The organism is Pseudomonas sp. TE3552 (assembly GCF_056278945.1).
This window is the reverse complement of record NZ_JBWBQJ010000001.1, coordinates 4,455,755-4,511,566: the sequence shown is the minus strand read 5'-3', so window position 1 is coordinate 4,511,566 and position 55,812 is coordinate 4,455,755. Positions and strand designations below refer to the sequence as shown.

The 55,812-nt window shown below is 57.7% G+C and carries 51 protein-coding genes, 3 tRNA genes, 1 other RNA gene and 3 pseudogenes (2 of these 58 only partly in view); 36 read left to right on the top strand and 22 right to left on the bottom strand.

All coding sequences use genetic code 11. The features are described 5' to 3' along the window. Positions 1-26: the end of a PIN domain-containing protein gene (locus ACZ9BB_RS20450; RefSeq protein WP_476215721.1), read on the top strand. It extends 394 nt beyond the left edge of the window; 26 of the gene's 420 nt are visible here — the last part of the coding sequence; its start codon lies off the left edge, out of view; its stop codon occupies positions 24-26. 139 nt (positions 27-165) lie between these two features. Here ACZ9BB_RS20450 and ACZ9BB_RS20445 read toward each other — a convergent pair whose 3' ends face one another. Together ACZ9BB_RS20445 and ACZ9BB_RS20440 are read right to left on the bottom strand one after the other, a co-directional pair. Beyond that, positions 166-870 (bottom strand): methyl-accepting chemotaxis protein, encoded by a 705-nt coding sequence (locus ACZ9BB_RS20445; protein ID WP_476218366.1) that lies wholly within the window; start codon positions 868-870, stop codon positions 166-168. A gap of 201 nt (positions 871-1,071) precedes the next feature. After that, a pseudogene (locus tag ACZ9BB_RS20440) lies at positions 1,072-1,950 on the bottom strand (methyl-accepting chemotaxis protein); the annotation flags it as partial. A 394-nt stretch (positions 1,951-2,344) separates the two neighbouring features. Here ACZ9BB_RS20440 and pmrG point away from each other — a divergent pair. The 4 genes from pmrG to ACZ9BB_RS20420 all read left to right on the top strand — a co-directional run bounded on the left by pmrG (position 2,345) and on the right by ACZ9BB_RS20420 (position 5,047). After that, positions 2,345-3,016, top strand: coding sequence for a lipopolysaccharide core heptose(II)-phosphate phosphatase PmrG (gene pmrG / locus ACZ9BB_RS20435; RefSeq protein WP_476215719.1), 672 nt, complete (start codon positions 2,345-2,347; stop codon positions 3,014-3,016). Between the two features lie 34 nt (positions 3,017-3,050). Beyond that, positions 3,051-3,896 (top strand): phosphatase PAP2 family protein, encoded by an 846-nt coding sequence (locus tag ACZ9BB_RS20430; RefSeq protein WP_476215717.1) that lies wholly within the window; start codon positions 3,051-3,053, stop codon positions 3,894-3,896. Positions 3,897-3,985: 89 nt separating this feature from the next. Further along, on the top strand, positions 3,986-4,516 hold the full coding sequence (locus ACZ9BB_RS20425) for a GNAT family N-acetyltransferase (protein WP_476218364.1): 531 nt from the start codon (positions 3,986-3,988) through the stop codon (positions 4,514-4,516). A 282-nt stretch (positions 4,517-4,798) separates the two neighbouring features. Continuing rightward, complete coding sequence (locus ACZ9BB_RS20420) at positions 4,799-5,047, top strand: helix-turn-helix transcriptional regulator (RefSeq protein ID WP_032830757.1); 249 nt, start codon at positions 4,799-4,801, stop codon at positions 5,045-5,047. Positions 5,048-5,222: 175 nt separating this feature from the next. On the opposite strand, the gene ACZ9BB_RS20415 is transcribed toward ACZ9BB_RS20420, so the two are convergent. From ACZ9BB_RS20415 to ACZ9BB_RS20395, 5 genes are all read right to left on the bottom strand, one after another. Then, a complete protein-coding gene (locus ACZ9BB_RS20415) occupies positions 5,223-5,567 on the bottom strand; it encodes a DUF6124 family protein (RefSeq protein WP_476215715.1) in 345 nt (114 codons plus the stop codon). A gap of 264 nt (positions 5,568-5,831) precedes the next feature. Continuing rightward, a complete protein-coding gene (locus ACZ9BB_RS20410; protein ID WP_476215713.1) occupies positions 5,832-6,872 on the bottom strand; it encodes a DMT family transporter in 1,041 nt (346 codons plus the stop codon). A gap of 203 nt (positions 6,873-7,075) precedes the next feature. After that, positions 7,076-7,333 (bottom strand): hypothetical protein, encoded by a 258-nt coding sequence (locus ACZ9BB_RS20405; RefSeq protein ID WP_476215711.1) that lies wholly within the window; start codon positions 7,331-7,333, stop codon positions 7,076-7,078. 35 nt (positions 7,334-7,368) lie between these two features. Then, positions 7,369-7,743, bottom strand: coding sequence for a DUF6124 family protein (locus ACZ9BB_RS20400; RefSeq protein WP_476215710.1), 375 nt, complete (start codon positions 7,741-7,743; stop codon positions 7,369-7,371). Positions 7,744-8,100: 357 nt separating this feature from the next. Continuing rightward, on the bottom strand, positions 8,101-8,316 hold the full coding sequence (locus tag ACZ9BB_RS20395; protein WP_476215708.1) for a hypothetical protein: 216 nt from the start codon (positions 8,314-8,316) through the stop codon (positions 8,101-8,103). Between the two features lie 275 nt (positions 8,317-8,591). Between ACZ9BB_RS20395 and ACZ9BB_RS20390 the strand changes: the two genes are divergently transcribed. Further along, positions 8,592-9,071: a hypothetical protein gene (locus tag ACZ9BB_RS20390; protein WP_476215706.1), complete on the top strand. Its 480-nt coding sequence runs from the start codon at positions 8,592-8,594 to the stop codon at positions 9,069-9,071. 73 nt (positions 9,072-9,144) lie between these two features. On the opposite strand, the gene ACZ9BB_RS20385 is transcribed toward ACZ9BB_RS20390, so the two are convergent. Both ACZ9BB_RS20385 and ACZ9BB_RS20380 read right to left on the bottom strand, forming a co-directional pair. Further along, positions 9,145-10,356 (bottom strand): ComEC/Rec2 family competence protein, encoded by a 1,212-nt coding sequence (locus ACZ9BB_RS20385; protein ID WP_476215704.1) that lies wholly within the window; start codon positions 10,354-10,356, stop codon positions 9,145-9,147. 291 nt (positions 10,357-10,647) lie between these two features. Continuing rightward, positions 10,648-11,193, bottom strand: a complete 546-nt coding sequence (locus ACZ9BB_RS20380) for a patatin-like phospholipase family protein (protein WP_476215702.1) — start codon at positions 11,191-11,193, stop codon at positions 10,648-10,650. An 84-nt stretch (positions 11,194-11,277) separates the two neighbouring features. Between ACZ9BB_RS20380 and ACZ9BB_RS20375 the strand changes: the two genes are divergently transcribed. Next, complete coding sequence (locus ACZ9BB_RS20375; protein WP_476215700.1) at positions 11,278-11,553, top strand: type I restriction-modification enzyme R subunit C-terminal domain-containing protein; 276 nt, start codon at positions 11,278-11,280, stop codon at positions 11,551-11,553. Between the two features lie 154 nt (positions 11,554-11,707). Here ACZ9BB_RS20375 and ACZ9BB_RS20370 read toward each other — a convergent pair whose 3' ends face one another. The 8 genes from ACZ9BB_RS20370 to ACZ9BB_RS20335 all read right to left on the bottom strand — a co-directional run bounded on the left by ACZ9BB_RS20370 (position 11,708) and on the right by ACZ9BB_RS20335 (position 21,847). Continuing rightward, positions 11,708-12,964 (bottom strand): integrase domain-containing protein, encoded by a 1,257-nt coding sequence (locus ACZ9BB_RS20370; RefSeq protein ID WP_476215698.1) that lies wholly within the window; start codon positions 12,962-12,964, stop codon positions 11,708-11,710. Between the two features lie 186 nt (positions 12,965-13,150). Further along, positions 13,151-13,544: a transfer-messenger RNA gene (ssrA, locus tag ACZ9BB_RS20365) on the bottom strand. A gap of 116 nt (positions 13,545-13,660) precedes the next feature. Further along, positions 13,661-13,936, bottom strand: coding sequence for a hypothetical protein (locus ACZ9BB_RS20360; RefSeq protein ID WP_476215696.1), 276 nt, complete (start codon positions 13,934-13,936; stop codon positions 13,661-13,663). Between the two features lie 314 nt (positions 13,937-14,250). After that, positions 14,251-17,061, bottom strand: coding sequence for an FAD-binding and (Fe-S)-binding domain-containing protein (locus ACZ9BB_RS20355; protein ID WP_476215694.1), 2,811 nt, complete (start codon positions 17,059-17,061; stop codon positions 14,251-14,253). Next, positions 17,058-17,729 carry a LutC/YkgG family protein gene (locus ACZ9BB_RS20350; RefSeq protein ID WP_476215692.1) on the bottom strand — a complete coding sequence of 224 codons (672 nt, stop codon included), beginning with the start codon at positions 17,727-17,729 and terminating at the stop codon, positions 17,058-17,060. The genes ACZ9BB_RS20355 and ACZ9BB_RS20350 overlap by 4 nt, the downstream gene beginning before the upstream one ends. Further along, on the bottom strand, positions 17,729-19,183 hold the full coding sequence (locus ACZ9BB_RS20345; protein WP_476215690.1) for a LutB/LldF family L-lactate oxidation iron-sulfur protein: 1,455 nt from the start codon (positions 19,181-19,183) through the stop codon (positions 17,729-17,731). Before ACZ9BB_RS20345 ends, ACZ9BB_RS20350 begins: the two co-directional genes overlap by 1 nt. Next, on the bottom strand, positions 19,180-20,004 hold the full coding sequence (locus ACZ9BB_RS20340; RefSeq protein WP_476215688.1) for a (Fe-S)-binding protein: 825 nt from the start codon (positions 20,002-20,004) through the stop codon (positions 19,180-19,182). Before ACZ9BB_RS20340 ends, ACZ9BB_RS20345 begins: the two co-directional genes overlap by 4 nt. Positions 20,005-20,155: 151 nt before the next feature. Next, entirely contained in the window at positions 20,156-21,847 is a 1,692-nt protein-coding gene (locus ACZ9BB_RS20335) for a lactate permease LctP family transporter (RefSeq protein ID WP_476215686.1), read from the bottom strand. Positions 21,848-22,109: 262 nt separating this feature from the next. Here ACZ9BB_RS20335 and ACZ9BB_RS20330 point away from each other — a divergent pair, with 262 nt between their 5' ends. Beyond that, positions 22,110-22,877, top strand: a complete 768-nt coding sequence (locus ACZ9BB_RS20330) for a GntR family transcriptional regulator (RefSeq protein ID WP_476218363.1) — start codon at positions 22,110-22,112, stop codon at positions 22,875-22,877. Between the two features lie 148 nt (positions 22,878-23,025). Here ACZ9BB_RS20330 and smpB read toward each other — a convergent pair whose 3' ends face one another. Further along, entirely contained in the window at positions 23,026-23,508 is a 483-nt protein-coding gene (gene smpB, locus ACZ9BB_RS20325) for an SsrA-binding protein SmpB (RefSeq protein ID WP_007993569.1), read from the bottom strand. Between the two features lie 118 nt (positions 23,509-23,626). On the opposite strand from smpB, the gene ACZ9BB_RS20320 reads away from it, so the two are divergent. From ACZ9BB_RS20320 to ACZ9BB_RS20310, 3 genes are read left to right on the top strand one after another with little or no spacing between them, the layout of a single operon-like run. Then, positions 23,627-25,030 carry a sodium-dependent transporter gene (locus ACZ9BB_RS20320; RefSeq protein ID WP_476215683.1) on the top strand — a complete coding sequence of 468 codons (1,404 nt, stop codon included), beginning with the start codon at positions 23,627-23,629 and terminating at the stop codon, positions 25,028-25,030. Positions 25,031-25,037: 7 nt separating this feature from the next. Then, positions 25,038-25,472: a type II toxin-antitoxin system RatA family toxin gene (locus tag ACZ9BB_RS20315; RefSeq protein ID WP_095055594.1), complete on the top strand. Its 435-nt coding sequence runs from the start codon at positions 25,038-25,040 to the stop codon at positions 25,470-25,472. Further along, the gene (locus ACZ9BB_RS20310; protein ID WP_476215681.1) at positions 25,465-25,779 is read left to right on the top strand and encodes an RnfH family protein; all 315 of its coding nucleotides are present in this window, start codon (positions 25,465-25,467) and stop codon (positions 25,777-25,779) included. The genes ACZ9BB_RS20315 and ACZ9BB_RS20310 overlap by 8 nt, the downstream gene beginning before the upstream one ends. Before the next feature lie 61 nt (positions 25,780-25,840). Here the strand turns inward: ACZ9BB_RS20310 and ACZ9BB_RS20305 are convergent, their stop codons facing one another. Then, positions 25,841-26,368 (bottom strand): outer membrane protein assembly factor BamE, encoded by a 528-nt coding sequence (locus ACZ9BB_RS20305; protein ID WP_008005485.1) that lies wholly within the window; start codon positions 26,366-26,368, stop codon positions 25,841-25,843. A 97-nt stretch (positions 26,369-26,465) separates the two neighbouring features. Between ACZ9BB_RS20305 and fur the strand changes: the two genes are divergently transcribed. Next, the gene (fur, locus tag ACZ9BB_RS20300; protein ID WP_003197684.1) at positions 26,466-26,870 is read left to right on the top strand and encodes a ferric iron uptake transcriptional regulator; all 405 of its coding nucleotides are present in this window, start codon (positions 26,466-26,468) and stop codon (positions 26,868-26,870) included. Positions 26,871-26,945: 75 nt separating this feature from the next. Here the strand turns inward: fur and recN are convergent, their stop codons facing one another. Beyond that, positions 26,946-28,619, bottom strand: coding sequence for a DNA repair protein RecN (recN, locus tag ACZ9BB_RS20295; protein ID WP_476215678.1), 1,674 nt, complete (start codon positions 28,617-28,619; stop codon positions 26,946-26,948). A gap of 241 nt (positions 28,620-28,860) precedes the next feature. Between recN and grpE the strand changes: the two genes are divergently transcribed. From grpE to ACZ9BB_RS20255, 8 genes and pseudogenes are all read left to right on the top strand, one after another. Beyond that, positions 28,861-29,427, top strand: coding sequence for a nucleotide exchange factor GrpE (gene grpE / locus ACZ9BB_RS20290; protein WP_007900531.1), 567 nt, complete (start codon positions 28,861-28,863; stop codon positions 29,425-29,427). Positions 29,428-29,529: 102 nt separating this feature from the next. Then, complete coding sequence (dnaK, locus tag ACZ9BB_RS20285; protein WP_476215676.1) at positions 29,530-31,446, top strand: molecular chaperone DnaK; 1,917 nt, start codon at positions 29,530-29,532, stop codon at positions 31,444-31,446. 298 nt (positions 31,447-31,744) lie between these two features. Further along, a pseudogene (dnaJ, locus tag ACZ9BB_RS20280) lies at positions 31,745-32,870 on the top strand (molecular chaperone DnaJ). Between the two features lie 9 nt (positions 32,871-32,879). Continuing rightward, a complete protein-coding gene (gene dapB, locus ACZ9BB_RS20275; RefSeq protein WP_008067200.1) occupies positions 32,880-33,686 on the top strand; it encodes a 4-hydroxy-tetrahydrodipicolinate reductase in 807 nt (268 codons plus the stop codon). Positions 33,687-33,945: 259 nt separating this feature from the next. Beyond that, on the top strand, positions 33,946-35,082 hold the full coding sequence (carA, locus tag ACZ9BB_RS20270) for a glutamine-hydrolyzing carbamoyl-phosphate synthase small subunit (RefSeq protein WP_476215674.1): 1,137 nt from the start codon (positions 33,946-33,948) through the stop codon (positions 35,080-35,082). A 117-nt stretch (positions 35,083-35,199) separates the two neighbouring features. Next, positions 35,200-38,422, top strand: a pseudogene (gene carB / locus ACZ9BB_RS20265) (carbamoyl-phosphate synthase large subunit). Next, positions 38,419-38,895 carry a transcription elongation factor GreA gene (gene greA, locus ACZ9BB_RS20260; protein ID WP_218440744.1) on the top strand — a complete coding sequence of 159 codons (477 nt, stop codon included), beginning with the start codon at positions 38,419-38,421 and terminating at the stop codon, positions 38,893-38,895. Before carB ends, greA begins: the two are co-directional and overlap by 4 nt. A 28-nt stretch (positions 38,896-38,923) precedes the next feature. Further along, positions 38,924-39,328: an MFS transporter gene (locus tag ACZ9BB_RS20255; protein ID WP_476215671.1), complete on the top strand. Its 405-nt coding sequence runs from the start codon at positions 38,924-38,926 to the stop codon at positions 39,326-39,328. A 9-nt stretch (positions 39,329-39,337) separates the two neighbouring features. Here the strand turns inward: ACZ9BB_RS20255 and ACZ9BB_RS20250 are convergent, their stop codons facing one another. Next, on the bottom strand, positions 39,338-39,646 hold the full coding sequence (locus ACZ9BB_RS20250; protein WP_305423615.1) for a YhbY family RNA-binding protein: 309 nt from the start codon (positions 39,644-39,646) through the stop codon (positions 39,338-39,340). A 101-nt stretch (positions 39,647-39,747) separates the two neighbouring features. On the opposite strand from ACZ9BB_RS20250, the gene rlmE reads away from it, so the two are divergent. From rlmE to ACZ9BB_RS20170, 16 genes are all read left to right on the top strand, one after another. Beyond that, the gene (gene rlmE / locus ACZ9BB_RS20245) at positions 39,748-40,377 is read left to right on the top strand and encodes a 23S rRNA (uridine(2552)-2'-O)-methyltransferase RlmE (RefSeq protein WP_007900501.1); all 630 of its coding nucleotides are present in this window, start codon (positions 39,748-39,750) and stop codon (positions 40,375-40,377) included. Positions 40,378-40,579: 202 nt separating this feature from the next. After that, positions 40,580-42,490 carry an ATP-dependent zinc metalloprotease FtsH gene (gene ftsH / locus ACZ9BB_RS20240; RefSeq protein WP_476215668.1) on the top strand — a complete coding sequence of 637 codons (1,911 nt, stop codon included), beginning with the start codon at positions 40,580-40,582 and terminating at the stop codon, positions 42,488-42,490. A gap of 8 nt (positions 42,491-42,498) precedes the next feature. After that, positions 42,499-43,350 (top strand): dihydropteroate synthase, encoded by an 852-nt coding sequence (gene folP, locus ACZ9BB_RS20235; RefSeq protein ID WP_476215666.1) that lies wholly within the window; start codon positions 42,499-42,501, stop codon positions 43,348-43,350. A 16-nt stretch (positions 43,351-43,366) separates the two neighbouring features. Continuing rightward, positions 43,367-44,704 (top strand): phosphoglucosamine mutase, encoded by a 1,338-nt coding sequence (gene glmM, locus ACZ9BB_RS20230; protein WP_476215664.1) that lies wholly within the window; start codon positions 43,367-43,369, stop codon positions 44,702-44,704. A 66-nt stretch (positions 44,705-44,770) separates the two neighbouring features. Next, the gene (gene tpiA / locus ACZ9BB_RS20225) at positions 44,771-45,526 is read left to right on the top strand and encodes a triose-phosphate isomerase (protein ID WP_476215662.1); all 756 of its coding nucleotides are present in this window, start codon (positions 44,771-44,773) and stop codon (positions 45,524-45,526) included. A gap of 4 nt (positions 45,527-45,530) precedes the next feature. Further along, positions 45,531-45,914 (top strand): preprotein translocase subunit SecG, encoded by a 384-nt coding sequence (gene secG, locus ACZ9BB_RS20220; RefSeq protein ID WP_017336473.1) that lies wholly within the window; start codon positions 45,531-45,533, stop codon positions 45,912-45,914. Between the two features lie 21 nt (positions 45,915-45,935). Next, positions 45,936-46,021, top strand: a tRNA-Leu gene (locus ACZ9BB_RS20215). 96 nt (positions 46,022-46,117) lie between these two features. Further along, a tRNA-Met gene (locus tag ACZ9BB_RS20210) sits at positions 46,118-46,194 on the top strand. Between the two features lie 138 nt (positions 46,195-46,332). Next, positions 46,333-46,791 carry a ribosome maturation factor RimP gene (gene rimP / locus ACZ9BB_RS20205; RefSeq protein WP_007973115.1) on the top strand — a complete coding sequence of 153 codons (459 nt, stop codon included), beginning with the start codon at positions 46,333-46,335 and terminating at the stop codon, positions 46,789-46,791. A 47-nt stretch (positions 46,792-46,838) separates the two neighbouring features. Next, positions 46,839-48,320 carry a transcription termination factor NusA gene (nusA, locus tag ACZ9BB_RS20200; protein WP_007900474.1) on the top strand — a complete coding sequence of 494 codons (1,482 nt, stop codon included), beginning with the start codon at positions 46,839-46,841 and terminating at the stop codon, positions 48,318-48,320. Positions 48,321-48,347: 27 nt separating this feature from the next. Then, positions 48,348-50,873 carry a translation initiation factor IF-2 gene (gene infB / locus ACZ9BB_RS20195; protein ID WP_476215659.1) on the top strand — a complete coding sequence of 842 codons (2,526 nt, stop codon included), beginning with the start codon at positions 48,348-48,350 and terminating at the stop codon, positions 50,871-50,873. Between the two features lie 159 nt (positions 50,874-51,032). Beyond that, positions 51,033-51,434, top strand: coding sequence for a 30S ribosome-binding factor RbfA (gene rbfA / locus ACZ9BB_RS20190; protein WP_007942872.1), 402 nt, complete (start codon positions 51,033-51,035; stop codon positions 51,432-51,434). 3 nt (positions 51,435-51,437) lie between these two features. Beyond that, entirely contained in the window at positions 51,438-52,355 is a 918-nt protein-coding gene (gene truB / locus ACZ9BB_RS20185) for a tRNA pseudouridine(55) synthase TruB (RefSeq protein ID WP_454184867.1), read from the top strand. A 117-nt stretch (positions 52,356-52,472) separates the two neighbouring features. Next, entirely contained in the window at positions 52,473-52,742 is a 270-nt protein-coding gene (gene rpsO, locus ACZ9BB_RS20180; RefSeq protein ID WP_011332409.1) for a 30S ribosomal protein S15, read from the top strand. A 198-nt stretch (positions 52,743-52,940) separates the two neighbouring features. After that, the gene (pnp, locus tag ACZ9BB_RS20175; RefSeq protein WP_476215656.1) at positions 52,941-55,046 is read left to right on the top strand and encodes a polyribonucleotide nucleotidyltransferase; all 2,106 of its coding nucleotides are present in this window, start codon (positions 52,941-52,943) and stop codon (positions 55,044-55,046) included. Between the two features lie 256 nt (positions 55,047-55,302). Then, positions 55,303-55,378 (top strand) — tRNA-Thr (locus ACZ9BB_RS20170). Positions 55,379-55,388: 10 nt separating this feature from the next. Here the strand turns inward: ACZ9BB_RS20170 and ACZ9BB_RS20165 are convergent. Further along, positions 55,389-55,812, bottom strand: partial view of a hypothetical protein gene (locus tag ACZ9BB_RS20165; protein ID WP_476215654.1) — the 3' portion only. 122 nt of this gene lie beyond the right edge of the window; the window shows 424 of its 546 coding nt (coding positions 123-546); the start codon falls outside the window, past its right edge — the gene reads right to left on this strand; the stop codon is at positions 55,389-55,391.

Genomic DNA, 55,812 nt, shown 5'->3' with positions numbered 1-55,812 from the left:
AAGTGATTAATCCATGGGAAACATGAACGACTCTGGTGATCGGTAGATAGTCTTCGCGGGCAAGCCTCGCTCCTGCAGGGTGTCGTGTCCACATCTTGCTGCACACGTAAAACCTGGAGCGAGGCTTGCCCGCGAATGGATCCTTCATTCACCACGTAGTAAGTGTCAAACCCGGAAGTGGCTGACCATCATCTGCAACTGATTACCCAACCGCGCCAGTTCCACACTGGACGCAGCGGTTTCGTCGCTGGCGGCGGCGGTCTGTTCGGACACGTCGCGTACGTTGATGATGCTGCGGCTGATCTCTTCGGCCACGGTGCTTTGTTGCTCGGCGGCGGCAGCGATTTGCTGGTTCATCGACTGGATGTTGGACACCGTGCGAGTGATGTTTTCCAGTGACACGCCAGCCTTGCGGGTCAGTGCTACGCTGCTGTCAGTCAGGGCGCGGCTGTTGTTCATCACCACCGACACTTGTTGAGTGCCGTTCTGCAGGCCGGCCACCAGGCCTTCGATCTCCTCGGTGGACTTCTGCGTGCGCTGGGCCAGGCCCCGCACTTCGTCGGCCACCACGGCAAAACCACGACCGGCTTCACCGGCACGGGCTGCTTCGATAGCAGCGTTGAGCGCCAGCAAGTTTGTCTGCTCGGCCACGGCCTTGATCACGTCCATGACGCTACCGATCTTGTCGCTTTCGCGCTGCAGTACGCTCATGGCTTCGGTGGAACGCACCACTTCGCTGGCCAGGCGCTCGATCTGGGCGATGGCTTCGTTGACCACTTTATCGCCTTCGCGAGCTTCGCCGTCAGCGGCGGCTGCGGCCTGGGAGGCTTCTTCGGCGTTGCGCGCGACTTCCTGCACGGTGGCCGTCATTTCATGCATGGCGGTGGCCACTTGATCGGTTTCCACTTTCTGGCTGTTCACGCCAGCGCTGGTTTGTTCGGTCACGGCCGACAGTTCTTCGGCGGCGCTGGCGATTTGAGTGACGCCATCACGGATGCCGCTGATCAAGTCGCGCAGGGTCACACCCATGCGCGCGATGCCTTGCTGCAACACGCCAAGTTCGTCGCGGCGAGTCACTTGGATGTCCTGGGACAGGTCGCCACCGGCGATGCGCTCGACCACGGCCAGGGTATCGCGCAACGGGCCGGTGATCTGGCGGGTGATGATCACGGCGGCAATGATGCCCACCAGCAAGGCCAGCAAGGTGCTGATCAGCTGCAATGTGCGGGCCTGGGCACTTTCGGCGTCACGGCGGTCGAGCTGGAATTGATACAGCTGATCGCTCAGGGTCACGATGGCGGCGCCCTGGTCGGTCATTTCCTTGCGCGCCTGCACCGCATCGTTGTTGGCGGCTTTATAGGCTTGCAAGGCGCTGCGGTAGTTGCTCAGCGCGGTTTCCAGCTGACGCAGGCCGTCTTGCTGGGTCTCGGCGAAATGCACGTTGAGTGGTTTCAGGCTGGCGATGGCCGCGTCCAGTTGGCCGACGGCTTTCTGCTCGGTCTCGGCGTTGGTGTTGGCGGTATAGCCGCGCACTTCATAGCGGGCAAGAATGAACGCTTCCTTGGCGGCGGTGATGGCCAGGAACTGTTCGAAACGCTGATCGCTCAAGGGCATTTGCTGCACGCGGATATTGATCGCGTCGATCAGCTTGCTGGCGGTTTCGGCGTTGGCGCCCATGGCGTCGCGGGCACTGTTACCGGTGCGATAGGCGCTGCGCATTTTGTTCAGCGACGTCTGATAGGCAGCGATGGTCGCGGCCTGCTCTTTGAGCATTTTGACGTTTTCAGGGTTTTTGAAGCTGCCCAGCAGAGCTGTTTGCTGAGCAACAAAACTGTCCAGGGTGGTTTGCACATTCTGTGCGGCGGTTTCATCGCCGTTGGTCAGCATGTATTGCAGGCGAACCACGCGCAGCTTGGTCAGGCCGGCGTTGAGCTGAGTGATGTCGCTCATCCAGTTGCTGCGGTCAATCAACCCGCCCAGGCTCGTCCAGCCGGTCAGGGCGAGGATGCAAGTCAGTGCCAGGACCAGGCCGAATCCCAGGCCCAGTTTCAGGTTCACGCTGATATTACCGAACCAGCTATTCATCAATATTCCTCCAGGAACGTTGTGCTTCTTGATCGTCGGTTGGCTGGAAGATTGTTGTTTTAAGAGCCAGCAAGGGGGTAGCAGGTCTGTATCGGCCGCAATCACGAGAGCTGAAAGGATTTTGTGGGACGAGTTTGTAACAAGGTTTTTTGGCGGGTCTTAAGCTTTTTTTCACATGAGTTTCACCGGCTGCCGACGCGAGGCTCTCTACTCTCGCGCCTTTGTATCATTGAGATGCATGCCGGCGAGGCGGCTAGACGTGGAATTGAGACTGAGTCTGTTCGGGATAAAACGCTCGATCAATCTGAGCCGCTTGGCCCGTTATCGAAACGCTGCAGTCATCGTGGTCTCGGCGCTGCTGGTGATTCCGCTGACGGTATGGTTGTTGCGACCTGCTGCCGTCCCGGACCTGGCCCATGGTAATGTCGCGGGTGCCCGGGCGTTGGCGACAGGTTGGGCCAAGGGCGACATGATCGTGCTGGTGCGTCACGTCGAGCGCTGCGATCACTCCACGGCAGCCTGCCTGAGCGGCAACGACGGCATCACCGAGCGCTCCCGCAGCGTGGCGGTGAGTGTCGGCGCGCAGTTCGAGCATCTGGGCCTGGGTAAAGCCGATATCTACAACAGCCCGATGATGCGTACGGCGCAAACCGCCGGTTACATGTTCAACAAAGTGGGCGTCGGCGAAGACTGGCTGATCAGTTGCAGGGGCAGCATGTTGCGCGATGCCTTGGCGCACAAAGTGGCCGGGCGCAACCTGATTCTGGTGACCCATAGCGAATGCATGGCGCAACTGGAAAAAGACCTCAAATTACCGACCTCTACCCTCGGCTATGGCGCCTCTCTGTTTATCTCCGCTGAAACGCCTCAGATACCCCGTATGCTAGGTTTCATCGAAGCCTCCGACTGGCGCTCGGTGACCACCGAATGAGCTTCACCATCATCCCTCTGGATCAGGACGTACGATGCTGACTTCTTCCCGTTACCGCTTTTACTGGGTGAACTTTGGTATTCCGCTGGCCTGCGCGGTCGCGGTGTTCCTGATGTTTGACATGACTAAAATCGACATCGCCTTCAGCGATCTTTTTTATGATCCGGTCGCTCAGGTGTTTCCGTTGGAGCATGTCCGTCTGTTCGAGCAGATCACCCATAAATGGGCGCGGATCATCCCGAACTGGACCGGTGAAGTCGCGATCATCGGCGCCTTGCTGTCGTTTCTCTGGCCACGACTGAAGGCTGAAAAACATTCGAAGATCATCGCGTTCCTGGAAAAAATCAAAGTCGCGCCGGTGCTTCGGTTTGCCAGTAAACACCGTAGGGACTTCATCTACGTGGTATTCGCGTTTTCCATAAGCACCGGCGTTATCCACTACCTCAAGAGCCACACCAGTGTGTATTGCCCGGTTGAAACCACTCAGTACGCCGGGAAAATCGAGCACAAGGAGTGGTACCAGAATTTTGACCTGCTGAAAGAAGCAGGCGACGGTCGCTGCTGGCCGGGCGGGCATGCATCAGGCGGCTTCACAATGCTCGCGCTGTACTTCGTGGCCCGCCGCTACCGCTGGCGGTATTCCAAAGCGGTGATGTACGGCTCGCTGCTGCTCGGTTTCGTCTACGGCACGACGCGGGTTCTGCAAGGCTGGCACTACATGTCCCACACCTTCTGGTCCGGGATCTTCGTGTGGCTGACGTGTTTGCTGACGGCGCTGGCGTTCTATGGGCGGGCACGGCTGGAGATGCCGGTGCGACAGCAGGCGGCGTCAGCTGTCGTTGAGCCAATTACAGGTTCACCCGCCAACGCGGAGATTTAGGCCGGGGGCCGTTGAACGCCTGAGTAGCAGTGTCCTTCCTGGCGCTGTTACTGTTTGACGTTACGGAGTTTGAATTCAAGGAAGATGCAATGGAGCTTTCGCTGACGGTGGGCACTCACACATTGAGATTGAGCGCCCCCGACCCCGAATGGTGTAAAGCGTTGCAGCATGCGCTGAACGTCAGTTTTACCGCCCATTCTGAATTTCTGCCCTGGGCCAAACCCCACACCACTGAGGACGAGGCCCGATCATTCCTCGCGCGGGCAGTCGATGAATTCAAAAGCGAAACAGGTGAGCGGCGGCTGTTTATCGTCGACGATGTAGCGCACACGATCATCGGCTGCATTGGCTTGAAGCCCCGGCGCCGTAACCGCTATGTCGTCGGTTACTGGGCCAATACCGAGTATTCGGGCAAAGGCTATATGCGCACCGCGCTCGAAGAATTGATCAAAAGCCTGCCCGGTTTCACCTTTTACCTAACCACAGACGTGGCCAACGTGGCGAGCCAACGGCTGGCTGAAGCGGCCGGTTTTGGTTTGATCAGGAAGCTTTATCAGGCGCGGTATTCGCAGCAGCATGGGGAGCAGGACACGTACTTGTATCGCTTGAAATGCCTGTAGCAACTGCCGAAGGTTTCCCTAGCGCCGGCTACTTGAACTGACCCTCCAACAAAACCGCAGACAAAAAAAAGCCCGCGGGAGCGCGGGCAAACCGTAGTTTCTTGAATGAGCGAGGGCAATGTACAGGTTGGGGAGAGGTGGTGGGGTGAAGAAAAATTCATGTGGATGGAAGGTCTTTGGCTATTTAAGGCAAATGTTTAACCGCCAATCGGCCTCTGAGTGAGAGTCGCAATTATGTTATGTATACGGTACATTTAAATATAAATGTCACGGTAAATGAACATGGATTATTCTCTGTTGATCTCCCGCTTAGGTAAGCAAATACGCGAAAAGCGTATGAATCGTGGCCTGACGCAAGCAAATCTTGCCGAACTCGCCGGGCTGACTCGGCAGAAAGTCATCGCAGTAGAGAAGGGCACTCTTTCTGTGAGTATGAGTGCTTATGCGCGGGTGTTAGGTGCTCTGGATTGCGAATTTGCTGTCATTCCGGCAGCCATGCCGACCCTTGAAGAACTTGGTGAGCTGTTCTAAATGAAAATGACTTCGCTCAAAGTCAGTACCCCCGAAGGGAGAAGCGGCCGGAGGTTTCTAGATGTAGCAACGACGGCATCAGCAAAAATGGGCGACCTCAATGAGGCCGCCCATTTTGCTTTTCTACGCCGGAATCTGCGTCTGCAGCCGTCGCTCAATCAACGAGCGCGATCACTCAGTGAAAGACAGGAGGCTTGTCCCCGGCCACCGACGCGTTCGGATCGAGGTTATCCCGCGTTCGGTTAACCAAAAGCTCGGTCAGCATCGTCAACTGCTGAAGCGCCAGCGCCACATTGCGCTGTGGGCCATCGAGTTTGTTGGCAAAGTCCAGAGTCATGACATTGAGGGACGCCAGGGTTTCGCTGGCATGAGAGAGCAAGGTGAGCGTGTCGACGTCGGGGCGGACGCTGAAGATGTTCCTGTTCAGGTTGCGCCGGCGGGCGCTGACGGTGCGCTCGGTGGCTTGGGGACGTTGGGTGGGGTCGAGGGTTTCAGGCTCTGAAGTGGCCGGTTTTTTCAACTAAATGCAGGGTGATCTTTTTCATAAGGGCGTTCCATGGGGTTAGGGATCCTTACGCTATTTCGGCTTGTCAAAACCGTCCGCAGGGTTACAGCGAAGAATGAAGACTATCTGCCGGAAACGTTGTTCACCAGTTCATGGAAGTCGCTACGGGTTGCGGGAAATTTCCCAGGAAGACGTGGCTCTAATCTGTCAGAGAAATCCTTTTTCACTACTTTGGGCCCTGAGCAACCGCCGTGCCGGGTATTCCTCCGTCTCAGTCGCTCAGTGTGGGTGCCTGTGATGGATATCAGGAAAGTGCGGATGGCTGTGTTGAATGGGCGCGTGGTCGTGTAAATGGCTATGAGGTTGAGTGCCGTCCCACTCAAAGGCATGTTCATGTTGATGGTGCTCATCGTGAACATGCGGATGGTCATGTGTTTGTGGTTCGTGTTGGTGTTCGTGAGAATGGCTCTCGGTAAGGTGTATCCAGACGCCAACCCCCATCAGGCCTGCAGCAACCCAAAACACCCACGTCACTGCTTCGCCTAGAAACAGGATTGAAATAGCGGCCCCCAAGAACGGTGCAGTAGAGAAGTACGCACCTGTGCGTGCTGTTCCAAGCCCCCGCAAAGCCAAAACGAATAGCACCAGGCTAACGCCGTATCCTAAAAAGCCCACGAGCAGCGTTGGCCCTAGCAGAGACAACTCAGGGAGTTGCATTCCAAGAGCAACCCCTAAAGCACAATTGACAAGCCCGGCGACCAATCCCTTGATGCCGGCGATGAACAATGCATCCGATGCGGAAACCTTCCGGGTAAGGTTGTTATCGATGGCCCAACAAAAACATGCAATTGCTACTGCGATCGGGCCAACCCAACCATGGGGCCCCGCGGAAGTTTGAGGCCAGCCCAGAAGAACGCCACCTGCAACTATTGCGATCATTCCAACGACGATCCGCCGGTCGGCGTTCTCCTTGAAAACCATCCAGGCAAGCAGAGCGGTTAACACCGCCTCAAGGTTAAGTAACAGCGAAGCAGTGGTTCCTGAGGTGAGGGTAAGGCCGAACATTAGAGACACCGGGCCCAGCACTCCGCCGAACGCGATAGCGCCAATGAGCCATGGCCATTCCGATGCCGTTAAGCCGGCAGACTGCCAACCGCGATCACGTATTAACCTGGTGACGGTGAGACCTAAGCCGCTTCCCAGGTAAAGCAAGCCGGCGAGCAAGATGGGTGAGACGTTCAGCCCCAGGACCTTGGCAAACGGTGTGCTGGCACCAAAGAGAGCAGCAGCCCCCAAGGCGTATAAAATGCTTTTGGTCATCATCGGTTCCGTAGCAAAAGGCATGGTTGAGAAACACGATACCCGTCACGTACAGATAGCGCACTGAATCGCAACAGGTGCGCTGAAACAGTGGCGGGGGGCCTGAGGAATACCCGCTCAAATCGACAAAAAGGCACCTGCGATAGGCTCGTCAGGTGCCTTTTTGTATTGGGGTAGCGGCAACGATTTCTATGCTGGGTTCGTTACAGCGCCGAAACCTGCATCTGTAACCTTCGCCCAACCACATCCAGCAAATCGCAGCCATCGCGCAGCGAAGTCACCAACACCCGCGCCAGCTCGCTGTGAACGCCTTCGTCCACTGCGAAACTCTCCAGCAATTGAGTCGCCGTGCGGATGCGGTAGGCCGCCGTTTCATGCAACACGTCCAGCGGTGCTTCGGTGTCGATCAGCAGCGACGCAATGGTGCAGTCGATGCCGGTGACCGGCATGTATCGATCCATGACAAAACCTCCATTCGATCAACGAGTGTAATCACTCAGTGGCAGACGGGCGTGACCGCCGGCATAGGCGAATCGAGGTTGTCCAGCGCTCGGTTGATCAACATCTCGGCCAGCACGGCCAGTTGCTGAATCGCCAATGCCACGTTGCGATGCGAGCCTTCGAGCTGGTCGGCCAGATCGGTGGTCATGACATTCATGGAGGCCAGGGTTTCGCTGGCGTGAGCGAGCAGGGAGGGTGTGTCGACGTCGGGGAGGATGGTGAAAACATGGCTCACAGGATCGGGCTGTTTCGGATTGCGCAAGCGGGCGCTGACGGCGCGTTGGGTGGCTTTGGAGAGTTGAGTCAGGTCGAGGGTTTCGGCTTCTGAGGGGGTATCGGTTTCTGGAGGATTTGGTGTGATTTTCTTCATGTTGATACTCCTACACTAGTTATGGAGGCAGCCACCCTTCTGCTGTCAAACAGAATTGGGTGGCAGCTGTACGCGGGTTGACAGACCGGTAGTGTAGGAACCCGGTGCACCCGAAGATGCCCCACGCACAGCCGCCATAAACGAGACTGCATGCGCGTTAGCATGCTGCCTGATGAGGAGGAGTGAAAGGTTACACTTTTCGGCCTGTCAAAGCCCAATCGCTGATTTGCAGCGACACCTGAAGGCTATCCTCGATGAGCAGCGCCCGCTAGTTCATGGAAGTCGATGCGTTTTGAGGGAAGTTTCCTAGGACGTTGCGTATGAGTCTGTCAGGCAGGTGATGGATTGGGTTTCATCCTACTTCTTCGTCCCCAACCCAAATTTCAACCCGCCCCAGTTCCACTCCTTCGATTGCTTTACATAACACCCAGGTTGATTGGCAGGCGTCGCATCACACGCAATACGCCCGACCTTGCTGGTGTCCTGACCTTCGCCAGTACTACGGCCGTTGTAGTGCGCACAGCCAGAGATGATGGACAAGGTGAACACGGCAACCAGTGTTTTCAGGCTCATAACGGCATCCTTGCAGGTAGAAGGGCAGCATAGATCTTATAACGTTGATCCCCACAGTAAAAAGCGGGGACAGACCACGATTAATTCAGTACCAGCATGATCATCCAATGATGTCCTGCTCCTGATCACTCTACGGCAGTTCCCATCACATCTCATTCACCGTGTGCCTGAAGGTAAGTGCCCGGCCGACACACCTTGCCAGCAAGGTGAAATGATTTGAATCCAATGCGCTCCTTGTAGAGAATCGCCATCTTTGCCTCGAAAGGATGCGAGCGATGAAGTTCGAAGGGACGTTCCAATACATGGGCACTCACGGGATCGTCTTCAACGTCTCGCAGATCACCCTCACCGACAGCGAACGCGGACGCCTGCGCGAGCTGCATTTTGGCGAGGCGAAAAGCGCCCACTATGAGGTCAACAGCAAGGTCGTCGAGGTGTACGACAAGATGCAGGCCAAGAGCCTGCCGTGCGTGATGATGATCGGTATCTCCAAGCCGCTGACCCGGCAACAGGGCGACGCCCTCAATGCCCAACGCACCAAGATCGCCAACCTTGCCGCCACTGCCTTCGCTGCCGCCACCACTGCCGCATCCTCCTCTTACGTGGGTATTCCTGTAGGGGCCGGTGTGCGCATGTATGCCAATGAAATCCTGCCGACCTACCATGCTGGCGACGTACTGGTCAGCATCGAGGCGCAGGTCAACGGCGGTATCGGCCCGCAACGCACCCTCTCGACACTGATCATCAAGACCTGACTGGAGACGCACATGTCCGAAATTACCCAACTGGTGATTGCCCTGGTGCTGTTCTTTCTGTTCGATCGGTTTCTCAAGCCGTACCTGTTGGCAAGCTCCATCCGTGTTCTAGGTGAGTCGCGACTGTGTCAAATAGCGGATGACGATAGGAGTTCCGGGGCCCCGCAGAAAGTACGGATGCAGCGCCGCGCTTTGCTTTTGGATAAGTCGGGGAGTGCAGCCTGCCGCCATGGTGAGTCATGCACAGAGCGTTGAACGACTCCCCAGCCACAACAGAAGGAATGCAGGCGTAATCGGCATCGCCAGGGAGGAGACAGTTCTTGGGGCTACTACGCCGCCGACGCAGCGTGACTGCCAGCCCAGAATCGTTAGACGTCCGTCCAGTGCAACGCTCGATAGTGACCGCTCCAGCAGTGATAGTCCCAGGCCATGCAGCGTCCCAAATGTGCAAGGAACCTCGTTCATGCAACTCAGCAGCGAATGCCAGCTGGATTGGCTTCAAGGGCACTGGCGGTGTCAGCCAAGGCGTATTTAGAGCCTCAGGCCACCTTTGAGCTGAAGACCAGTGATCCCAATCCCAATGAGACAGAATGACCATGGGGTCGCAGGTGAAGCAGAAACCAGCAAAACCATCGGGGAATGTCTTTTTGTTCGTGAGCACCCCCCCTCCGAAATCTACGTAAAGTTGAGGAATGTGCAGATCATTATCAATGGCAGCCTGACACGAACCCTGCCCAACATCATAAAACGCAACTCCGCCAGCAGTAGATACCCTCGCTAAACGCTTTTTCAGAGAATACTGAGATTTACTAGAAGAGTTATATTTAGCCAGAGCTTGTGCGACTTCCCCTATTCCCCCCCTTTCTGCCCAGCCAAGCGGACGAGGCTCATGGAAGGATATTTTGACCGTCGCTCCTTCAGAAAGGAGAGTGGTGTAAATCCGCGCATCACTCTCCGAGCTAGAAGCGGGCTCGTACCCAAATTCGAACCACGCAATATCACCGGGGTTAGAACCCTCAGGAAATAGAGGAAGTTTGTAGCTAGTCAGCTCAAGTACTGATAGCGGTGCCGCCTGAAATAACTTGCTCCAACTCGGGCCATTCTCGCTCGCCTTAAAAGAGTTTAACCAAGAGGTATCGACACACTCAAGGTAGACTGGTTCAGCCTCATACGGCTGCAAACCGTCATCTAGCTCAGGAACTTCTATGGCAGCGTAAACGCGCCCTTTACGACGCGGCTCGCCATCTTCCTGACCAGCAGAAGCAAAAAATTGGTTTTTGAACATAAGCGAGTGTATCCCTTTCTCTGCAATGCCAAGCTCGGAGTTTAGAGCCTACCAGTTTCTTGGTTAGGTTGCGGCTGTGCCTGCTGTACCCCCGACGACCAGTGCTGCTCAAACTGGGCCAGCACAATTTGCTCTCCGCGAGTCACTAATCGCCCAATCGATATATCCTTCATTTTTCTTAAATTATTTGGATATCCAGCGCGCAGTCATTCACCTGCGCGCATCACTGCGTTAAGAGATTAGACGTTGGTCTTGACTGGCGTAGGGGGCATGTATGACTGCCAATGCTCTTTAAACTGCGCATGGACAATCTGCTCTCCTCGCCTTTCGGAGGTCTTTCAGCAGACAGCCATTGAGCGTTTTGCTGAAGACATTTCGCATGATGGTGGTACGGCTGGCCTTGCGCAGGAATGGCGCTGAATTAGGCCAATGCTCTCCCGCCCTCCACTTACGGAGTACCCGCTGACCAATTCGCCAGAAAAACGCCACCGCTCGCTCGACCACCAGCGCACTTGCATAAGCTACGGCTTTAACCCCGTCAGCAGAACTTAATGCCCTCCAGAGCGCAGGTTTGGCGAAGCCTTCACGAAGGATCTCACGTGTTCTGGCCTCGAAGGCCTCGAAGTCTCCAGGGTGGCTGCAATATAGGCCCGCCAATACGCTCCCACCCGAAACCGCGGTGATGGTAGACACCCGCTGAAGCACGCCTAAGTCATGCAATGCACGGAGGCAGCCCAAATGGAATGCCATAGCTCGAGAGCCACCGCCCGACAGAGCTAGAGCTATCTTGTCGGTACCTTCATCCTGAGAAACCAGCAGGGAATCACTCACACTCATATGTCACCACTCCCTCCGCCACGCCACGCTCGTTCCATCCCGCACGAAGCCAACTGTCCCGCTCACCACAAATAAACATCACATATGGCGATCCGATCATTGGTAGGCTTGGATCGCAATGCCGCAAAAGAGGCTTTCGGTCAATTCCTCGACGAGAACCGCTACAGCAGTCAGCAGATTCGTTTTGTTGAAATGATCATTGAGCGTCTAACCCGGCAGGGCGTGATGGAAGCGAGTCAACTATATGAACCGCCTTTTACCGCGCTGCACCACGAGGGATTAGACGGTGCGTTTGGCGACGCGGATGCCAACGCGATCATTTCGGTGATCGCCTCAATCAAACGCAGTGCGGCAGCCTGATGGCGACTGACTCAATCATGAGCACTGCCCGGTTTGCGCTGGCGTCGGGGTTGTAGCGTTTGGCTAAGCGCTTGGCGACATTCGCCACTTCTGTCGCCACGCTGCACGCCACGAATTACGCGGGTTGTCGCCGTTGTCGCCATCCGGTGAGTCCTCAGCGTATCGGCACGACGTTGCGGTCCCTGGTTTGATTGATCGCAGATGCCGACAAGCTGCCCGTTGCCGCCTTCTGGATATGCTCACTCCACCAGGCCATCATCGGACGCCGGCGTTCGATGTAATCCGCCCGGTTGTAGGCGCTACGAACTTCGTCCTTGTCGACATGCGCCAGCGCGACCTCGATCAGCTCCGGATCCCAACCATGCTCATTCAGGATGGTGCTCGCCATCGAGCGCAAGCCGTGGCTGACTAGACGGTCCTGAAAGCCCATGCGCTTCAACGCCATGTTGGCGGTCTGGCTATTGGCATGGGTGCGGGGGTTTCTATCTGAGGGGAACACATATTCTCTGTTACCGCTGAGTTGCTTGAGCGTCTCCAGTAACGAAAGTGCCTGATCGGTAAGGGGGATTGTGTGCGGCCGACGCTTTTTCATGCGCTCTGGCGGAATGCTCCAAATGCGCTTGTCGAAGTCGATATCTGCCCATCGTGTGGTGGCTGCTTCGGCAGGGCGGGTCATCGTGTGCAACTGCCATTCGATCAGGCAGCGGGTCGTGCGCTTGATGCTGGCGTTCGCGATTTCCATCATGAGCTCGGGAAGCTCCTCAGGTGGTAGCGCAGCCATGTTCTCTTTCTTGGGTTTCTTGAACACCGCCCGAATTCCATTGAGAGGGTTCGCAAATATCAGCCCGGAGTTGACCCCGTAGGTCATGATCTCGTTGAGTCGTTGGCTCAATCGTTTCACGGTTTCGAGGCTCCCTTTGGCCTCGATTGGGCGAAGGATCTTGATAACCATCGGAGCAGTGATTTGAGAGAGGGGCGTTGTTTTCATGCTTGGGAAAACATGGAGCGTCAGCGATCTCCAAATGTCTTCGGCGTAGGCTTTGGTTACGGAGTCTTTCTTCAGCTCGAACCAGGCAGTGGCCACCTTCTCGAAAGTGTGTTCAGTCTCAGCAAGTTTGGCTTGCCTTACCTCATCACGCTGGGTTTTGGGATCAGTGCCCAAAGCGAGCAACTCACGCGCCTCTGCGGCTTTCTTCCGGGCGTTGGCTAGCGAGAGGTCGGGGTATGGACCGAGCGCCATATTAAGACGGCTTCTGGTCAACGGCTCGCGGTAATTGAAATTCCACATCATCGAGCCGCTGGCGCGTACTCGAAGCTGCAGGCCGTCGCCGTCGCTGAGGACGAAGTCTTTACCAGTTGCCTTGACTGCCTTGAGCTGGCGATCGGAGAGGCGGGTTGCGTTAGTAGGCATGGGGGCTACCTCCAGCACCGTTTTGGTATCCTGAAAGTAGCACTTGGCAGCCCGGGATACCACCTGGGATACCAAAGCGCCTGGAACTCAGAAATCCTCAAAAGCCCTCGAAAGCCCTAGAAGCCACGTATTTACTGGATTTCAGGCACAAAAAAAGACGTCCGTGGACGTCTTTAGATGTTGAAGTGGTGGAGCCGGGGGGAATTGAACCCCCGTCCGCCAGTACTCCGCTGTCGGTACTACATGCGTAGCCGTGTCTATTAAGTTAACCCTCAGCGACCCGACGGGCAGGGTGCTTTGGGCGAGTTGTGTAAGTTTTAGCCGCTTCGTCCACAACGTACTGCACGGCGATTCTGTTCTATATGACAATCACTTTGGGTTTACAGACATCCCCTGATGATTGCTGGACCCGAAGGTACCAGGAGGGAAGGGCTAAGGCTGCTTACGCAGCGAGAGCGTATTCCCCGTAGGTTTCGTCATTGGCAACTATAGGAAGTTGCAACAGTGGATTTACGAGTTCTGTTACCAACTCGGCATGCACCTAAAGTTTCGCAACCGGCGTCGAATCCAAAGCGGCCCCGAACCTGCTGTGTGTAACCAGCAGGTAAGCGCAGTGTACGCCAATGCGCGCGACGAGTCGACCTTCTGTCCTTACCTGCGTGTCAGGGCCAACGCCGGATTGGCTCTGGTCCGGTCCTAATGGCTATTCATGTGGCTTTGAATGTCCTGAAGCGCCTGCTGCGTCAGGGAAACACACTCTTTGTCATTGTTGGCGGCGTGGGCGGCCTTGGCTTGTTCGGCTTTGGTGACGACAACGCCTTTGGTGGCGGCGTCCAGCGTGGCAGCGCTGGACAGCTTGCTGTTGACTTCCTGGAGCTTCATTACGCATTGATCGCTATCGTTTGAGGCGTATGCGGAGGAGGCCAGCATTGTTGCAGCGATGAGCAGTCCAGCCAGGGCGGAACGCTTCATGGGTATCTCCTGGAACGGGGGTGGGGATTGGGCCACGCTGATTGGGGCTTAACAAATGGACTGTGATGGCGTGCAAGGGTTCTATTTTCGCTTGCGATGGGTGAAAGATTTTTCCAGGAGGCGGGTACGAAAAAGGGCCAAAAAACGCCTGATACCAGTCAGTTAAGACGCGGAACCTGTGGGAGCGGGCTTGCTCGCGAAGACGGCGGCACATTCAACATTGATGTCGCCTGACACACCGCTTTCGCGGACAAGCCCGCTCCCACAGGGATTGTGCGTTAGGCGTTATTGCCCCTTCTTTTGGTGCCTCGGTGTCAGACCGCTCTGGCCTGGGTCACCCGATCCACCAGATAGACCAGCCCGTGATAATCAATTCCGCCGTGTTGCGTCAGACCAATCTCACAGGTGCGGCTGGTGGAAATCCCTTCGCTGCATTGCTGTACCGCGTCCTTGAGCGTGCGCAACGAATGGGCATTCAGTTCCGGGGTGGTGAAGCCCTTGTCGCCGGCAAAACCGCAGCAGTGGATGCCTTCAGGGATGACCACATTTTTACTGCACTTGCGCGCCAGATCGATCAACGCCTGGCTCTCACCGAGATGCTGAGTGCTGCACGTGACGTGCACCGCGATTGGCGCTTCCTGAGGGGTGAAATCGAGACGGTCCATCAAGTGAGTACGGATGAAGCGCACGGGGTCGTACAGGTCCAATCGCACGTCGCCCAGATCCTGAACCAGCCGCAGAGTGCAGGGGCTGGTGTCGCAATAGATCGGGTCGAGGCCGCCACGACTGGCGTGCAGCAGCGCGCCGATCAGTTCCTGGCGTTTGTGGTCGGCCTGTTCGGCGTAGCCCTTGGAGGCGAATGGTTGACCGCAGCAGAGGTTGTCTTGATTGTCTGGAAAGACTACCTGGTAACCGGCCTTTTCCAGCAGGCCGCGGGTTTTTTCGTACAGCGACATTTGCTCTTTATCACCCGCCGCCGGGCCCATGACCCGCGACACGCAGGCCGCCAGGTACACCACCCGAGGGCGTTCGTCCGACACGCTCGGGCTGAAGCGAATGGCTCTTTCCGGCTGCGGCATGGCGTTGGTCCATTGCGGGATTTGCCCCTTGGATAACCGCGTCAGCGATGCCGAAAGCTTCGCCAAACGTGGCGCCCCCAACAGCATCCGCGCACCGTTGGCGACATGCAGGGTGAAGCGCGCGCCTTGCAGCGCAGTGGCGAAATTTCCTTCAAGCCAGTTTGCGGTTTTCGTATGCGTTGCCTGACGGCTGCGGAGCTTTTTCACCAGCTCGCCGGTGTTGATTCCTACAGGGCAACGTTGTGCACACAGGCCAGTGGCGGCGCAGGTGTTGATGCCTTGGTATTCGTAAGCGGCTTCGAGTTCGGTGGTGTCGACGCCTGCGCGTTTCTTGGCCTGGATATCTCGCCAGATCACGATGCGCTGGCGTGGGCTCAACGTCAGGCCTTTCGACGGGCACACCGGTTCGCAAAAGCCACACTCAATGCATTTATCCACAATCTCATCGGCGGCCGGCAGCGGCTTCAGATGCTTGAGGTGGATTTGTGGATCGTCGCTGAGCACCACGTCCGGGTTGAGAATGCCGCTGGGGTCGAGCAGGCGTTTGAGCTGCCACATCAACTGGTAAGCGTCGCTGCCCCATTCCAGTTCGACGAAGGGCGCCATGTTGCGACCGGTGCCGTGTTCAGCCTTCAACGAACCGCCGAATTCAACGGCCACCAACTGCGCCACGTCATCCATGAACGCCTGGTAGCGTGCGACTTCTTCCGCGCTGTTGAAGCCTTGGGTGAAGACGAAGTGCAGATTGCCTTCCAGGGCGTGTCCGAAAAGGATCGCTTCGTCGTAGTGATGTTTGTCGAACAGCTCGATCAAGCGGTTCACACCGATGGCCAGTTGTTCCACCGGGAAGGTCACGTCTTCGATGATCACCGTGGTGCCGGTTTTGCGCACCGCGCCGACGGCGGGGAAGGTGTCCTTGCGGATCGCCCAGAGCCGGGCGTTTTCCATCGGGTCTTCGGTGAAGTCGACTTGCTTCTCCACCGGGAAACCCGTCAGCGACGTCATGATTTGCGACAGTTGTTCCTTGAGCAAAGAGGACGAAGCGGCGCGGGATTCGATCAGCAGGGCGCAGGCATTGGTCGACAGGTGCTGTACGAAAGCCGGCATGCCGGGTTTGTCCTGCACCGAACGCAGGCTGCGGCGATCCAGCAATTCCACGGCCGACACCGGTTGGGTTTTCAACACAGTGACCGCGTTGCAGCAGGTTTCCACGTCCGGGAACACGATCAGCGCCGACGCTTTGTTCGGATGGTCGATCACCGTGTCGTAGGTTACTGCGCTGATGAAGCCGAGCGTGCCTTCGGAACCCACCAGCAAGTGGCTCAAGATATCCACAGGCTCGTCGAAATCCACCAGCGCATTGAGTGACAGGCCAGTGGTATTTTTCAGACGGTATTTGTGGCGGATTTTCGCAGCCAGTTCAGCGTTTGCGCGGGTCTCGCGACCCAAAGTCGCCAGTTGTTCCAGCAGTTCGGCGTGACTCTCACGGAAGGCCGCCATACTGGCGGCGTCTTCGGTATCGAGACGGCTGCCATCAGCCAGCACCAGGCGAATGCCGGCGAGTGTGTGATAGGTGTTCTGCGCCGTGCCGCAGCACATGCCACTGGCGTTGTTGGCGACGATACCGCCGATTTTGCAGGCGTTGATCGATGCCGGGTCTGGTCCGATCTTGCGTCCGAACGGTGCCAGCCAGGCGTTGGCCTGGGCGCCGATCACGCCCGGTTGCAGGCGGATCTGTGTTCCTTGCCCACGAATCTCGCGACCGTTCCAGTTATCTCCCAGCACGATCAGCACCGAATCGCTGATGGCCTGGCCAGACAGGCTGGTGCCGGCGGCGCGGAAGGTCACCGGGACTTGATCCCGTTGCGCCAGTTTGAGCAGCGCGACCACTTCATCTTCGGATTCGACGCGAATCACCAGTTTCGGAATCAGCCGGTAGAAACTGGCGTCGGTGCCGAAGGCCAGGGTCGATAGCGGGTCGTCGAAACGTCGTACTTCAGGAATCAGTTGCTGCGCATCGCGCAGGAAAGCCGCCGGTAGACTCATTGGTCCTCCAGGATCAGCACCACCAGGTCTTTCGGACCGTGGGCGCCGTAAGCCAGGACTTGCTCGATGTCGGCAGTCTTCGACGGGCCGGACACCAATAAGGCGTTGGTCGGCATGCCCTGAGCCCATTCGAACTCCTGCTGCACCTGATAGAAGTTGTCGCGGATTTCGCTGGCCTTGAGCAGGGCGAAATGCACTGGCGGCACCAGGCTCATCAGGCGCGGTTCTTCCCGCGTCGGCCAGAGAATCAGGCTGCCTGTCGCGGCGATCGCGCCAAGGGTGGTGGTCAGGCTGGCGGGGATGTCGTTAAACAACTCGGCTTTCCATTCCTCGATCGGGCGGTCGTAGGCTTTGAGCGTCGGCAAGCCAGGATTTTTCGCCCAGTGCTGAGTGACACGTTGACCGTGGGGTGTTGTCGGCGCGATCAACAGGCTCGGCAACTGGCGATCCCGCAGCAGTTGCGCCAGTAATTCGGGCCAGTCATCTCTGGACGTCAGATGAATTTCCGTGTGCACCGCTTCCATCAACTTACGCAGTTGCGGGATGCGTTGCTCGGCTGTGTAGGTGTAGGGCGCTGTCACCAATTCGACATCGAAGTTGTCAGCCACAGGTGTGGTGCCCGTCAGACTGTTGCGCAATTTGGCGAGGATATTTTGTTTGGCGCTCATCAACGGTCTCCCTGTTTGGCCAGATGCTCGCGGGCCATGTCATGCAGTGAGCGAGCGGCGGGTTTCGGTGCGCTGTGGTTCTGCGTCCATGGGCCGACGTTGTTCGGGGTGAGTGCGCGCAGGCGGGTGGCGAAGAAGCCGAACAGGCGATAGAGCGTTGGCGAGCTGTTGAGTTTCGCCCAGGCGTTCCAGATCAACCGTTCCTTGCGCGAGTACTTGCTGCCCTGGCCACGCATGACTTGATTGGGGCTGTCCGGAGCCTTGACGTTCTCTTCACGTAGGCGACGCAGCAATGCGGGGATCGGAATTTTTACCGGGCAGACTTCACCGCAGGCGCCGCATAGCGACGACGCACTCGGGTGGTCGGGGACTTTCGCCAGACCGACCATGTGCGGGGTGATGATTTTTCCGATAGGCCCAGGGTAAACCTCCCCATAGGCATGGCCGCCGATTCGGGTGTAGACCGGGCAATGATTCATACAGGCGCCGCAGCGGATGCAGTTCAGGGTCTGGCGCAATTCGCTGTCGGCGAATGCCTGGCTGCGACCGTTATCGAGCAGCACCAGATGCACTTCCTGCGGGCCGTCGAGTTCATGCTCCTTGCGCGGGCCGGAGATCATGTTGACGTAGGTGGTGATCGGCTGGCCGAGGGCCGAGCGGGTCAGCAGCGACAACAGCGGTACAACATCGCGCAGGTTTTCGACGACTTTCTCGATGCCCGTGACGGCAATGTGCACAGGCGGCACGGTGGTCGACATGCGCCCGTTGCCTTCGTTTTCCACCAGCAGCAAGGTGCCGGTTTCGGCCACGGCGAAGTTGACGCCGGAGACGCCGATGTCCGCTTCGAAGAATTTCTGTCGCAAGACCTTGCGACCGATCTGAATGAGTTGGTCAACGTCCCTGGTGTACTCCACGCCAAGTTTGTCGTGGAACAAGGACGCGACCTGACCGGCATTCTTGTGGATCGCCGGCATAATAATGTGTGAAGGCTTCTCGTGGTCGAGCTGGACGATGTACTCGCCCATGTCCGATTCCAGGCATTCAATGCCCTGTTCAGCGAGGAAGTGATTCATTTCCATCTCTTCGCTGACCATCGATTTGCCCTTGATCACTTGCCGCCCCTCGTGAGCGCGGATGATCGAGAGGACGATGCCATTAGCTTCGTCCACCGTTTCCGCCCAGTGCACTGTCACACCGTTGCGGGTCAGGTTCTGTTCAAGTTGCTCGAGCAGGTCGGGCAACTTGGATAACGCACGGGCGCGGACAGCATTGCCCAGCACTCGCAAATGTTCTCTTTCATGGGCATCGCTGAAGGACGCTGCCCGTTTGCTCATCAGTGAATCCATCGCGCTGCGAAAGTTGTTTCGCAGTTGCGTGTCAGCCAACGCCTTGTGAGCCCTGGCGCGAAAATCTTCTTCGACGGCAACCGTAGGAATAATCGTGGAGGTGCTCATCGGGCACCTCCGGTACGCTGCCAAAGGAAACTGGCCAGATGCTGACCGCGCAATGCTTCCTGCTGTTTTTCCAGTGAGCCGTTGATGTTCATCAGGCAACCGCAGTCGGCACTGAGTACCTTGTGCGCACCGGATTCCTTCAACGACCGGGTCTTGTCAGCCACCATCGCGCCGGAAATATCTGGCATACGGACGCTGAAAGTCCCACCAAAGCCACAGCATTCACTTTCATGGCTGTGATCTACTCGCTCCACATTGCTCAGTTGCGCCAACAACTCACGGCCGTGCAGGTGGGTGTTCATTTCACGGCGTGCCGAGCACGACGTGTGCAGCGCCACTTTCACCGGTTCGCCACTGTCCTTGAGTTGCACCTTGCAGACAAACAGCAGGAACTCGCTCAGTTCGTAGGTGCGTGCCGCGAGGGCTTGAACCTGTTTCAGCGTTTGCGGCTCATCCTTGAACAAGTCGGCATAGTGTTCACGCAACATCCCCGCACAAGACCCCGATGGCACCACTACCGGGTAATCTCCGGCAAACAGCGCCAGTTGCGAGCGCGCCACGGTCCTTGCCTGTTCGGTGTAACCCGAGGTGTAGGCCGGTTGCCCGCAGCAGCTCTGCCCTTGCGGGTAGTCGACACGAATGCCTTCGCGTTCCAGTAAGTGGATCGCATCTATCCCTGCTTCCGGGTAGAACAAATCCACCACGCAAGTTCCGAACAGGTAGACCCGTGACGGTTTCTCGCTGGGGTATTGCCGAGGCTCGGGCAGTGGCGGGGCGACGCGGGTCGCGTTCGGCACAGCGTTGTAAAAAAGCTCGCTCATCAGGCGTGTCTCCGGGTGGTCCCGGTTATCCGTCCGCTGAGGCTGCTGAATATAGAGAGGGAAGCTTTCAGCAGCCTTGCAGACCCGGTTGTGAATAGCTGACGCCGGGGGCGTAACCCGGCGTCGGTTTTTTCCGTGTCGTGTGTAGTTCTTAGTGCACCAGCATGCCGGGGAACCAGTAAGCCTGAGCCAATGTGATCAGGCCGACGATCGTTGCAAAGAATAGGCTGTGCTTGAGGGTGAAGCGGAACAGATCCGATTCTTTGCCCACCAGCCCGGTCGCGGCGCAGGCCACGGCGATCGATTGCGGCGAGATCATCTTGCCGGTCACCCCGCCGCTGGTGTTCGCGGCTACCAGCAAGGTGTCGTTGACGCCGATCTGGTGCGCGGTAGTCGCTTGCAGCGAGCTGAACAATGCGTTGGATGAGGTATCGGAGCCGGTCAGAAACACGCCGAGCCAGCCGAGGAATGGCGAGAAGAACGGGAATGCCGCGCCGGTGCCTGCCAGTACCAGGGCCATGGTCGACGACATGCCTGAGTAGTTGGTGACGAAGGCAAAGGCCAGCACCATGCCGATGGACAAAATTGGCCAGCGCAGTTCGTAGAACGTTTCTTTCAAAGTGGTCAGACCAATTTTTATATTGACCTTCAGCACCAGCATCGAGATCAGCGCGGAGAAGAAAATCGCCGTGCCGGTCGCGGAAATCGGATCAAGCTTGAACACTGCTGGAATCGCCGTCGGGGCCGTCACGATCGGGGCGACCTTGATCACCATTTGATCCAGGTGCGGAATCGCGAAGTTGAACACCCAGCTATACATCGAGCCGCCCGCAGCGAACATGGCCTTGAACGGTTTCAGCGTCCAGATGGTGACCAATACGGTGAGGATCAGGAACGGCGACCAGGCTTTGAAAATTTCCCCCAGGCTGTAAGGCGAAGCCACGGTGGTGCGCGGTTGGCCGAAACCACCGGTGCTGGCCACCACGGAAGCCGAGACGGCGCCGACGATGTGTTGGCCGGCGGCGCGTTTTGGCTGCCAGACTTTCAGGAACAGCGTCAGAGAAATCAGGCTGACCAATGCCGAGGTGATGTCTGGCAGTTCCGGGCCGATGAAGTTCGAGGTGAAGTACTGGGTGATGGCGAAGCTCAAGCCGGCCACCAGTGCGGCCGGCCAGGTTTCCCGAACGCCGCGCAGGCCGTCCATCATGAACACCAGCCAGAACGGTACGAACAACGACAGCAATGGCAGTTGGCGGCCGGTCATGGCGCCGATCTTGAACGCGTCGATGCCAGTGACTTGCCCGGCAACGATGATCGGAATCCCCAGGGCACCGAAGGCCACTGGCGCGGTATTGGCGATCAGGCACAGGCCGGCGGCGTACAGCGGGTTGAAGCCCAGTCCCACCAGCAGCGCGGCGGTAATCGCTACCGGCGCACCGAAACCGGCTGCACCTTCCAGGAACGCGCCGAAGCAGAAACCGATCAACAGCACTTGCAGGCGCTGGTCGTCGGTGATCGACAGCACCGAGCTGCGGATCACTTCGAACTGGCCACTCTTGACCGTCAGTTTGTAGAGGAACACCGCCGCCACGATGATCCACGCAATCGGCCACAAGCCGTAGGCGAAGCCATACCCGGCAGCGGCGAAAGCCATATCGACCGGCATATGGAAGGCAAAGATTGCCACGACAATGGCCAAGGCCAGGGTAATGCTGCCGGCCACATGTCCTTTGAGGCGGAACACGGCCAAGGCGAGGAAGAAAAATACGATGGGGATGACGGCCGCGAGTGCGGACACGCCGAGACTGCCGAGCGGGCTGTAGAGCTGTTGCCAGGTTTGCATATGGGGTGGCCCCTAATTGTTGTTGGTCAGGCACTGGTCAGCGTTCTTGGTTAATTGGTAATACCAATTTACAATCGCTGTTGGCTAGGGTAAAAGCCTTGTATGCGGTGTGTCAATTTGCCGCCCTAGAACTTTTGTCGAATGAGCGGTGCAGAACGCATCTGATCTGTTCGATCAAGCGTCGTCTGGTAGGTGCTGGCGCACCGTCAATAGGCCAGAATAGAGAGCCCGGCGAGCCGCCGGGATCGTGGAGAATTGAGTGATGGGGTTTGATCAGATTCGGCAGCGCCGTTTGTCTGACGATATTGTCGAGCAGCTCGAGGGGATGATCCTCGAGGGCACCTTGAAGGCGGGTGAGCGCTTGCCGGCAGAGCGTGCGTTGGCCGAGCAGTTCGGCGTGTCACGTCCTTCGTTGCGCGAAGCGATTCAGAAACTGACGGCCAAAGGGCTGCTGGTCAGTCGTCAGGGCGGCGGCAACTATGTGGTGGAATCCCTGGGCTCGACGTTCAGCGATCCGCTATTGCATCTGCTGGAAAGCAACCCCGAGGCCCAGCGCGACTTGCTGGAGTTTCGTCATACGCTGGAAGCCTCTTGTGCTTACTACGCTGCATTGCGCGCAACCGAGGTGGATCGCGAGCGGCTGACGGCGGCGTTCGACGAGTTACAGGACTGCTATTCGCGCCATGACGAAGTGAGTCGGGCGGAAGAGGGCGCGGCGGACGCAAAGTTTCACTTGGCAATCGCCGAAGCCAGCCATAACGCTGTGTTGCTGCACACCATTCGCGGGCTGTTCGACCTGCTCAAGCGCAACGTGGTGACCAACATCGGCGGCATGTACAAACAGCGCGCCGAAACCCGTGACATGCTGATCGCGCAGCACCGGGAGTTGTACCTGGCGATTATCGAGGGGCATGCGGAGCAGGCGCGGGAAGTTTCCAGTCGGCACATTTTGTATGTGCAGGAAGTGCTGGAAGAGGTGCGTCAGGAAGTGCAGCGTGTGGCTCGGGCGGAGCGGCGCAAGGGGATGTAATCAGCTTCTCTGTGGCGAGGGAGCTTGCTCCCGCTGGGGCGCGAAGCGGCCCCCAGGCCAGCACTGTTAAGCAGATCGTTTACGACTGCTTCGCAGCCGAGCGGGAGCAAGCTCCCTCGCCACAAAAGCCGCGATAAGGCAGGAAAAATTACTCTTCCTTGCCCTTGTTGCGCACCGCACGCTGCAACTCGCGACCGGCGTCGCGTTCGCGTTCGGTATCGCGCTTGTCGTATTCCTTCTTGCCCTTGCCCAGAGCGATCTCGCACTTGACCATGTGCTTGCTCCAGTACCAGGACAGGCACACGCAGGCGTAACCTTTTTGCTGCACGGCTGCGGCCAGCTTTTCCAGCTCGCGCCGGTTGAGCAGCAATTTTCGGGTGCGGACCGGATCGGCAATGACGTGGGTGCTGGCGGTGGTCAGCGGAGTGATGTGGCTGCCGAGCAGCCAGGCTTCGCCATCCTTGAGCAGTACGTAACTGTCAACCAGTTGTAGCTTGCTTGCCCGCAGACTTTTTACTTCCCAGCCGGCCAGGACCAGACCAGCCTCGAACCGATGTTCGATGAAGTAATCGTGTCGCGCCTTTTTGTTTTGCGCGATGGTCCCTGTTGGGTGTTTCTTCTGTTTAGCCATAGGGGCGGCATTATATGGAGTTACACGGCTGTCGGCTACGGTGTCGCTACGTGCTTGAGCAGGTTGATTGAATCCCGGACAATGCGGCCTCTTTTTTGAACGCTTGGGCGTGATAACGATGTCGACAGACAAGGTTTCTGTCCACGGCAGTTGGGCTAGCCGCTGGGTCTTCATACTCGCCGCGACCGGTTCGGCCGTGGGTTTGGGTAGTATCTGGAAATTCCCTTACATGGTCGGCGTCTATGGTGGCGGAGCGTTCGTGCTGATGTTCCTGGCCTGCATCGCGCTGATCGGTGTGCCCGTCATGCTGGCCGAAACCCTGATTGGCCGGCGCGCGCGGCAGAGCCCGGCTAACGCCTTGAAGGTCCTGGCGCTGGACGCGGGGCATTCGGCGAAGTGGTCCTGGGGCGCATTTGCCGGGATGATCACGGCGTTGTTGATCCTGTCTTTCTATAGTGTGGTCGGCGGTTGGTCGCTGGATTACATCATCGACATGGGGCGTGGCGATTTCCAGGGGGCGACGCCTGATCAGGTCGGTGCCTACTTCGGCAATGTGATCGCCGACCCTTGGCGTCTGACACTTTGGCACACGATTTTCATGCTCCTCTCCGCCGTGGTGATCGCCAAAGGTGTAGTCGCCGGGCTGGAGCGCAGCCTTCGGATCATGATGCCGCTGCTGTTCGTGATGGTGATTGTCCTGCTGGGCTACAGCATGACCACCGGCCATTTCATGGAGGGCGTGCATTTCATGTTTGACTTCCACCCTGAAAAAGTACTCGACGGCTTGCTGCCGGCCATGGGGCACGCGTTTTTCTCCCTGAGCGTGGGCGTCGGTTCGATCATGATCTACGGTGCTTATATGCCGAAGAGCTCATCGATTTCCGGCACCGTTGTCGGTGTGGCACTGCTCGACACTTTCGTTTCCCTGGTGGCCGGTCTGGCATTGTTTCCGATTGTGTTCGCTGCCGGCTTGAACCCGAGTGAAGGCCCTGGCCTGATGTTCGTCAGCCTGCCATTTGCCTTCGGTAACGTAGCGTTCGGCCAGTTGATGGGCGTAGTGTTCTTCGTGCTGGTAGCGATTGCGGCCTGGAGTTCGGCGATTTCCCTGCTCGAGCCGATGGTGGCTTACCTGGTTGAGCGCACGAAGATCAGCCGCGCCTGGGTCACCTTCTGGCTGGCATTCATCTGCTGGTTCGTCGGCTTGGGCACTGTGTTTTCTTTCAATATCTGGAAGCAAGCCAAGTTTTTCGTGAACGAAGGCGCAATGTTCCATCTCTACCAATGGGGAGCAGCCGGTGGCCTGGACTTCTTTGGTGTGATCGACTTCTTCACCTCGCGGATCATGTTGCCACTCGGTGGTTTGTGTTTCGTGGTGTTTGCGGGCTGGGTGATGGGGCGTGAAGCGGTGCGCGACGAATTGTTGATCCGCCGTCCGGTGCTGTTCGCCCTGTCCCTGTTCTTGATGCGCTATGTGGCGCCCATCGGCATTCTCGTAGTGTTTGCCGCCCAGCTGTGGAAGTAACGCTGACATGACGACACACATTCAACGTTCGGCCCTGCTGCCGTATCCGGCACAAGCGCTTTATGACCTGGTCAACGACGTGGCGCGCTATCCGGAATTCCTGCCGTGGTGCTCGTCGGCCGAAGTCCTGGAGAGCTCGCCTGAGCTCATGCGTGCCAGTGTCGGCGTGGCCAAGGGTGGCCTTAGCCAGCATTTCGTGACGCGTAATACCCTGGTGCCCGGGCGTTCGATCGAGATGAACCTCGAGGAAGGTCCGTTCAGCCAGTTGCATGGCGTCTGGGTGTTCAAGCCGTTGGGTGAGAAGGCCTGCAAGATCAGTCTGGACTTGTCGTTCGACTACTCGGGGCCGCTGGTACGCGCGACATTGGGGCCTTTGTTCAATCAGGCGGCAAATACGCTGATGGACGCGTTTTGCCAGCGTGCGAAACAGATGCATGGTTGACGCCATGGTCAAGGTCGAAGTGGTGTATGCCGCTGTTGATCGTCAGGTGCTGCTGACCGTAACGGTGCCGGCGGGCGCAACGGTGCGGGATGCATTGCTCAAATCCGGGCTGAGCAGCGAGTTTCCTGAGTTGGATCTGGTCAGTTGTCCGGTTGGCATCTTCGGCAAAGTCATCGCTGAGCCGGCCATTCATCCTCTTCACGCAGGGGATCGCATTGAGATTTACCGGCCGTTGCTGGCGGATCCGAAGGAAGTTCGTCGGTTGCGTGCAGCCAAAGCGGCCGAGGCCAAAGCCCGGAATCAGTGATTCGGTTAAACGCCAGGCAATAAAAAACCCGGATATTCCGGGTTTTTTATTGCGTCGCAAATTATTGCGGCGAGGTTTCCAGCGGTTCTGGTGTCGGGACCGGGACGGTTTCTACGTTGTCCACGTCCTTCTGGATCTGATCCAGCAACGAACCTGGCTTGACCGGCTTTTCTGGTTTCGGCTTCTCGGCGTTTTCTGCCGGCGCGGTCACGGTGGTACCGCTGTCCTTGCCGAGAATGGCCTCGTCGCGGCTCACGCCTGGCATGAAATCGCCAGAGAGGCTGACAAGTTGGTCATTTGGGTTGAAGATAACGCTAATGCGTTCCTGTTGGCGTTCACCGCCACCGGGTTGCAAGCTATACAGATAATCCCAGCGATCGGCATGGAACGTGTCGGTCAGCAGAGGGTTGCCCATGATAAACCGTACTTGCCGGCGGGTCATTCCCGGGCGTAACTGGTCTATCATGTCCTGCGTGACGACATTGCCCTGCTGGATGTCGATTTTGTAAACCCCGGGGAATGAACAACCGGCGAGTGCGAGCAGTCCCACAAAGGTGAAACTGGTTAGCAAGAGCTTGGTGTTTTGCATCGGTGGGCGACTTCCACTATCTTGGCTGGGACAACGTAAACGCCGATCATACCCGCATTAAGAGAAGCTGCGAAGCAGCATCGCGAGAAAGCTGACCATGGTTGAAAATAGCGAACTACGCAAAGCCGGCCTCAAAGTGACCCTTCCACGGGTCAAAATTCTGCAAATGCTCGATTCCGCCGAGCAACGCCACATGAGTGCCGAGGATGTCTACAAGGCGCTGATGGAGGCTGGTGAGGACGTCGGTCTGGCCACGGTTTACCGTGTTCTGACCCAGTTCGAGGCAGCTGGCCTTGTGGTGCGACACAACTTCGATGGAGGCCATGCGGTCTTCGAGCTGGACGACGGCAAGCATCACGACCATATGGTCAACGTCGAGACCAGTGAAGTGATCGAATTCTTCGACGAAGAAATCGAGCGGCTGCAGAAAGCAATCGTCGACAAGTATGGCTTCGAGATGGTTGATCACAATCTTGTACTGTACGTGCGCAAGAAAAAGTAAGCATGTCGCGCGAACTTCGGGTTCGCGAAACGAACGAAGGCGACCCCAGGGTCGCCTTCGTGCTTTCTGCCGTTCTTAAATTTTCGCGGTGACGACCATTTTCTTCGCGTGGGCCAAGGACTCCTTGGTGAGGTCGATGCCGCCCAGCATCCGCGCCACTTCTTCGACACGATCATTCTTGCTCAGTTTGGAGACGGCCGTATGCGTAGCCTCCTCACCGCGGACCTTGTGCACGAATAGATGTTGATGCCCTTGCGCTGCCACTTGCGGCAAGTGAGTCACGGTCAACACCTGTCCGCGTTCCCCGAGGCGTCGCAGCAATTGGCCGACAATCTCGGCCGTCGGGCCACCGATACCCACGTCCACTTCGTCGAACACCAGTGTCGGTACGCGCGATGTCTGTGCGGTGATTACCTGAATCGCCAGGCTGATACGCGACAGCTCGCCACCCGATGCCACTTTGGCCAGAGCTTTCAAAGGTTGCCCTGGGTTCGCACTGACCAACAGCTCTACCTGTTCGAGCCCATTGGGCAGCAATTCATCGCTGCTGTTAGGGCGCAGTTCGATGGTGAAGCGCCCGCCAGGCATGCCCAGGCGCTGGATTTCCTGTTCCACGGCGCTGGCCAGATTGTTCGAGGCTTGATGGCGCAGGTCGCTCAATTCCCGAGCCTTCTCCTGATAATGGCGGCCGTAGGAGGCCAGCTCATCACTCAGTCGTTCGATAGATTCGTCATTGGCATTCAGGGTTTCGATTTCATCGAGCAGTTTCTGCTGCATCTCGGCGACTTCGGTCGGCTGGATGCGGTGTTTGCGCGCCAGGGTATAAATGGCATCGAGGCGCTCTTCCAGGTACTGAAGACGTGCCGGGTCAGCATCAAAATTGTCGAGAAAACGGTTCAGCTCGCCCACGGCCTCTTCAACCTGGATCTGCGCGCTGGTCAGCAGGCTGCTGGCTTCGCCAAGGGCACCGATCGAATTATTCACGCTCGACAAGCGGTTGAGGCTGGCGGTCAATGCATTCAATACATTGCCGGAATCGCTTTCGCTGCATTGTTCGACCACTTGCCGACAAATGCCCAGCAAGGTTTCGGCGTTGGTCAGGTTCTTGTGCTCTTGTTCCAGCTGTTCCAACTCGTTTTCGCCGAGGCCGAGATTTTCCAGTTCTTCGAGTTGATAGCTGAGCAACTGATGACGAGCGCGCTGTTCGTCGCCGGAGTTGGAGAGGCGCTCCAGTTCCTGACGGGTCTGACGCCAGCGTTGGGCGGCCAGTTGCACCTGGCGGGCCAGGTCCGTGGCGCCGGCGTACTCGTCGAGCAGGCGGCGGTGGGTATCGGTCTTGAGCAGGGATTGGTGCTCGTGCTGGCTGTGGATGTCGATCAGCAGCTCGCCCAGGGCCTTCAGGTCGCCGAGGGGGCAGGGTGTGCCATTGATGTAGCCGCGTGAGCGACCTTCGGCGGTGATCACTCGCCGCAGAATGCACGGGCCGTCGTTCTCGAGGTCGCGCTCGGCCAGCCAGGCGCTGGCTTCCGGGATGTCGACGAGGTCGAACGTAGCCAGGATATCGGCCTTGTCGGCACCCGGGCGGACCACGCCGCTGTCGGCGCGATCGCCCAGGGTCAGGCCCAGGGCGTCGAGCATGATCGACTTGCCGGCGCCGGTTTCCCCTGTGATCACGCTCATCCCGCGATCGAGTTCAAGATCGAGATGTTCAACAATGGCGTAGTTGTGTACGGACAGGTGCACCAGCATAAAGGCCGCTCCCAGGCTTTAGGTCTGGTTATTTATACAGTGTTTTGTTTCTGGCTGACAATGCCCCCTCTTAGGTCGATTTGCTTGATTGAAAGAAATCCTTAGCGCGTAGAGGAATGACAATGCATCTGTTTTTTGTAGGGTTAATCATCAAATACCCCTTGAAGCTGAATTTTGCGGCCCCATATACCGGGGCAGAAGCGCGAGTTGAGCTCGCGGACGATATTGGAAGGAGAAATCTATGGCTGACGAACAGACAGTGGATACGCAAAATCTAGACGCCAACCAGGGCCCCGAGGCTTCGGGTGAAGACCTGGCGGCTCGTGTACAAGTGCTCGAAGAGCAATTGGCTGGTGCGCAGGATCAGGCTTTGCGTGTAGCCGCCGATCTGCAGAACGTCCGCCGTCGTGCCGAGCAGGACGTGGAAAAAGCTCACAAATTCGCCCTGGAAAAGTTCGCTGGCGACCTGCTGCCGATCATCGACAGTCTGGAGCGCGGCCTGGAGCTGTCCAACCCTGACGACGAAAACATTCGTCCGATGCGCGAAGGGATCGAGCTGACCCTGAAAATGTTCCAGGACACCCTGAAGCGCTATCACCTGGAAGCGATCGATCCTGAAGGCGAACCCTTCAATGCTTCGCACCATCAGGCAATGGCCATGCAGGAAAGCGCCGACGTCGAGCCAAACAGCGTGCTCAAGGTATTTCAGAAGGGCTACCAGCTTCACGGTCGCCTGCTGCGCCCGGCCATGGTTGTGGTCAGCAAGGCCCCTGCGCCGGTTTCGCCTTCGATTGACGAGCAGGCTTGAAATTAGCCGCAAGGCCCCCATTTAGAAGTCAAGCGTTTAAGTGCTACCGCAGTCAGCCACCACTGCTGCGGCATCCAAATCCAAAGTTTCGGGAGAGTGAACATGGGCAAAATTATCGGTATCGACCTGGGGACTACCAACTCCTGCGTCTCCGTGCTGGAAAACGGCAAGGCCAAAGTTATTGAAAACGCTGAAGGCGCGCGTACCACGCCGTCGATCATCGCTTATGCCAACGATGGCGAAATCCTGGTTGGCCAGTCGGCCAAGCGTCAGGCAGTGACCAATCCGCATAACACCCTGTACGCGGTGAAGCGTCTGATCGGTCGTCGTTTCGACGAAGAAGTCGTACAGAAAGACATCCAGATGGTCCCTTACAAGATCGTCAAGGCTGACAACAGCGACGCCTGGGTTGAAGTGAACGGCCAGAAAATGGCTCCGCCACAAATCTCGGCTGAAATTCTGAAGAAAATGAAGAAGACCGCCGAAGACTACCTCGGCGAGCCTGTGACCGAAGCGGTGATCACCGTTCCGGCCTACTTCAACGACAGCCAGCGCCAAGCCACCAAAGACGCCGGTCGCATCGCGGGTCTGGACGTTAAACGTATCATCAACGAACCAACCGCAGCCGCTCTGGCTTACGGTATGGACAAGGCGAAAGGCGATCACACCGTGATCGTTTACGACTTGGGCGGCGGTACTTTCGACGTTTCCGTGATCGAGATCGCTGAAGTCGATGGCGAGCACCAGTTCGAAGTATTGGCCACCAACGGCGACACTTTCCTGGGCGGTGAAGACTTTGACATTCGTCTGATCGACTACCTCGTCGACGAATTCAAGAAAGAAAGCGGCATGAACCTCAAGGGTGACCCGCTGGCCATGCAGCGCCTGAAAGAAGCTGCCGAGAAAGCCAAGATCGAACTGTCCTCGAGCCAGTCGACCGACGTGAACCTGCCGTACATCACTGCAGACGCTACCGGTCCTAAGCACTTGAACGTGAAAATCTCCCGCGCCAAGCTTGAAGCGCTGGTGGAAGACCTGGTTCAGCGCACCATCGAACCTTGCCGCATCGCGATGAAAGACGCCGGCATCGACGTTGGTTCGATCAACGACGTGATCCTGGTTGGCGGTCAGACCCGCATGCCATTGGTTCAGAAGCTGGTGACCGATTTCTTCGGTAAAGAAGCACGTAAAGACGTCAACCCTGACGAAGCTGTTGCCATGGGTGCTGCTATCCAGGGCGCAGTATTGGCCGGTGACGTAAAAGACGTTCTGCTGCTCGACGTCAGCCCGCTGACTCTGGGTATCGAAACCATGGGTGGCGTGATGACCGCGCTGATCGAGAAAAACACCACGATTCCTACCAAGAAGTCGCAAGTGTTCTCGACTGCCGACGACAACCAGAGCGCTGTGACCATTCACGTGCTGCAAGGTGAGCGTAAGCAAGCCACACAGAACAAGTCCCTGGGCAAGTTCGACCTGGCCGAGATTCCACCAGCACCACGTGGCGTGCCACAAATCGAAGTGACCTTCGACATCGACGCCAACGGCATCCTGCACGTAGGCGCGAAAGACAAGGCTACCGGCAAGACTCAGTCGATCGTGATCAAGGCCAACTCCGGTCTGTCCGAGGAAGAAATTCAGCAGATGGTTCGTGATGCTGAAGTGAACGCTGAAGAAGACCGCAAGTTCGAAGAGCTGGCCAGCGCCCGTAACCAGGGCGACGCACTGGTTCACTCGACGCGCAAAATGGTCGCTGATGCTGGCGACAAAGTGAGCGCTGAAGAGAAGACTGCAATCGAAGCAGCGGTAGTTGCCCTGGAAACCGCCATCAAGGGCGATGACAAGGCAGCTATCGAAGCCAAGGTTGAAGAGCTGTCCAAGGTCTCCGCGCCAGTGGCTCAGAAAATGTACGCCGAGCAGGCTCAGCCAGCTGAAGGCGCGGCACCGCACGACGAAAAAGCCGAAAAAGCTGATGACGTTGTCGATGCTGAGTTCGAAGAAGTCAAAGACCACAAGTAAGTTGTTGGTCGCCCGGTTGACTGCCTTCAGGCGGTGACTGGTAGGATGTCGCCGCGCGGGAGCTTGCTCCCGCGTTGGCGTGTCTGGAGTTAGCGAATTTTTACAGCATGCGACAACCGTTCGGGTGCTGATGGTATGGCCGGAAATGCTCCTGCTTTTCGAGTCAAAAGTACCGCATTGAATCAAAGACCAGGATCGTTGAATTGACGTGAGTTGGGTCCGGGCCTGTATTGGGGCTCAACGAGTTTGGCGAGGCTCAGGAGAGGTTTGCCGAACGTCCTTAAGAGTGCAAAGACTTATGGCAAAGCGTGACTATTACGAAGTATTGGGTGTTGAGCGTGGTTCAAGCGAAGCGGACCTGAAAAAGGCCTACCGTCGCCTGGCGATGAAGCACCACCCGGACCGTAATCCCGATGACAAAGCGTCGGAAGATATGTTCAAAGAGGCCAACGAGGCCTACGAAGTGCTGTCCGATTCCAGCAAGCGCGCGGCCTATGACCAATACGGTCATGCCGGTGTCGACCCGAGCATGGGTGGCGGCGGTGCCGGGTTTGGCGGTCAGAACTTCTCCGATATCTTTGGCGATGTCTTCAGTGACTTCTTCGGTGGCGGTCGCGGCGGTTCCCGTGGTGGTGCTCAGCGCGGCAGCGACCTGCGTTACACCCTGGAGCTGAACCTGGAAGAAGCGGTGCGCGGCACGACCGTGAATATCCGTGTTCCGACACTGGTCAACTGCAAGCCGTGCGACGGCTCGGGCGCCAAGAAAGGCTCCTCGCCGATCACTTGCCCGACCTGTGGCGGGATTGGTCAAGTACGCATGCAGCAGGGCTTCTTCTCGGTGCAGCAGACCTGCCCGCGCTGCCATGGCCAGGGCAAGATCATTTCCGATCCGTGCGATTCCTGCCACGGCGAAGGTCGCGTCGAAGAGTACAAGACCCTGTCGGTGAAAGTGCCGGCCGGTGTCGATACCGGTGACCGTATTCGTCTGTCTGGTGAAGGCGAGGCGGGGGCGCAGGGTGGCCCGACCGGCGACCTGTACGTGGTAATCAATGTGCGCGAGCACGCGATCTTCCAGCGTGACGGCAAGCACTTGTTCTGCGAAGTGCCGATCAGTATTCGTCGACGCAGCGCTGGGCGGCGAACTGGAGATCCCGACCCTCGATGGTCGAGTCAAGTTGAAGATCCCTGAAGGGACTCAGACCGGTAAGCAGTTCCGTGTTCGCGGCAAAGGTGTTGCGCCGGTTCGCGGCGGCGGTGCTGGCGACCTGATGTGTCGCGTGGCGGTCGAAACCCCGGTCAACCTGGGTCGTCGTCAGCGCGAATTGCTGGAAGAGTTCCGCAGCTCCCTGGCGGACGACAACAGTCATTCGCCGAAAACCACTGGTTGGTTCGAAGGCGTGAAGCGCTTCTTCGGCGATTTGTAAGGAGTGAGCATGCGACGTATAGCTGTGATGGGCGCCGCCGGCCGCATGGGCAAGATCCTGGTCGAGGCGGTACAGCAACGCGCGCCGCTTACCGGTCTGACGGCAGCCATTGTGCGCCCCGGTAGCACGCTGATTGGCGTGGATGCCGGTGAGCTGGCATCGCTGGGCCGAATCGGTGTGCCGCTGTCCGGTAAGCTGGATGCGGTGGCCGATGAGTTCGATGTGCTGATCGACTTCACGCTCCCGGAAGTGATGCTGAAAAACCTGGAGTTCTGCCGTAAGGCGGGCAAGTCCATGGTGATCGGCACCACTGGGCTGGACGCTGCGCAGAAGCAGTTGCTGGCCGAGGCGAGCAAGGATATTGCGATTGTGTTCGCGGCCAATTTCAGTGTCGGTGTAAACCTGTCGCTGAAACTGCTCGATATGGCGGCTCGTGTGCTGGGTGATGAGGCTGACATCGAAATCATCGAGGCTCATCATCGGCACAAGATCGATGCGCCTTCAGGCACGGCTCTGCGGATGGGCGAAGTGATCGCCAGTGCGCTGGATCGTGATCTGCAGAAGGTGGCGGTCTATGGTCGCGAAGGCCATACCGGTGTGCGCGAGCGTGAAACGATCGGTTTTGCCACGGTTCGTGGTGGTGATGTGGTCGGTGATCACACGGTGTTGTTCGCCTGTGAGGGTGAGCGACTGGAAATCACCCACAAGGCATCCAGCCGCATGACCTTCGCTAAGGGAGCGGTACGTGCAGCTTTGTGGCTGGATGGTCGTGAGCCAGGCCTCTATGACATGCAAGACGTGCTCGATCTGCGTTAAGATGCAGCCGAAATCGGGTTCAAACGTTGGGTTTGAGCCCGGTTTTAAACCGCCAAGCGACGTCCTGTCGCATTCCTCGGCCTTTAAGGCTCATTGGCGGTAGACCAAAAATGCCTTTTTCTGTAAGCTACAGCTTTAGTGTGTCCACTAAAAGCGCGCAGAATAATTCAGTGAACAAGCGGGGTGACGTGTCCATACGTCACTCCGCTTTTTTACAACCTGCGATCGCCCTTTCAGGCTTTATTTACGGGAGGTCTTCTTGACTAAGCCAGCCATACTCGCCCTTGCTGATGGCAGCATTTTTCGCGGCGAAGCCATTGGAGCCGACGGTCAAACCGTTGGTGAGGTGGTGTTCAACACCGCAATGACCGGCTATCAGGAAATCCTTACCGATCCTTCCTACGCCCAACAGATCGTTACCCTGACTTACCCGCACATCGGCAACACCGGCACCACGCCGGAAGACGCCGAGTCCGATCGCGTCTGGTCCGCTGGCCTGGTCATCCGTGACCTGCCACTGGTTGCGAGCAACTGGCGCAACACGATGTCGCTGTCCGACTACCTGAAAGCCAACAACGTTGTGGCTATCGCCGGTATCGACACCCGCCGCCTGACACGCATCCTGCGTGAGAAAGGCGCGCAGAACGGCTGCATCATGGCTGGCGACAACATTTCCGAAGCAGCTGCCATTGCCGCCGCCCAGGGCTTCCCTGGCCTCAAAGGCATGGACTTGGCAAAAGTCGTCAGTACCAAAGAGAAGTACGAATGGCGCTCGACTGTCTGGGATTTGAAAACCGACAGCCACGCGACCATCGACGCTTCCGATCTGCCGTACCACGTGGTGGCCTACGACTACGGCGTCAAGGTCAACATCCTGCGCATGCTGGTCGAGCGCGGTTGCCGCGTGACCGTGGTGCCAGCTCAAACGCCAGCGGCTGATGTTCTGGCACTGAAACCGGACGGCGTGTTCTTGTCCAACGGCCCAGGTGACCCTGAGCCATGCGACTACGCGATCCAGGCCATTAAAGACGTGCTGGAAACCGAGATCCCGGTATTCGGTATCTGCCTCGGCCACCAACTGCTGGCCCTGGCCTCCGGCGCCAAGACCCTGAAAATGGGCCATGGCCACCACGGTGCCAACCACCCGGTCCAGGATCTGGACAGCGGTGTGGTGATGATCACCAGCCAGAACCACGGTTTCGCGGTAGACGAAGCGACCCTGCCAGGCAACGTTCGGGCGATCCACAAATCGCTGTTCGACGGTACCCTGCAAGGCATCGAGCGTACCGACAAGAGCGCTTTCAGCTTCCAGGGTCACCCTGAAGCCAGCCCTGGCCCGAACGACGTAGCGCCACTGTTTGATCGCTTCATCAACGAAATGGCCAAGCGACGCTAATCGCTCGCCCTGATGTAGCGAAGCCTGAGGGCGGTCCCGATACCGGCGGCCCCCTCAAGGCTTCAGAGATTGAACAAGACGGCTTGCCGACTGACCTGCGGATTTGAGTGACAACCCATGCCAAAACGTACAGACATTAAAAGCATCCTGATTCTCGGCGCTGGCCCGATCGTGATCGGCCAGGCCTGCGAATTCGACTACTCCGGCGCCCAGGCCTGTAAAGCCCTGCGCGAGGAGGGCTACCGCGTCATCCTGGTGAACTCCAACCCGGCGACCATCATGACCGACCCGGCCATGGCCGACGCCACTTACATCGAGCCGATCAAATGGCAGACCGTTGCCAAGATCATCGAGAAAGAGCGTCCGGACGCACTGCTGCCGACCATGGGTGGCCAGACCGCTCTGAACTGCGCCCTGGACCTGGAGCGCGAAGGCGTTCTGGAGAAGTTCGGCGTAGAAATGATCGGCGCCAACGCTGACACCATCGACAAGGCCGAAGACCGTTCGCGCTTCGACAAGGCGATGAAATCCATCGGTCTGGACTGCCCGCGTTCGGGTATCGCCCACAGCATGGAAGAGGCCAACGCGGTTCTCGAGCGTCTGGGCTTCCCGTGCATCATTCGCCCGTCCTTCACCATGGGCGGCACCGGTGGCGGTATCGCTTACAACCGTGAAGAGTTCGAAGAAATCTGCGCTCGCGGTCTGGACCTGTCGCCGACCAAAGAGCTTTTGATCGACGAATCCCTGATCGGCTGGAAAGAATACGAGATGGAGGTTGTCCGCGATAAGAAGGACAACTGCATCATCGTCTGCTCCATCGAAAACTTCGACCCGATGGGCGTGCACACCGGTGACTCGATCACTGTTGCGCCAGCACAGACCCTGACCGACAAGGAATACCAGATCCTGCGTAACGCCTCCCTGGCGGTATTGCGCGAGATCGGCGTGGAAACCGGCGGCTCCAACGTCCAGTTCGGCATCTGCCCGAACACTGGCCGAATGGTGGTCATCGAGATGAACCCGCGGGTATCCCGTTCCTCGGCTCTGGCATCGAAAGCCACTGGTTTCCCGATCGCCAAGGTCGCGGCCAAACTGGCTGTGGGTTACACCCTGGATGAGCTGTCGAACGACATCACCGGTGGCAAGACTCCGGCGTCCTTCGAACCGTCCATCGACTACGTCGTGACCAAGCTGCCGCGCTTCGCTTTCGAGAAGTTCGCCAAGGCTGACGCGCGCCTGACCACGCAAATGAAGTCGGTCGGCGAAGTCATGGCCATCGGCCGGACCTTCCAGGAATCCCTGCAGAAAGCTCTGCGCGGTCTGGAAGTGGGTGTTTGCGGTCTGGACGAGAAGCTCGACCTGAGCAACCCGGAAAGCATGAGCATCCTCAAGCGTGAACTGACCGTGCCGGGCGCCGAGCGCATCTGGTACGTCGCCGATGCGTTCCGCGCCGGCCTGTCGGTCGAAGACATCTTCGGCATGAACATGATCGACCCTTGGTTCCTGGTGCAGATCGAAGATCTGATCAAGGAAGAGGAGAAGGTCAAGACCCTGGGCCTGTCGGCAATTGATCGCGACCTGATGTTCCGCCTCAAGCGCAAAGGTTTCTCCGATCAGCGTCTGGCCAAGTTGCTGGGTGTGACCGAGAAGAACCTGCGTACTCACCGTCATAAACTGGAAGTGTTCCCGGTCTACAAGCGCGTTGACACCTGCGCCGCCGAGTTCGCCACCGACACTGCCTACCTGTACTCCACTTATGAAGAGGAGTGCGAAGCCGCGCCATCGGGTCGCGACAAGATCATGATCCTGGGTGGCGGTCCTAACCGTATCGGCCAGGGTATCGAGTTCGACTACTGCTGCGTACACGCTGCACTGGCGCTGCGCGATGACGGTTACGAAACCATCATGGTCAACTGCAACCCGGAAACCGTTTCCACCGACTACGACACCTCCGATCGCCTGTACTTCGAACCAGTGACCCTGGAAGACGTGCTGGAAATCGTCCGCGTCGAGAAGCCCAAAGGCGTGATCGTCCAGTACGGCGGCCAGACTCCGTTGAAACTGGCCCGTGCCCTGGAAGCTGCTGGTGTACCAATCATCGGTACCAGCCCTGACGCCATCGACCGTGCCGAAGACCGTGAGCGCTTCCAGCAGATGGTTGAGCGCCTGAACCTGCGTCAGCCGCCTAACGCCACCGTGCGCAGTGAAGACGAAGCGATTCGTGCCGCTACCAAGATCGGTTACCCGCTGGTGGTTCGTCCGTCCTACGTGTTGGGCGGTCGTGCGATGGAAATCGTCTACGAAGAAGAAGAGCTCAAGCGCTATTTGCGTGAAGCGGTTCAAGTGTCCAACGACAGCCCGGTGCTGCTGGACCACTTCCTCAACTGCGCGATCGAAATGGACGTGGATGCGGTCTGCGACGGCAAGGATGTGGTGATCGGCGCGATCATGCAGCACATCGAACAGGCCGGCGTTCACTTCCGGTGACTCCGCATGCTCCCTGCCTCCGTACTCGCTGCCTGCACATATCCAGGACGAGATGCGCGAACAGGTCAAGAAAATGGCCCTGGAACTGGGCGTGATCGGTCTGATGAACGTTCAGTTGGCGCTGCAAGGCGAAGACATCTACGTCATCGAAGTCAACCCGCGCGCTTCCCGTACCGTACCGTTCGTCTCCAAGTGCATCGGTGTGTCCCTGGCGATGATCGCGGCTCGTGTGATGGCCGGTAAAACCCTGAAAGAAGTCGGTTTCACCAAAGAAATCATTCCGAACTTCTACAGTGTGAAAGAGGCGGTATTCCCATTCGCCAAATTCCCTGGCGTAGACCCGATCCTGGGCCCGGAAATGAAGTCCACCGGTGAGGTGATGGGCGTGGGCGACACCTTCGGCGAAGCCTTTGCCAAAGCCCAGATGGGCGCCAGCGAAGTGCTGCCGACTGGCGGTACCGCGTTCATCAGTGTGCGTGATGATGACAAGCCACTGGTTGCAGGCGTGGCCCGTGATCTGATCAACTTGGGCTTCGAAGTGGTCGCCACTGCCGGTACTGCCAAGCTGATCGAAGCCGCAGGCCTGAAAGTGCGTCGTGTGAACAAGGTGACCGAGGGTCGTCCGCACGTGGTCGACATGATCAAGAATGACGAAGTCACCTTGATCATCAACACCACCGAAGGTCGCCAGTCGATCGCCGATTCCTACTCCATTCGTCGTAATGCCCTGCAGCACAAGATTTATTGCACCACTACCATTGCTGCTGGCGAAGCTATCTGCGAAGCGCTGAAGTTCGGTCCCGAGAAGACCGTGCGCCGCTTGCAGGATCTACACGCAGGATTGAAGGCATGATCAAATACCCAATGACGGTCCAGGGCGCGAAAGCCCTGGAGGAAGAACACGCTCATCTGACCAAGGTCGTCCGTCCGAAGTTGAGCCAGGACATCGGTACGGCCCGCGAGTTGGGTGATCTGAAGGAGAACGCCGAATACCACGCTGCTCGCGAGCAGCAGGGTATGGTCGAGGCGCGGATTCGTGACATCGAAGGCCGGATTCAGAATCAGGTCGTCATCGATGTCACGACCATCCCTCACACCGGCAAAGTGATTTTCGGTACTACCGTCGAGATCGCCAACGTCGAGACTGATGAGCGCGTCACTTACCACATCGTGGGTGAGGATGAGGCTGACTTCAAACTCGGCAAGATTTCGGTCGGTTCGCCACTTGCCCGTGCCTTGATTGCCAAGGAAGAGGGTGACGTGGTGGCGGTCAAAACGCCGGGTGGCGTTATCGAGTATGAGATTGTCGAAGTTCGCCACATCTGAAAGAAGGCGCCCGCTACGTGCGGGCGCCATGCTTTGGCAGCTGACCCAGATGTTGTGGGTTGGCGGCCTGTGGTTGTTGCACATCGGTCTGCTGCCGGTGCTGGGGCGAATAGGCCTGGCGCCGCTGCTGATCGACGAAATTGCAGGCATGCTGAATGCGCTGATGGTGGGGTTTGCCGCAGCGTGTGTGGTTTTTCAGGCTTTGGTGCTGATTCAGGCCGAGGGCCTTGCCAGTCTATGGCGAGATGTTCGCGGGCAACTGCTGATGATGGCGTTGTATGCGTGTGCGATGTTCTTCGCGGTGCACGCAGGCTGGCCGGAGGCGGTGCAATGGCAGCTGTTCAGCTATCTTGTTCTGGGCTTTTCCGGGCTGGTGCTGGTAATGCAACCGGTGCCTGGGTGGAGTGTCAGGGTGCGCGAAGCACACCCTTGACCCTTGTCATCACTTGAAGCGATGGACGTTCGACAGCTGCTTGTTGACGCTGAAGTTCTTGCGATAAATCAGTGCCATCTTGCCGATGACCTGAACCAGATCTGCTTTGCCGACCTTGCAGAGTTCTGCAATGGCTGCCAGGCGCGATTCGCGATCGAGGATGTTGAGCTTGATTTTGATCAGCTCGTGATCCGCCAGCGCGCGTTCAAGTTCGGCTAACACACCTTCAGTCAAACCGTTGTCAGCCACAATCAAAACTGGTTTCAGATGGTGGCCAATGGATTTGTACTGTTTCTTCTGCTCTTGAGTGAGCGGCATAATCTGACCCTTTAGTCTGGATTCTGTAAAATGGCGGCCATTTTACCCGAGGGTTCGTGGATCCGCCCAATTAATCACGACCCTTATCATCGAGGTGCCCAATGGCGCGTTCCAAGACAAGCCTTGGTTGGCTGAAAAGACATGTCAATGATCCCTATGTGAAGCAGGCGCAGAAGGATGGTTACCGCTCGCGTGCGAGTTACAAGCTTCTGGAGGTCCAGGAGAAATACAAGCTGATCCGTCCGGGTATGAGCGTTGTCGACCTGGGTGCGGCGCCCGGCGGCTGGTCGCAGGTCACTAGTCGGCTGATCGGTGGTCAGGGGCGTCTGATCGCCTCGGACATCCTGGAAATGGACAGCATTCCGGACGTGACTTTCATCCAGGGTGACTTCACCCAGGACGAAGTGCTCGCTCAGATCCTTGAAGCCGTGGGTAATTCGCAGGTGGACCTTGTGATTTCCGATATGGCCCCCAATATGAGTGGTACGCCTGAGGTGGACATGCCAAAAGCCATGTTTCTATGTGAGCTGGCTCTTGATCTGGCGGCTCGGATACTCAAGCCGGGTGGTAATTTCGTGATCAAGGTGTTTCAGGGCGAAGGGTTTGATGCTTACGTGAAGGACGCTCGTCAGAAATTCGACAAGGTTCAGATGATCAAGCCGGACTCTTCCCGTGGCAGTTCCCGCGAGCAATACATGCTGGCTTGGGGCTACCGCGGCCGTAGTGAGTAAATCGAGGTTTTTTTGCGGGTCGATAGGATTTTCGTATTTCGCCCCGCGAGCATTAGCGAATATTGTGTAGAAAGTGTTTCACAAAGGGTTACAGACGGCGCCTGCCAGAGTCGTAGGTAATGTAGTAAGTTAGGCCGGTGAATATCATGCGAAGCGCGCGCCATTAGCGGAGCTTGCTTCAGAGGGTAGTTAATTGAACGATATGGCAAAGAATCTGATCCTGTGGTTGATCATCGCGGCTGTCCTGGTGACAGTGATGAACAACTTCTCCAGCCCTAATGAGCCGCAGACCCTCAACTATTCCGACTTCATCCAGCAGGTCAAGGATGGCAAGGTCGAGCGCGTAGCAGTTGACGGCTACGTGATTACCGGCAAGCGCAACGATGGCGACAGCTTCAAGACCATTCGTCCGGCAATCCAGGACAACGGTCTGATCGGCGACCTCGTGGACAACCACGTTGTGGTTGAAGGCAAGCAGCCTGAGCAGCAAAGCATCTGGACTCAGCTCCTGGTTGCAAGCTTCCCGATCCTGGTGATCATCGCCGTGTTCATGTTCTTCATGCGGCAGATGCAGGGCGGTGCTGGTGGCAAAGGTGGGCCGATGAGCTTCGGCAAGAGCAAGGCGCGCCTGCTCTCCGAGGATCAGGTGAAAACTACCCTGGCTGACGTTGCCGGTTGCGACGAAGCCAAGGAAGAAGTGGGTGAGCTGGTCGAGTTCCTGCGCGATCCAGGCAAGTTCCAGCGCCTGGGCGGTCGCATTCCTCGCGGCGTGCTGATGGTCGGTCCTCCGGGTACCGGTAAAACCTTGCTCGCCAAGGCAATTGCCGGCGAAGCCAAAGTGCCGTTCTTCACTATTTCCGGTTCCGACTTTGTCGAAATGTTCGTTGGTGTCGGTGCCAGCCGTGTTCGTGACATGTTCGAGCAGGCGAAGAAGCATGCGCCATGCATCATCTTCATCGATGAAATCGACGCCGTCGGTCGCCACCGTGGCGCCGGCATGGGCGGCGGTCACGATGAGCGCGAACAAACCCTCAACCAGTTGCTGGTAGAGATGGACGGCTTCGAAATGAATGACGGCATCATCGTCATTGCTGCGACCAACCGTCCAGACGTACTGGACCCTGCTTTGCTGCGTCCGGGTCGTTTCGACCGTCAGGTCGTGGTCGGCCTGCCGGATATCCGTGGTCGTGAGCAGATTCTCAAAGTCCACATGCGCAAAGTGCCAATGGGTGAGGACGTCGCTCCGGCCGTGATCGCTCGCGGTACTCCTGGTTTCTCTGGTGCCGACCTGGCTAACCTGGTGAACGAGGCGTCGTTGTTCGCAGCCCGTGCCGGCAAGCGCATCGTCGAAATGAAAGAGTTCGAACTGGCCAAAGACAAGATCATGATGGGTGCCGAGCGCAAATCCATGGTCATGTCCGAGAAAGAGAAGCAGAACACTGCTTATCACGAAGCCGGCCACGCTATCGTCGGCCGCGTCGTACCTGAGCACGACCCGGTCTACAAGGTGTCGATCATTCCGCGCGGCCGCGCACTTGGTGTGACCATGTTCCTGCCGGAAGAAGATCGCTACAGCCTGTCCAAGCGTGCACTGATCAGCCAGATCTGCTCGCTATACGGCGGTCGTATCGCAGAAGAGATGACCTTGGGCTTCGACGGCGTCACCACTGGTGCGTCCAACGACATCATGCGTGCCAGCCAGATTGCACGGAACATGGTGACCAAGTGGGGGTTGTCGGAAAAACTCGGTCCGTTGATGTACGCCGAAGAAGAAGGCGAAGTGTTCCTCGGTCGTGGCGGTGGTGGCCAGCATGCCAGCTTCTCCGGCGAGACAGCCAAACTGATCGATTCCGAAGTGCGCAGCATCATTGACCAGTGCTACGGAACCGCCAAGCAGATCCTCACGGATAACCGTGACAAGCTTGACGCTATGGCGGATGCCTTGATGAAGTACGAGACGATCGATGCCGATCAGATCGATGACATCATGGCGGGTCGCACGCCTCGCGAACCTCGCGATTGGTCTGGCGGCAGCGATACTTCCGGCACGCCTCCCGTGGTGCAGGATGGGCGTCCGGAAACACCCATCGGTGGCCCGGCTGCTGATGTATAAGGTTTGAAATGACTTCTGTTCAGTCCTCGACCCGGTTGCCTTGCGGCAATCGGGTTCTTGATTTGGCCCAGGCGCATGTCATGGGCATTCTCAATGTCACTCCCGATTCCTTTTCCGATGGCGGCCGATACAGTCAGTTGGATGCAGCCCTGCGCCACGCCGAGGCGATGGTGGTGGCTGGCGCGACGCTGATCGACGTCGGTGGCGAATCGACCCGGCCCGGTGCCAGGGCGGTTTCAGCGCTTGAAGAGCTGGAGCGCGTAGCGCCTATCGTTGAGCGCATCAGTCGCGAGCTGGATGTGATTATCTCGGTCGATACCTCCACGCCTGCCGTCATGCGCGAAACTGCGAGGTTGGGTGCGGGGTTGATCAATGACGTGCGCTCGTTGCGCCGCGACGGTGCCCTGGATGCGGCGGCGGCCACCGGTTTGCCGGTGTGCCTGATGCATATGCTCGGCGAGCCGGGCGACATGCAGGATAATCCGCAATATCAGGATGTTACGAAAGAGGTTGGCGAGTTTCTCGCCGAGCGCGTGGCCCAATGTGCGTCGGTGGGTATTCCCGCTGAGCGGATCATTCTTGATCCGGGCTTCGGCTTCGCGAAAACCCTGCAGCACAACCTGAGCTTGTTTAAACATATGGAGGCCTTGCACGCCTTGGGGCGGCCCCTGTTGGTCGGGGTTTCGAGAAAAAGCATGATCGGGCAAGCGTTGAACCGGCCGGTGGGGGAGCGCCTGCATGGCGGTCTGGCACTCGCGGCGCTGGCCTTGGTCAAAGGTGCGCGTATATTGCGCGTCCATGATGTGGCGGAAACAGTCGACGTGGTGCGGATGATCGCCGCGGTAGAATCAGCCGAATAAGAATGATGGAGTACTTATGAGCAAGAAATACTTTGGCACCGACGGCATTCGTGGTCGGGTCGGTGAATACCCTATTACTCCTGATTTCATGCTCAAGCTTGGCTGGGCAGCGGGCATGGCATTTCGCAGCATGGGTGCTTGCAAGGTACTCGTGGGCAAGGATACCCGGATCTCCGGTTACATGTTCGAGTCGGCGCTTGAAGCCGGGCTGACATCGGCAGGTGCTGATGTGATGCTTCTGGGGCCGATGCCGACGCCGGCCATCGCTTATCTGACGCGGACCTTTCATGCCGAAGCCGGCATCGTGATCAGCGCTTCGCATAACCCTCATGACGACAACGGCATCAAGTTTTTCTCTGGGAAGGGCACCAAGCTCCCGGATGAAGTCGAGCTGATGATTGAAGAGTTGCTCGATACCCCGATGACAGTGGTTGAATCGAGCAAGATCGGCAAGGTGTCGCGAATCAACGATGCCTCGGGCCGTTATATCGAATTTTGCAAGAGCAGCGTTCCGACCGGTACCAGTTTTGCCGGCCTGAAGATCGTGCTCGATTGTGCTCATGGCGCGACCTACAAGGTGGCGCCTAGTGTGTTCCGTGAGTTGGGGGCCGAGGTCGTTGTGCTTTCTGCTCATCCTAATGGCCTGAACATCAATGAAAATTGCGGTTCGACCCATATGGCGCCGCTGCAAGCTGCCGTGTTGGCCGAGCAGGCGGATTTGGGGATCGCCTTTGATGGGGACGGTGATCGTGTCCAGATGGTTGATCACACCGGTGCTGTCGTTGACGGTGATGAATTGCTATTCATCATCGCTCGCGATCTGCATGAGCGTGGCAAGTTGCAGGGGGGGGTGGTCGGTACGCTAATGAGTAATCTGGGGCTGGAGTTGGCCTTGGCGGATCTGGCGATTCCTTTTGTGCGAGCCAACGTTGGCGACCGTTATGTCATCTCCGAATTACTGGCGCGCGATTGGCTGGTGGGTGGTGAAAACTCGGGCCACATTGTCTGTTTCGGTCACACCACCACCGGTGACGCGATCATTGCTGCATTGCAGGTGCTGATGGCGCTGAAGAGGCGTGTAGAAGGTCTTGCTCAGTCCCGTCAGGCGCTGCGCAAGTGTCCTCAGGTGCTGATCAATGTTCGGTTTGGCGGTGGCGCGAGCCCGCTCGAGCATCCGACAGTCAAGGCCGCCAGTGATCGTGTCACTCAGGCAATGGCGGGTCGTGGGCGCGTGCTGTTGCGCAAGTCCGGGACCGAGCCGCTGGTGCGCGTCATGGTCGAGGGAGAGGACGAAACCCAGGTTCGTGGTTATGCCGAAGAGCTGGCAAAACTGGTAACTGAAGTTTCTGCCTGATTTCGGCTTGCCAGCCATGATTGTGTTGGGTAACATCTGCGCCCACTTTGACCGACGAGGTACAGCATGCGTCGCCCTATGGTAGCTGGTAACTGGAAGATGCACGGTACCCGCGCCAGCGTCGCTGAGCTGATCAACGGCCTTCGTCATCTGGCCTTGCCGAGCGATGTTGATGTCGCGGTATTCCCGCCTTGCTTGTATATCAATCAAGTGATTGATGGCTTGAAAGGCAAGTCGATTTCGGTCGGCGCGCAGAACTCTGCGGTGGAATCGATGCAGGGCGCATTGACCGGTGAGGTTGCGCCGAGTCAGTTGGTGGATGCAGGTTGTTCCCTGGTACTTGTCGGGCATTCCGAACGCCGCCAGATTATGGGCGAGCAGGACGGTATGCTGAATCGCAAGTTCGCAGCGGCACAGGCATGTGGCTTGATTCCGGTGTTGTGTATAGGGGAAACCCTCGAGCAGCGCGAAGCCGGGAAAACTCTTGAGGTTGTCGGGCGTCAGCTGGGCAGTATCATAGAGGAGCTGGGTGTTGGTGCCTTTGCCGAGGCAGTGATCGCTTACGAGCCGGTCTGGGCTATTGGCACAGGGCTGACTGCAACGCCGCAACAGGCTCAGGATGTGCATAAGGCCATTCGCGAGCAGTTGGCGGCAGAGAATTCTGAAGTCGCACGAGGTGTGCGGCTTCTATACGGCGGCAGCGTGAAGGCGGCCAATGCGGTCGAACTGTTCGGCATGCCGGATATCGATGGGGGGCTCATTGGTGGAGCTTCCCTGAATGCAGATGAGTTCGGTGCGATTTGTCGCGCCGCGGGAAACTGAAAAAATGCTGGAAACAGTCGTAGTCGTTTTTCATCTGCTGGGTGCATTGGGCGTAGTTGCTCTGGTATTGCTGCAGCAGGGTAAGGGTGCGGACGCTGGCGCATCTTTCGGAGCAGGTGCTTCAAATACTGTGTTCGGAAGCCAAGGTTCCTCTACCTTTCTTAGTAAGTTTACTGCTATACTTGCCGCCGGTTTCTTCATAACCAGCTTGGGGTTAGGTTACTTTGCTAAAGAGAAGGCTCACCAGCTGACTCAAGTAGGTTTGCCAAACCCGGCAGTGTTGGAAGTTCCAAAGCAACAACCGGCTTCTGATGATGTCCCGGTGCTTCAAGAGCAAAAGTCGGCTACTCCAGCGACTGACGTGCCTCCAGCTCAAGAGCAGAAGTAAGAAGGTTTCAAACGTAGTATTGCCGAGGTGGTGGAATTGGTAGACACGCAACCTTGAGGTGGTTGTGCCCATAGGGTGTAGGGGTTCGAGTCCCCTTCTCGGTACCAATTATCAGGAGAGCCCGCTGTTGCGGGCTTTCTTGTAGGTGGAAGGTTACATTGACCCTGTCAGGGATCGGTCGTATACTTCCGCCCCAGCTTTGTCGCGGGGTGGAGCAGTCTGGTAGCTCGTCGGGCTCATAACCCGAAGGTCGTCGGTTCAAATCCGGCCCCCGCAACCAGTTTAAGGAGCCCCTTTTAAGGGGCTTTTTGTTAGCTGGACACTTTCTACGCCGCTGTTCGACGGCGTTTCAAGGATGGGCGTTTCGCCCATTTTTTTATTTTGCACAGCATGCACATACATGCACGAGGGGGTTCAGGTGTCGAGCAAGCTAGAAGAGTTGCAGGCCTTGCTGGCCCCGGTGGTCGTGGCCCTAGGCTATGAATGCTGGGGTATTGAGTTTTCGGCTCAAGGTCGCCACTCAATGTTGCGCGTTTATATTGATAAAGAGGGCGGCGTGCTGGTGGACGATTGTGCCATCGTCAGCCGTCAGATCAGCGGTGTACTGGATGTTGAAGATCCTATCTCCGTTGAATACACCCTTGAAGTTTCCTCGCCTGGCATGGAACGCCCGCTGTTCACTCTTGAGCAGTTTGCAAAATTTGCCGGTGAACAAGTGAAGATCAAGCTGCGCTCGCCTTTTGAAGGTCGACGCAACTTTCAAGGCCTTCTGCGCGGTGTAGAAGAGCAGGACGTCGTGGTGCAGGTTGAAGACCATGAGTTCCTGTTGCCGATCGATATGATCGACAAGGCCAACATTATTCCCAGTTTTGACTGAGACGCGGATCCCGCGGATCCAATGGCTTGCGAAAGGCGAGGCGTACGATGAGCAAAGAAGTACTGCTGGTTGTTGAGTCGGTATCCAATGAAAAGGGCGTACCGGCAAACGTAATTTTTGAAGCGCTGGAGCTGGCTCTGGCCACTGCTACCAAAAAGCGTTTTGAGGACGAAGTCGATCTGCGTGTGGAAATCAATCGCCACACCGGTGCTTACGAGACATTCCGTCGCTGGACGGTTGTCGAAGAAGCAGACCTGGACGATCCGGCCATCGAAACCTGGCCGAGCAAGGTTGCCGAAACGCATCCTGGCGCCAAGGTCGGTGACGTAGTCGAAGAAAAGATCGAATCCATCGAGTTCGGCCGCATTGCCGCACAGACTGCCAAGCAAGTCATCGTGCAGAAAGTTCGCGAAGCCGAGCGTGCTCAAGTCGTTGACGCCTATCGCGAGCGCCTTGGGGAAATCATCTCCGGCACCGTGAAGAAAGTCACCCGCGACAACGTGATCGTCGACCTGGGCAATAACGCTGAAGCGTTGCTGGCCCGTGAAGACATCATCTCTCGCGAAACCTTCCGGGTTGGCGTGCGTCTGCGTGCGCTGCTCAAGGAAATCCGCACCGAGAACCGCGGCCCGCAGCTGATCCTGTCGCGTACCGCGCCGGAAATGCTGATCGAGTTGTTCCGCATCGAAGTGCCGGAAATCGCTGAAGGCCTGATCGAAGTAATGGCTGCGTCCCGTGATCCGGGTTCGCGCGCCAAGATCGCGGTCCGTTCCAAGGACAAACGCATCGACCCGCAAGGCGCTTGCATCGGTATGCGCGGTTCGCGCGTCCAGGCAGTGTCCGGCGAGTTGGGCGGTGAGCGTGTGGACATCGTCCTGTGGGACGATAACCCGGCTCAGTTCGTGATCAATGCAATGTCGCCGGCTGAAGTGGCGGCAATTATCGTTGACGAAGATGCCCATGCAATGGACATCGCCGTTGGCGCAGACAATCTGGCTCAGGCCATCGGTCGCGGTGGTCAGAACGTGCGTCTGGCCAGCCAGTTGACTGGCTGGACCCTGAACGTGATGACCGAATCGGACATCCAGGCTAAGCAACAAGCAGAAACCGGCGACATCCTGCGCAACTTCATCGACGAGCTGGAAGTCGACGAAGACCTGGCACAGGTGCTGGTAGATGAAGGCTTCACCAGCCTGGAAGAGATTGCCTACGTACCGTTGGAAGAAATGCTCAACATCGACGGCTTTGACGAAGAAACCGTCAACGAGCTTCGCGCTCGCGCCAAGGATCGTTTGTTGACCAAAGCCATCGCTACTGAGGAAAAGCTGGCAGACGCCCATCCGGCCGAAGACCTGCTCTCGCTTGAGGGTATGGACAAGGATTTGGCGATGGAACTGGCGGTGCGCGGCGTAATTACCCGCGAAGACCTGGCCGAGCAGTCTATTGACGACCTGCTCGACATCGACGGCATTGACGATGATCGTGCCGGCAAGTTGATCATGGCCGCCCGAGCCCACTGGTTCGAGTAATTAGGCGCGGCCTGAGGAGAGAAGTGCATGACGCAAGTCACGGTGAAACAACTGGCCGATGAGGTCAAAACACCGGTAGAGCGCCTGTTGCAGCAGATGCGTGAGGCAGGTCTGCCGCACACCGCCGCCGAAGAACATGTGACTGACAGTGAGAAGCAATCTTTGCTGACTCACTTGAAAAGCAGCCACAAGGCGAAAGTGGAAGAACCACGCAAGATCACGCTGCAGCGTAAAACCACCAGCACCCTGCGTGTTGCTGGCAGCAAAAGCATCAGCGTTGAAGTACGCAAGAAGAAAGTCTTCGTACAACGCAGCCCGGAAGAAATCGAAGCCGAGCGCAAGCGCGAACTGGAAGAGCGTCGCGCAGTAGAAAATGCTGCACGTCAGAAGGCTGAAGAAGAAGCCAAGCGTCGCGCCGAAGAAGAAGCGCGTCGCCAGCCTGCTGCTGCGCCAACCGCTACTGTCGAAGCTGTTGCAGCACCTGTTGCGGTTGCCGAGCCTGTGCGTGAAAGCGCCCCGGTCATGGCTGCTGCACCGGCACCTGCGGCCGATACCCGCAAACGCGATGAGCAGCGTCGTCCGGACAAACCACGTGCCGACGATAGCAATCGTCGTGGCAGTGGCGATGGCGAGCGCAAAAACGCTCCGCATCGTGCTTCGGTCAAGGAAAAAGCGCCTGCTCCACGCGTTGCGCCACGTACTACCGACGAAGAAAGCGATGGCTTCCGTCGTGGTGGTCGCGGCAAGGCCAAGCTGAAGAAACGCAACGCCCACGGTTTCCAGAGCCCAACCGGCCCTGTTGTGCGCGAAGTGAAGATCGGCGAGACCATCACTGTTGGCGATCTCGCCCAGCAGATGTCGGTCAAGGCAGCTGAAATCATCAAGTTCATGTTCAAACTGGGTACTCCAGCGACCATCAACCAGGTACTGGATCAGGAAACTGCCCAACTGGTTGCCGAAGAGTTGGGCCACAAAGTGACCCTGGTCAGCGACACCGCCCTGGAAGATTCCCTGGCCGAGTCCCTGAAGTTTGAAGGCGAAACGTTCTCCCGTGCACCGGTTGTGACCGTAATGGGCCACGTTGACCACGGTAAGACCTCGCTGCTCGACTACATCCGTCGTGCCAAGGTGGCTGCTGGCGAAGCCGGTGGTATCACCCAGCACATCGGTGCGTACCACGTTGAAACCGAACGCGGCATGGTCACCTTCCTCGACACCCCTGGTCACGCCGCGTTTACCGCCATGCGTGCCCGTGGTGCCAAGGCGACCGACATCGTGATCCTGGTGGTTGCAGCGGACGACGGCGTAATGCCGCAGACCGTTGAAGCCGTTCAGCACGCCAAGGCTGCTGGTGTTCCGCTGGTCGTTGCAGTGAACAAAATCGACAAGCCGGGCGCCGATCTCGATCGCATCCGTAGCGAACTGTCGGTTCACGGCGTGACTTCGGAAGAGTGGGGCGGCGACACCCCGTTCGTATCGGTTTCGGCGAAAGTCGGTACTGGCGTGGACGAGTTGCTCGAAGCCGTTCTGCTGCAAGCTGAAGTTCTTGAACTGAAAGCGACACCTTCGGCTCCTGGCCGTGGCGTTGTGGTTGAATCGCGTCTCGACAAAGGTCGTGGCCCGGTTGCAACCGTTCTGGTTCAAGACGGTACCCTGCGCCAGGGCGACATGGTGCTGGTCGGTTCGAACTATGGCCGCGTTCGCGCCATGCTCGACGAGAACGGCAAGCCAATCAAGGACGCCGGTCCTTCCATCCCTGTCGAGATTCTCGGCCTGGACGGTACCCCGGACGCTGGCGACGAGATGAGCGTTGTTGCCGACGAGAAGAAAGCCCGTGAAGTGGCTCTGTTCCGTCAAGGCAAGTTCCGCGAAGTCAAACTGGCCCGTGCTCACGCCGGCAAGCTCGAAAACATCTTCGAGAACATGGGGCAGGAAGAGAAGAAGACGCTCAACATCGTCCTCAAATCCGACGTCCGTGGTTCGCTGGAAGCGTTGAACGGCGCCTTGAACGGCCTGGGTAACGACGAAGTGCAAGTACGTGTGGTCGGTGGCGGTGTCGGTGGTATCACCGAGTCCGACGCCAACCTGGCACTGGCTTCCAACGCTGTACTGTTCGGTTTCAACGTGCGTGCCGATGCCGGCGCTCGCAAGATCGTCGAGCAGGAAGGTCTGGATATGCGTTACTACAACGTGATCTACGACATCATCGAAGACGTCAAGAAAGCCCTCACCGGTATGCTGGGCAGCGATGTTCGCGAGAACATCCTGGGTACCGCTGAAGTGCGTGACGTGTTCCGTTCGCCGAAGTTTGGCGCGATCGCCGGCTGCATGGTTATCGAAGGTGTTGTTCACCGTAACCGTCCAATCCGTGTACTGCGTGAAGACATCGTTATCTTCGAAGGCGAGCTGGAATCCCTGCGCCGCTTCAAGGATGACGCTTCCGAAGTACGTGCCGGCATGGAATGCGGTATCGGCGTGAAGAGCTACAACGACGTTAAAGTCGGTGACAAGATCGAAGTCTTCGAGAAGGTTCAGGTTGCTCGCAGCCTCTGACTCGCGCACTTCAAGGGCCACGATGAGCCGCCGCATGCAGATGCGCGGCGCAACGTCCGGACTCTAAACGCAACGCCCGGTCTGGCTTCTGTCAGGCCGGGCGTTTGCCGCTTTCAGACCCCTCGGGTTTCACCGTGGGGCAGTAACAGGTAACAAGACATGGCAAAAGAATATAGCCGTACCCAACGTATCGGCGATCAGATGCAGCGTGAGCTGGCACAGCTGATCCGTCGTGAAGTCAAAGACCCGCGCGTCGGCCTGGTCACTATTACCGCTGTTGAAGTCAGCCGTGACGTCGGTCACGCCAAGATTTTCATCACCGTGATGGGGCAGGACAATGCCGAAGACATCGCGCAAAGCATCAAGGTGCTCAACTCCGCCGCCGGTTTCCTGCGCATGCAGTTGGCCCGCGAAATGAAGTTGCGCAGCGTCCCGCAGTTGCACTTCCACTACGACGAAAGCGTCGTGCGTGGCGCGCACCTTTCGGCCCTGATCGAGCGTGCGGTGGCTGAAGACAATCAGCACCCGGTAGCGGCTGAACCCGAAGACGCCAAGGAGTAATCGGTGGCTCAGGTCAAACGTATCCGTCGTAACGTCAGCGGCATCATCCTGCTCGACAAGCCGCTGGGTTTCACTTCCAACGCGGCGTTGCAGAAGGTCCGCTGGTTGCTCAACGCCGAGAAAGCCGGGCATACCGGCAGTCTCGATCCGCTGGCCACCGGTGTGCTGCCGTTGTGCTTCGGCGAAGCCACCAAGTTCTCGCAATACCTGCTCGATTCCGACAAGGGTTATGAAACCCTGGCGCAACTGGGCAAGACCACCACCACGGCCGATGCCGAAGGTGAAGTTTTGCAGGAACGCCCGGTGACCGTTGGTCGCGCCGATATCGAAGCTGTGCTGCCGAAATTTCGTGGGCAAATCAGTCAGATACCGCCGATGTACTCGGCGCTCAAGCGCGACGGCCAGCCGCTGTACAAGCTGGCCCGTGCAGGCGAGGTAGTGGAGCGCGAACCGCGTTCTGTTACTATTGCGCGCTTGGAATTATTGGCCTTTGAGGGTGATACTGCGCGACTTGCAGTGGATTGCAGCAAAGGCACCTATATCCGCACCCTGGTGGAGGATATCGGTGAGCAACTCGGTTGTGGCGCTTACGTGGCTGAATTGCGACGTACCCAGGCCGGGCCTTTCACGCTTGCACAGACCGTCACCCTGGAAGAGCTGGAAGCAGTACATGCCGAAGGCGGCAACGAAGCGGTCGACCGCTTCCTGATGCCATCGGACAGCGGCCTGCTGGATTGGCCGCTGTTGCATTTCTCGGAGCACAGCGCGTTCTACTGGCTCAACGGCCAACCGGTACGCGCCCCGGATGCACCGAAGTTCGGCATGGTACGGGTACAGGATCACAATGGTCGCTTCATCGGTATCGGTGAAGTGAGCGAAGACGGGCGCATCGCGCCACGTCGACTGATTCGGTCAGAATGACCGAACGAGGGTGGCTGTTAACAGGCACGGTCACTACTCATTTTTAGATACAGGGATTTGTCCCTGGCCTGTTGAAACTGTTTTTCTGAAACAGTTTCCTGATAAAAGGATTGCCTCATGGCTCTCGACGTTCAAGAAAAAGCTCAAATCGTAGCTGACTACCAGCAAGCTGTTGGTGACACTGGTTCGCCAGAAGTGCAAGTTGCACTGCTGACCGCCAACATCAACAAACTGCAAGGTCACTTCAAGGCCAACGGTAAAGATCACCACTCCCGTCGTGGTCTGATCCGCATGGTTAACCAGCGTCGTAAGCTGCTGGACTACCTGAAAGGCAAGGACGTGAGCCGTTACAGCGCTCTGATCGCTCGCCTGGGTCTGCGTCGCTAATAAGCGATTGCGCTAGAGGTTGGTTGTCTGTCGTGCGCCAGCGGGTTTCCCGCAGGCACATGGCAGGCTTCCAGCCTCAAGTTTTATCTGGACAACAGTTTTACCCTGGACAATGAACGTCGGGCCGATTCCCGGCATTGCCCAAGAATTTCGCAAGAAGACAAGTTCCCCCAAGAGCCACTAAGAAGGTAGGACACCGTGAACCCGGTAATCAAAAAATTCCAGTTCGGTCAGTCGACCGTTACCCTCGAGACTGGCCGTATCGCCCGTCAGGCCTCCGGCGCAGTATTGGTCACCGTTGACGATGACGTCAGCGTATTGGTGACTGTAGTCGGTGCCAAACAAGCCGACCCAGGCAAGGGCTTCTTCCCTCTGTCCGTTCACTACCAGGAAAAGACTTACGCTGCCGGTAAGATCCCTGGCGGTTTCTTCAAGCGTGAAGGCCGTCCTTCCGAGAAAGAAACCCTGACTTCCCGACTGATCGACCGTCCGATCCGTCCGCTGTTCCCGGAAGGCTTCATGAACGAAGTGCAGGTTGTCTGCACCGTCGTTTCCACCAGCAAGAAGACCGATCCGGACATCGCTGCGATGATCGGTACCTCGGCTGCGCTGGCCATCTCCGGCATTCCTTTCGATGGCCCGATCGGCGCTGCCCGCGTTGCGTTCCACGAAAGCACCGGCTACCTGCTGAACCCGACTTACGAACAGCTGAAAGCATCGAGCCTGGACATGGTCGTTGCCGGTACTTCGGAAGCCGTTCTGATGGTTGAATCGGAAGCCAAAGAGCTGACCGAAGACCAGATGCTGGGCGCGGTACTGTTTGCTCACGACGAGTTCCAGGTGGTGATCAACGCCGTTAAAGAACTGGCCGCTGAAGCCGCCAAACCGACCTGGACCTGGGCTGCTCAGCCAGAAGCCACCGCACTGCTGGGCGCTATCCGTGCCGAGTTCGGCGATGCGATCTCCCAGGCTTACACCATCACCATCAAGGCCGACCGTTACGCTCGCCTGGGCGAACTGAAAGACCAGGTGGTTGCCAAGCTGTCCGGTGAAGAAGGCCAACCGACTTCCGCTGAAGTCAAAGCGGCTTTCGGCGAAATCGAATACCGCACCGTTCGCGAAAACATCGTTAACGGCAAGCCACGTATCGACGGCCGCGACACCCGTACCGTTCGTCCGCTGAACATCGAAGTTGGTGTTCTGCCGAAGACCCACGGTTCGGCATTGTTCACCCGTGGCGAAACCCAGGCTCTGGTTGTTGCAACGCTGGGCACCGCCCGTGACGCACAACTGCTGGATACCCTGGAAGGCGAGAAAAAAGACCCGTTCATGCTGCACTACAACTTCCCTCCGTTCTCGGTGGGCGAGTGTGGTCGCATGGGTGGCGCTGGTCGTCGCGAAATCGGTCACGGCCGTCTGGCCCGCCGTTCGGTTCAGGCCATGCTGCCTGCTGCCGACGTGTTCCCGTACACCATCCGTGTAGTGTCGGAAATCACCGAATCCAACGGTTCGAGCTCCATGGCTTCGGTCTGCGGCGCTTCGCTGGCTCTGATGGACGCCGGTGTACCGATGAAGGCACCGGTTGCCGGTATCGCCATGGGTCTGGTTAAAGAAGGCGAGAAATTCGCCGTCCTGACCGACATCCTGGGTGACGAAGACCACTTGGGCGACATGGACTTCAAAGTAGCCGGTACCGCCAAAGGTGTTACCGCGCTGCAGATGGACATCAAGATCAAAGGCATCACCGAAGAAATCATGGAAATCGCTCTGGGCCAAGCCCTGGAAGCGCGCCTGAACATCCTCGGTCAGATGAACCAGATCATTGGCCAGTCGCGTACCGAACTGTCGGAAAACGCTCCGACCATGATCGCGATGAAAATCGACACCGACAAAATCCGTGATGTCATCGGTAAAGGCGGCGCGACCATTCGTGCGATCTGTGAAGAGACCAAGGCTTCGATCGACATCGAAGACGACGGCTCGATCAAGATCTTCGGCGAAACCAAGGAAGCTGCTGAAGCTGCACGTCAGCGCGTTCTGGGCATTACCGCTGAAGCCGAAATCGGCAAGATCTACGTCGGCAAGGTTGAGCGCATCGTCGATTTCGGCGCATTCGTCAACATCCTGCCTGGCAAGGACGGTCTGGTTCACATCTCGATGCTGAGCGACGCTCGCGTTGAGAAAGTGACCGACATCCTCAAAGAAGGCCAGGAAGTGGAAGTACTGGTACTGGACGTGGACAACCGTGGCCGTATCAAGCTGTCCATCAAAGACGTAGCAGCAGCCAAGGCTTCGGGCGTTTAATTACTCCTGCGCTTAACCGCTGAACAACAAAACGCCCCGACTGGTTCGGGGCGTTTTGCTGTGTGCAGGAAAAAAGCTGAGCATGAAATTTGGAGTGGTGAGGGAGCTTGCTCCCGCCGGGTTGCGAAGCGACCCCGATGCATCACGGCAGGCGCACTGCGTGTACCGGTTTTACGGCTGCTGCGCAGCCGAGCGGGAGCAAGCGCCCTCGCCACAAGTTGCCGGACCTCGAGACCGGTGCTAGGTTTAGCCCACAGCCCGTGTAGCTCAGCCGGTAGAGCAGCGCACTCGTAACGCGAAGGTCGCAGGTTCGATTCCTGTCTCGGGCACCACTCTCCTCGCTTATTTCACCTTTCTGCTCAGATCTTCAACGGTGCGCTTGAGCTGATCCATCGCACGCTCCTGATCACTGATTTCCCGTTTCAGACTGGAAATTTCGCTGTTGTTCGAGCTTGAGCTGGAGCCGCTGTTGCGTTTTAGCTCTTCCACTTGCTTGCCAAGGCTGTTCAGATCGCGTTCCTGTTCATTGACCGTACGCTTGAGATCGTCAATCTCCTTGCTGCTGGAGTTTGAGCTGGAACCGCTGCTGCGTTTGAGTTCCTCGATCTGACGGGCTTGCTCGCTGATGGTGCGCTTCTGGCTTTCCAGTTCGCTGGCATTGGCCTTCACGGTTTTTTGCAGGCCTTCCAGATCATCAATGCTGAGGCTGGTTCTGACGAGCGTGTCCTTACCGAATGAATTGTGGAGGGCAGAGATTTTGTCGGAG

What these genes read in the sequence shown, in the direction of transcription:
- ACZ9BB_RS20320 (WP_476215683.1), top strand. Translation starts at nt 23,627, where the DNA reads ATGTCGACAGACAAGGTTTCTGTCCACGGCAGTTGGGCTAGCCGCTGG.
- ACZ9BB_RS20420 (WP_032830757.1), top strand. Translation starts at nt 4,799, where the DNA reads ATGGATTATTCTCTGTTGATCTCCCGCTTAGGTAAGCAAATACGCGAA.
- ACZ9BB_RS20350 (WP_476215692.1), bottom strand. Translation starts at nt 17,729, where the DNA reads ATGAGCGCCAAACAAAATATCCTCGCCAAATTGCGCAACAGTCTGACG.
- ACZ9BB_RS20405 (WP_476215711.1), bottom strand. Translation starts at nt 7,333, where the DNA reads ATGGATCGATACATGCCGGTCACCGGCATCGACTGCACCATTGCGTCG.
- fur (WP_003197684.1), top strand. Translation starts at nt 26,466, where the DNA reads ATGGTTGAAAATAGCGAACTACGCAAAGCCGGCCTCAAAGTGACCCTT.
- ACZ9BB_RS20315 (WP_095055594.1), top strand. Translation starts at nt 25,038, where the DNA reads ATGACGACACACATTCAACGTTCGGCCCTGCTGCCGTATCCGGCACAA.
- secG (WP_017336473.1), top strand. Translation starts at nt 45,531, where the DNA reads ATGCTGGAAACAGTCGTAGTCGTTTTTCATCTGCTGGGTGCATTGGGC.
- ACZ9BB_RS20370 (WP_476215698.1), bottom strand. Translation starts at nt 12,964, where the DNA reads ATGCCTACTAACGCAACCCGCCTCTCCGATCGCCAGCTCAAGGCAGTC.
- ftsH (WP_476215668.1), top strand. Translation starts at nt 40,580, where the DNA reads ATGGCAAAGAATCTGATCCTGTGGTTGATCATCGCGGCTGTCCTGGTG.
- rpsO (WP_011332409.1), top strand. Translation starts at nt 52,473, where the DNA reads ATGGCTCTCGACGTTCAAGAAAAAGCTCAAATCGTAGCTGACTACCAG.
- dapB (WP_008067200.1), top strand. Translation starts at nt 32,880, where the DNA reads ATGCGACGTATAGCTGTGATGGGCGCCGCCGGCCGCATGGGCAAGATC.
- infB (WP_476215659.1), top strand. Translation starts at nt 48,348, where the DNA reads ATGACGCAAGTCACGGTGAAACAACTGGCCGATGAGGTCAAAACACCG.
- ACZ9BB_RS20255 (WP_476215671.1), top strand. Translation starts at nt 38,924, where the DNA reads ATGCTTTGGCAGCTGACCCAGATGTTGTGGGTTGGCGGCCTGTGGTTG.
- ACZ9BB_RS20445 (WP_476218366.1), bottom strand. Translation starts at nt 870, where the DNA reads ATGACGGCCACCGTGCAGGAAGTCGCGCGCAACGCCGAAGAAGCCTCC.
- ACZ9BB_RS20360 (WP_476215696.1), bottom strand. Translation starts at nt 13,936, where the DNA reads ATGAAGCGTTCCGCCCTGGCTGGACTGCTCATCGCTGCAACAATGCTG.
- greA (WP_218440744.1), top strand. Translation starts at nt 38,419, where the DNA reads ATGATCAAATACCCAATGACGGTCCAGGGCGCGAAAGCCCTGGAGGAA.
- dnaK (WP_476215676.1), top strand. Translation starts at nt 29,530, where the DNA reads ATGGGCAAAATTATCGGTATCGACCTGGGGACTACCAACTCCTGCGTC.
- ACZ9BB_RS20425 (WP_476218364.1), top strand. Translation starts at nt 3,986, where the DNA reads ATGGAGCTTTCGCTGACGGTGGGCACTCACACATTGAGATTGAGCGCC.
- ACZ9BB_RS20305 (WP_008005485.1), bottom strand. Translation starts at nt 26,368, where the DNA reads ATGCAAAACACCAAGCTCTTGCTAACCAGTTTCACCTTTGTGGGACTG.
- nusA (WP_007900474.1), top strand. Translation starts at nt 46,839, where the DNA reads ATGAGCAAAGAAGTACTGCTGGTTGTTGAGTCGGTATCCAATGAAAAG.
- smpB (WP_007993569.1), bottom strand. Translation starts at nt 23,508, where the DNA reads ATGGCTAAACAGAAGAAACACCCAACAGGGACCATCGCGCAAAACAAA.
- tpiA (WP_476215662.1), top strand. Translation starts at nt 44,771, where the DNA reads ATGCGTCGCCCTATGGTAGCTGGTAACTGGAAGATGCACGGTACCCGC.
- ACZ9BB_RS20430 (WP_476215717.1), top strand. Translation starts at nt 3,051, where the DNA reads ATGCTGACTTCTTCCCGTTACCGCTTTTACTGGGTGAACTTTGGTATT.
- rlmE (WP_007900501.1), top strand. Translation starts at nt 39,748, where the DNA reads ATGGCGCGTTCCAAGACAAGCCTTGGTTGGCTGAAAAGACATGTCAAT.
- ACZ9BB_RS20340 (WP_476215688.1), bottom strand. Translation starts at nt 20,004, where the DNA reads ATGAGCGAGCTTTTTTACAACGCTGTGCCGAACGCGACCCGCGTCGCC.
- ACZ9BB_RS20310 (WP_476215681.1), top strand. Translation starts at nt 25,465, where the DNA reads ATGGTTGACGCCATGGTCAAGGTCGAAGTGGTGTATGCCGCTGTTGAT.
- ACZ9BB_RS20395 (WP_476215708.1), bottom strand. Translation starts at nt 8,316, where the DNA reads ATGAGCCTGAAAACACTGGTTGCCGTGTTCACCTTGTCCATCATCTCT.
- ACZ9BB_RS20375 (WP_476215700.1), top strand. Translation starts at nt 11,278, where the DNA reads ATGGCGATCCGATCATTGGTAGGCTTGGATCGCAATGCCGCAAAAGAG.
- rbfA (WP_007942872.1), top strand. Translation starts at nt 51,033, where the DNA reads ATGGCAAAAGAATATAGCCGTACCCAACGTATCGGCGATCAGATGCAG.
- folP (WP_476215666.1), top strand. Translation starts at nt 42,499, where the DNA reads ATGACTTCTGTTCAGTCCTCGACCCGGTTGCCTTGCGGCAATCGGGTT.
- ACZ9BB_RS20330 (WP_476218363.1), top strand. Translation starts at nt 22,110, where the DNA reads ATGGGGTTTGATCAGATTCGGCAGCGCCGTTTGTCTGACGATATTGTC.
- glmM (WP_476215664.1), top strand. Translation starts at nt 43,367, where the DNA reads ATGAGCAAGAAATACTTTGGCACCGACGGCATTCGTGGTCGGGTCGGT.
- ACZ9BB_RS20410 (WP_476215713.1), bottom strand. Translation starts at nt 6,872, where the DNA reads ATGACCAAAAGCATTTTATACGCCTTGGGGGCTGCTGCTCTCTTTGGT.
- grpE (WP_007900531.1), top strand. Translation starts at nt 28,861, where the DNA reads ATGGCTGACGAACAGACAGTGGATACGCAAAATCTAGACGCCAACCAG.
- ACZ9BB_RS20385 (WP_476215704.1), bottom strand. Translation starts at nt 10,356, where the DNA reads ATGTTCAAAAACCAATTTTTTGCTTCTGCTGGTCAGGAAGATGGCGAG.
- recN (WP_476215678.1), bottom strand. Translation starts at nt 28,619, where the DNA reads ATGCTGGTGCACCTGTCCGTACACAACTACGCCATTGTTGAACATCTC.
- ACZ9BB_RS20250 (WP_305423615.1), bottom strand. Translation starts at nt 39,646, where the DNA reads ATGCCGCTCACTCAAGAGCAGAAGAAACAGTACAAATCCATTGGCCAC.
- ACZ9BB_RS20335 (WP_476215686.1), bottom strand. Translation starts at nt 21,847, where the DNA reads ATGCAAACCTGGCAACAGCTCTACAGCCCGCTCGGCAGTCTCGGCGTG.
- ACZ9BB_RS20390 (WP_476215706.1), top strand. Translation starts at nt 8,592, where the DNA reads ATGAAGTTCGAAGGGACGTTCCAATACATGGGCACTCACGGGATCGTC.
- ACZ9BB_RS20400 (WP_476215710.1), bottom strand. Translation starts at nt 7,743, where the DNA reads ATGAAGAAAATCACACCAAATCCTCCAGAAACCGATACCCCCTCAGAA.
- ACZ9BB_RS20345 (WP_476215690.1), bottom strand. Translation starts at nt 19,183, where the DNA reads ATGAGCACCTCCACGATTATTCCTACGGTTGCCGTCGAAGAAGATTTT.
- ACZ9BB_RS20380 (WP_476215702.1), bottom strand. Translation starts at nt 11,193, where the DNA reads ATGAGTGTGAGTGATTCCCTGCTGGTTTCTCAGGATGAAGGTACCGAC.
- ACZ9BB_RS20355 (WP_476215694.1), bottom strand. Translation starts at nt 17,061, where the DNA reads ATGAGTCTACCGGCGGCTTTCCTGCGCGATGCGCAGCAACTGATTCCT.